Raw genomic sequence first — 55391 nt, forward strand, 5'->3', positions numbered from 1 at the left:
GCCTCACCGCATGAGACGGGCTCGGTCGCTGGGGAGCCGTGTCTATTTCGTCCCCCTTAGTAGGCGGATCATGCGTCTTGTGAGCTGTACGCCCGACGTACGCGCCTGACCAGGATGAATATGACACTCAAGGAAGCGAACGCGCCGACGGCAGCCGCGGCGGCGATGGCCGCGAAGACCGTGACGCGCTTGTCGTCCCTGACGATGACCTCGATGGGGGCCGTCCGCCCGCCGGCCAGCGGCTCGGCCGGGTCCTGGACCTGGTCGCCCGCGGCGGTCTCGGTGTAGCCGGCCAGCTTGCGGGCCTCGGACAGGGCTTTGGCCGCGTTCACGACGCCGAAGCCGGTGCCGGTGTCGTAACCGCCCGGGGGCCTGTCGGTGGCGCCGGCCGTCAGGGCGCGAGCCACCAGCGGCGGCGACATGCCCGGATATTTGGCTTTGATGAGGGCGGCTATGCCCGAGACCAGCGCGGTCGCCTGCGAGGTGCCCCTGCCGACCCAGTACTCGTCGCCCGGGCCCGCGCCCATGATGTCCACGCCCGGCGCGGCCACCAGCACGGAGGAGTTCCAGTTGGAGAACGTGGCCCGCCGCAGCAGCCGATCCGTCGCGCCCACCGAGACCACGCCGGGGAACGCGGCCGGATAGGAGTAGGGGGCGAAGTCGCTGTCGATCTTCCGGTCGCCGTCGTTGCCCGCGGCGGCCACGAGCACGACGCCCTTGGAGATGGCGTAGCGGATGGCCGCCCGCTCCTCCCTGGTCGCCAGCTCTTTGGAGATCGACATGTTGATCACGTCAGCACCCTCGTCCACCGCGTAGCGAATGCCCTGGGCCACCACGTCCTCGAAGCGCTCCGCCGAGTTGAACTCCCGGAAACCCGGCTCCTCGTCCTCAAGGATGACCCTTACTGACAGTACGTCCGCTTCGGGCGCGACGCCGATGATCCCCAGATTTCCCCCATTGCCGTGGCCGTGCCCGGCGATCAGAGAGGCCATGTACGTGCCGTGCAGGCGGCTCGGGGCGACCCCCGGCGGGTTGGCGCCCTCGGTGAAGTCCTTGCCCACCCGCACCGAGCCGACCAGGTCGCGATGGTACGGATCGACGCCGGAGTCGAGCACCGCCACCGTCACCCCGTCGCCCTTGCTGGTGCGCCACGCCTGGGTCAGCTCCAGCGTCTTGATGACCGGCCGCTGCCCGCCGCGTACGTCGTCCGCCCACGCCGGCACGGCCGCGCACAGCAGCATCCCGGCCGCCACGGCCGCCGTTCCCCGCCTGAGCATGACCCCCGTACTGCCCCGGCTCAGCACCGCCACTCCTCGGCCGCGCAGTCGGGCATCCGCGGCGTGCTCAGGTCGGTCAGCACCCGCTCGGAGATCTCGGTCGCGAAGGCGAAGATGGCGGGCCGCTGCTCGTCCGCCGCGTCCGCGGGCCGGCCGTCCACCTGGCCCGCCGTGGTCAGCACCAGGTACGGTCCCGCCTGCCGCACCGAACCGGCCTGGCGCACGTCGGGGGTGAACCGGTCGGCGACCGTGCCGCGGAAGGGCAGCGGATGCAGGCCCGGCACAGGTTTGCCGCTGTCGGAGAAGGCGGCTTTCGCGCGTACGGCGTCCGGCTCGTCGCGCAGCGCGACCACGCCGATCGTGACGAGCACGCCGCGCAGCGCGTCGATGTAGGTGGCCCGCAACAGGCCCTTGCAGCCCGCCTTGTGCAGGGCCTTGGCCGCCTTGGGGTCGACCGGGTCGCAGGCGGTCCCGGGCGAGATGCCGATCCGGCTGGCACGTTCCCGGCCGCCCTGCTCGGCGGAGTACGGCAATGTGGCGGGGAAGATACGTCCGCTGGGCCAGGTGCGCCAGCGCTCGGCGACCTCGCGTCTGGCCGCCGTCTGGAGCTCGGCCGCGCTGGGCCCGCGGGTGAGCTCCGTGCCCGCCGCGCTGCCCGACACTCCGGCGGCCACCGCGCAGACCAGGGTCAGCGCGGAGGCCACCACGAGCGTCGGCCATGGACGGGCAGAGTTCACGCCATCGACCTTAACGAGGGTTTCCGGGGAACACCCCCAGAAACCATCAGTAGGAGGGCAGGCTCGGGTCGACGGTCTTGACCCAGCTCAGAACGCCACCACCGACGTGGACCGCGTCGGAGAACCCGGCGTTCTTGACGATCGCCAGCGCCTCGGCCGAGCGCGCCCCGGACTTGCAGTGGAGCACGATGCGCTTGTCCTGCGGCAGCTTCTCCAGGGCCGAGCCGTTGAGGAACTCGCCCTTGGGGATCAGCGTGGCGCCGGGGATCGAGACGATCTCGTACTCGTTCGGCTCGCGGACATCGACGAGGAAGATGCCCTCGCCCCGGTCCTGCATGCCCTTGAGCTCCAGCGCGGTGATCGTGGAACCGCTGGCGGCCTCGGCGGCCTCGTCCGAGATCGCGCCGCAGAAGGCCTCATAGTCGTCGAGGAGCTGCGTGACGGTCGGGTTCTTGCCGCACAGGACGCACTCGGGGTCCTTGCGGACCTTGACGTCGCGGTACTTCATCTCCAGGGCGTCGTAGATCATCAGCCGCCCGACCAGCGGGTCGCCGATGCCGGTCAGCAGCTTGATGGCCTCGTTGACCTGGATGGAGCCGATCGACGCGCACAGCACGCCGAGCACGCCGCCCTCGGCGCACGACGGCACCATGCCGGGAGGCGGGGGCTCCGGGTAGAGGCAGCGGTAGCAGGGCCCGTGCTCGGCCCAGAACACGCTGGCCTGGCCGTCGAACCGGTAGATCGAGCCCCAGACGTACGGCTTGCCGAGCAGCACAGCGGCGTCGTTCACCATGTAGCGCGTGGCGAAGTTGTCGGTGCCGTCGACGATGAGGTCGTAGCCGGAGAAGATCTCCATGACGTTTTCAGTGGTCAGCGCCGTGTTGTGGATGACGACGTCGACCAGGGGGTTGATCTCGCGGACGGACGCCGCGGCGCTCTCGGCCTTCAGCCTGCCCACGTCGGACTGGCCGTGGATGATCTGGCGCTGCAGGTTGGACTCATCGACGACATCGAAGTCGATGATGCCGAGGGTGCCGACGCCCGCCGCCGCGAGGTACATCAGCGCGGGCGAGCCCAGGCCCCCGGCGCCCACACACAGCACCTTGGCATTCTTCAGCCGCTTCTGCCCCGCCATGCCCACATCGGGGATGATCAGGTGGCGCGAGTAGCGGCGCACTTCGTCGACGGTCAGCTCTGCGGCCGGCTCGACCAGCGGTGGCAACGACACTTTCTACGCTCCCGTTCCAGGGGGTCCTATCTCACCTTGAAACCTAGCTGGCGAGTGGGGCATTCCCCAATCGAGTCTCACGGATCAGACGGCGTGCTTCCGCCGCCACGACCTGCGGCATCTCCATCATCGCCACATGGCCCGCCGTCGGCAGCAAGACAAGCCGGACCTGCGGGAACGTACGGTATGCCTTCGCGGCCATGGCCGGCCGGACCAGCCGGTCGTGCCTGCCGTGCACGATCAGGGTCGGGGCCTCGACCTTGGCCGCCTGGCGCCACAGGTTGTCCTCGCCGCGGCGGAAGTATTCGGCCACGATGCCCCTGGCCGACTCGACCATGGCCTCGCCGGCGTAGGGGAGGTCGTCGCGCCTGCGGAGCTCGTCGATCGCGTCGCGCAGGCGTACGGGATGGACGCCGTTGGTGTTGGCCCAGACCATGGCCATGGAGGCGTTGACGCGGTGCTCGGCGGGCACCAGGCGGAGCCTGCTCGCCACCCATTCGCCCAGTACGGGCACCGCGGCGGCGGCCACCCGGACCGGGCCGTACCTGGGGAGCAGGTCGGGCAGGGCCGGGGAGACGAGGGTCAGCGAGCGGACCAGGTCGGGGCGGGTGGCGGCCACCCGGACGGCGACCGCGCCCCCGAGCGAGTTGCCGAACAGATGAGCCGGGCCCGTGTGCTCCATCAGCTCCGTCACGGCCCTGGCGTGGCCGGCGACGGTGTAGTCGCCGTCGGCCGGGACGGGCGAGAAGCCCGCGCCGGGCAGGTCGAGGGCGTGTCCGGTGACGGTGTCCTTGAGCTCGTCCATGAGGTCGGTCCAGTTGGTCGCCGACCCGGCCAGGCCGTGCACGAAGACGGCCTGCTCGCGTTGTCCCTGGTGGTCATCCGTCGATCGGACGTACACCGAGCCCACCATGCGGCCCGGCCAGTGCGGGACCGGCTTCGCCATCATGCGTCCTCCCTGGCGTTCCTTCTCGTTCCCTCAACGATAACCAGCGCGTCTGGATGGGGTCTGGATTCCGTACAGAAGCACTCTTTTCCGGCATCAGGTACATACAGCCGCACAGACCTCAAAAGCCCCAGCACTGCGCCGCCGGCAGACTCGGGGCGGCGCGGCGCCCGGATCCGGGCCGGCGGGCGGATCGGCGGCGAGCCTCGCCTGGTCCGGACATATCGGCATATATCGCGGCTTAGATGTCTAATCGATCTCATCGCAGGCCAAGAGTGTGGCAAAAGCCACCGTTCACCGTTTATGGCCCACCAAGGTCGGAAAGCATGACAACCAGCAGCACTTAGCGTGACGCTTGAGGTACACACCGTTAATGGCGGGACTGAGCAACCTCGAACGCACCACCGCCGGGTGCCGCAAAAGCGGGAGACATTTTCGGAGGACGCACAATGGCGCCCTTCGAACAATGACGCCGGGCGTCGGCGAAGCGCCCGGCGTAATGGCCATTGACATGTTCGCGGACTTTCATCGGTCCGAGGGCGGCACCGCAGGCAGTTGATCACCACTCGCAGAACCGGCATGACCGACGACGACAGGCCAGGCCGGGGCGCGAGCATTGCCATGCGTGGCCGCCCTATCAATTGCACCACAATCGGACATATCATGCCATTTCATTGGATAGATCTTTAATGCGAGCAATAAGATTCTTAATGCATAGCAAAATAGGGTCTCTCCAGTTTGCCCGCCCGTCGCCCCGGAAATGACATTCAATGGATGACTCTTCAGCAGCCGTCCAAGACCTGTTTTCAGGTACCCGGAAACGTCGAGAACGGGGCAATCGATCCTTTAGGGGGAAAACGCAATGCCCAAGCTCAAGAGTGTTATCGCAGGCCTCGCCGTCAGCGCGGCGCTGACCGGCGGCATGGTCAGCGCGGGCGCGGCCACCACTGCGGTCAGCGCCGACGCCATCAAGCTCAACACCTCATCCATCCTCACCGGCATCGACGACGACTTCGACGACGGTCTCGGCCTCGATGACGGCCTCACCAACGGCGTCGTCATCGACCGTCGCGACCACCGTCGCCACCAGCGCTGCCACCGCCGCCACGGCTGGGGCGGCGGCGGCTGGGGCGGCTGGGGTCGTCACCGTCGCGGCGGCGAGGTCTGCGTCGTCATCCGCAACGACAACTTCAACGACAACAGGCCCGAGCGCCGGCGTACCTGGTGACAAAACCGTGTGTTAATGGCGGGAGGATGAGCGTCCGTACCTTCGGGTAGGTCCAATCTTCTCGTCTTCCGCGGGGGGTTTAGTGGGGGGTCTCCCGGCCTTATGGCCGGGGGAGCCCTCACTGCGTTGTACGGCGGGACGGGTGCCGGCGGATTCATGCCTGTACTGCGGGCGTACGGGGGGTTATATGGGGCGGAATCTTTTGTTTCGACCATGAGGAAGTCTGTGGTCCGCCAAATCACGGCAGTTCCGGTTTGTGGGTGATTCGTCCGGAAATATGCATCGTGCGGGAGATTCTCTAAGAATCGCCCGTAGCGTTTCCCGTTCCGGCCGGATCCGTATCCGCCGGTCCGGGGGGCGTGAAACAGGGCAATCGAACCTTTAGGGGGAAAACAATGCCCAAGCTCAAAAGTGTTATCGCAGGCCTCGCGGTCAGCTCGGCGCTGACCGGTGGCGTGGTAGCCGCGGGCGCGGCCACGTCGCCGGCCGCCGCGGCTGTCGAGGTCAAGTCCGCCGCCCCCGTCCTCGCCGGCCGCTGCAACGGCGGTGGCTGGCGCCGGTGCGGCTGGGGCTGGGGCGGCCGCTGGGGCGGTCGCGGCTGGGGCCCCTGGGCCGGAGGCCGCGGCTGGGGCTGGCACCGCCACAACAGGTCGCCCCGGGTCCGGATCGTCATCGTCAACCAGAACCACAACATCAACGGTGGCCACCGTGGCGAGTGGTAAGACTCAGAGCTTGAGCTGAGCATCGGCGCGCCGCTGAGGCCGCCGCATCGGCCGGAGTCCCCGAGCGACGAAGCTCCGGCCACGCCAAAGGAGTGTCCGTATTCATCGGGACCGGCGCCACCCCCCGGCGCCGCCCAGCGAATACGGGCACTCACTTCTGTTCTCGACGGTCACCGCCGCGTCTCCAGCGGCCCGGGCATCCCGTCTCCCTCGTCACCGGCACCGCCCCGGGCCGTCCCAGCCCTGGGAGATCTCCTCGGCCGCGTCCGTCCTGGGCGCCGGCGGCGGGAGACATGTCGAGTGCCCGTATTCGGTGGGTTCGACGTCGTCACTGTCGGGGTGGACGTCGGTCCGCGGTGAATACGGGCACTCGATCGGCGTGACCTTCATCGTTCAGGGGACTCCTGGTGTGGCGCGTCCCGCGCCCCGGGTTCACCTGTGCGATGAGCTCTCTACTGCCACGTGGTCTGGTTGTTGTCGTCGTGGTGTTCCATCTCGCGGAGCTCGCGGTGCTCGTTGCGGTTGCGGTTCCGGTTGATGATGATGATCTTGATGCGCGGCATGCGGTGGTGGCGCCACCAGCGGCCGCCTCCCCATCCGCCCCAGCCGCAGCCGCGCCCGCCCCAGTTGCCACAACCGTTGGCCAGGACGTTGATAGCGGAGCCGACCTGGGTCGCCGCCTCGGCCGCGGACGTGGCCGCGCCCACGCCGACCACGCCGCCGGAGACGGCCGTGCTCATGGCGAGGCCCGCGATAACACTTTTGAGCTTGGGCATTGCGTTTTCCCCCTACAGGTTCGATTGCCCCGTTCCTCGCGTTCCCGACCAATCAGCGAAAACCAGATCGACTGGGAAACGCCCCGGATGATCCTTAACGAATCATCCGCATCATGCATATTTCCGGTTGAAACAGCCAGCAAACTGGAATTGCCGTCATTTGGCCCACCACAGACATCCTCATGATTCGGCGCAAACACCGCACCTCATATAGAGCCGGACACAACGAGGGCTCCCCAGCCCCTAAGGTCTGGAGAGCCCTCGTCGAGAACCTGCCGTGGAGGCGTGGAGAAAGCCCCCTACCGCGAAAGCGCGGTCATCTCCACGCCGTCAGCACACGGTTATGACCAGGTGTTGTCGTCGTTGTCGTGGTGGTTGTCGTGGTGGTGGTGCTCCCGCTCGTGGCGGTTGATGTTGATGTTCCGGTTGTGGACGTTGACCCGGACGCGGGTGTTCTGGTGGTGCCGACGCCAGCCCCAGCCGCCCCAGCCGCCCCAGCCGCAGCGGCGCCAGCCCCAGCTGCCGCAGCCGTTGGCGAGGACGGAGGCCGCGGACTTGACCTGAGTGGCGGCACCGGCGCTGGCCGAAGTCGTGGCCGCGCCCGCGGCTACCACGCCACCGGTCAGAGCCGTGCTGACGGCGAGACCCGCGAAAACACTCTTGAGCTTGGGCATTGCGCTTTCCCCCTAAAGGATCGATTGCCCCGTTCTCGACATTTCCGGTTACCCCGGAAAGAGGTCCTGGACGCCTGCCGAAGAAGTCATCCATGGAGTGTCATTTCCAGACAGGAACCCAACAAACGACACCTAGCCGGTTTTGCTATGCATTAACAATCTTATTGCTTGTATTGCAAGCTTATAGGGCGAAATGCGATGACTTATCCGGATATGTCCTATTCAATGATCGCGACGACTGTGGCCCGGAATTCGCCAGGAGGGCGGCACAAAAAATCCCACCTCGCGGTGGGATGCAGGGGGGTGGATGCCGGAGAGACGAAGCCCAGGGCTCGTCGTAAGAAGCGGGCGTACGTCCATCGCGGTTCGAAGCGGGCGTGCGACCATCGCGCCACCGGGCGGCCCGTCGGCGAGGCCGTGGCCTTTGCGGAGGAGTGCGGGACTGCCGGTCGGCGAGGCCGTGGCCCTCGCGGAGGCGTGCGGGACCGCCGGTCGGCCAGGCCGTGGCCTCTGCGGACGCGTGCGGGACCGCTGGTCGGCCAGGCCGTGGCCTCTGCGGACGCGTGCGGGACCGCCGGTCGGCCAGGCCGTGGCCTCTGCGGACGCGTGCGGGACCGCTGGTCGGCGACCGTGACCCTCGCGGAGGCGTGCGGGATCGCTGAGAGGCGCGTGCTCGGTGCCTGGCGGCCGTCCGTCCGGCGGCGACGCTGTCTACGCGCGAGCATCGCGCCGGTGAACCAGGCCCCGCCGGCCGCCGTGGACGGGCGCCACGCCCGTTCCGCCGTGCTCTTCAGGCGGGTGAAGGCGTGGGTGTCAGGCCGTCTTGCGGGTCTTGCGCTTGGCGGGGGCCTTCTCCTCGGCCTTGGACTTGGCGGCCGTCTTCTTGGGCTTGGCGGCCCCGCCCTCCCGCTCCCGCTTCGCGGCCTCCACGCTGGCACGCAGCGCCGCCATGAGGTCCACCGCCGGTCCGGCTTCCTCCTCCTCCCGGGCCGGGATGACCTCCTTGCCCGCCACCTTCGCCTCGATCACCTGCTGCAGCGCCTCGCGGTACGTGTCGTGGTACTCGCCGGGGTCGAAGTCCGACTCCATGGTGCTGATCAGCGACTCGGCCATCTGGAGCTCCTGAGGCCGTACCTCGATGTCCTCCTCCAGGAAGCCGAAGTCCGGCATGCGGATCTCGTCGGGCCAGAGCATGGTCTCCAGGACGAAGACGCCGTCCCGTACCCGCAGCGTGGCCAGGGACTCGCGCTGGCGCAGCGCCACCTTGACCACCGCCACCTGGCCCGAGCTCTCCAGGGCGTTGCGCAGCAGCACGTACGGCTTCGCCCCCTGCGCGTCGGGCTCCAGGTAGTACGACTTGGCGAAGTAGATCGGGTCGATCTGTTCGGCCGGGGCGAACTGCAGGACGTCGATCCTGCGGGACGTGCTCAGCGGCAGGTCCTCGAAGTCCTCGTCGGTGAGCACGACGATCTCGCCCGTCGGCAGCTCGTACCCCTTCGCGATGTCGGAGTACGGCACCTCTTCGCCGTCCTGCGTGCACACGCGCTTGTAGCGGATCCGGCCGCCGTCCTCGCGATGGACCTGGTGGAACGTCACGTCCTTCTGCTCGGTCGCGGAGTAGAGCTTGACGGGGATCGTGACCAGGCCAAAGGAGATCGCACCTTTCCAGATGCTGCGCATGGTCACTCCTCAGCTGTCATTGGTTCGCCAATGGGCACATACCCGTCATGGGGCAACCAATGCCATACCCCGTCGAACCGATGCTGGCCGTACCTGGGGAACTACCCTCCGATCGCGAGCAGTACGGGCTGGAGGTCAAGTGGGACGGCATCCGCGCCGTCGTCCATCTTGACGGCGGGCTGAGGGTGACGGGGCGGCACGGGGTCGAATACACGCGGAGGTACCCGGAAATATCCGGTTTCGGGATCAAGAACGCGATCATCGACGGCGAGGTCGTGGCGCTCGACAAGCGCGGCAGGCCCAGCTTCGTGCGGTTGCAGCACAGGATGCACCTGACCGATCCCGAGCCGGTCATGCTGGAGCTGTACCCCGTCACGTATATGCCGTTCGACCTGCTCTACCTCGACGGCACGCCGCTGTTCGACCTGCCCTACCGCGACCGGCGGGCGCTGCTCGACGAGCTGGACGTCGGCGCGCCCCCGTGCTTCCCCGGCGACTCCGACCTGCTCGCGGCCACGTTCGAGCAGGGCCTGGAGGGCGTGGTCGCCAAGCGGCTGGACTCGCCCTACCGGCCGGGCACCCGGTCACCGTGGTGGATCAAGGTGAAGCACCTGCGTACCAGGGAGGTCGTGATCGGCGGCTGGAAGCCCGGCAAGGGGCGCCGGGCGGGCGGGGTCGGCTCGCTGGTGATGGGGATGTTCACCGATCGGGGACTCACGTACGTGGGGCACGTCGGCACCGGGTTCACCGACACCGTGCTCGACGAGCTCTACCAGCGGATACGGCCGCTGGAGATCTCGCACAGCCCCTTCAGCAACGCGGTTCCGTGGCGAAATCGGTGGGTTAGGCCGGATCTGGTCGGGGAGGTGGCCTACACGATGTGGACCGACGAGCAGCGGCTGCGCCACCCCGTGTGGCGCGGCCTGCGCCCCGACAAGCTCCCCTCGGAGGTGACGCTGTGAACAGCCCGGCGAAGGTGCCGGTAAAGGTCGACGGGCGAGCGCTGACGCTGAGCAACCTGGACAAGACCCTCTACCCCGAGTACGGCTTCACCAAGGCCGAGGTCATCGACTACTACAGCCGCGTGGCCCCCGTGCTCCTCCCCCACCTGCGAGGCAGGCCCCTGACCGTCAAACGCTTCCCGAACGGCGTCGACGGCCAGTCGTTCTTCGAGAAGAACGCCCCCGAGCACACCCCGGACTGGGTCAGGCGGGTCAAGCTCCCCGTTCCCGGCAGCACCAAGAACCGCGAGGCCATCGACTTCGCCGTCATCGAGGACCTGCCCACGCTCGTCTACTACGCCAACCTGGCCGCGCTCGAGCTGCACGTGCCCCAGTGGCGCGTCGACGAGGACGGCGAGGCGCTGCCGCCCGACACGCTCGTGTTCGACCTCGATCCCGGCCCGCCCGCGACCATCGTCGAGTGCTGCCGGGTGGCCCTCATGCTGCGCGAGGTGCTGGCGGCCGACGGGCTCGCCGCCCTGCCGAAGACCAGCGGGAACAAGGGCATGCAGCTGTACGCCGACTGGGACTGCCGCGAGGAGCCCTCCGCGTACGCCAAGAGGCTGGCCCGGCTCCTGGAGAAGGAGCGCCCCGAGCAGGTCGTCAGCGTGATGACGAAGAAGGCGAGGCCTGGCAAGGTGTTCATCGACTGGAGCCAGAACAACCCGGCCAAGACCACCGTGGCGCCCTACTCGCTGCGGGCCAGGGAGCTGCCGACCGTCTCGACACCGCTGAGGTGGACGGAGGTCGAGGGTTGCGAACGGCCGGAGGAGCTGGTGTTCACCGCGGCCGACGTACTCGCCAGAGTGGAGAAACGCGGCGACCTTTTCGACCGGGCGTAGGCTGGTGCCGTCCACACCAAGAGGGGGACCTGAAGATGTCGGAGATGGACACACGCGGGGACGAGCTCTCCTACGACCAGGACGAGGCGGAGCTGTCGATCGAGACGCCCGAGGCGGACGCCGCCGAGCAGCATTTCGAGATTCGCCAGAGTGCCGGGAGGCAGCGCCGCGAGCTGCCGCTCGACGTCGATCCCGCCGACGCGGCCGACCAGGACCGCGTGGTGGATCTCGACGACGACGAATATCGCTGAGTACGGCTGCGCGACGACCGGTCGGCCTCGTGGAGCGAGGCGATGAGCCAATGAACAACTTCCCTACCCGCACGTAGGATGTCCGCACAGCCCGCTGAGAGACCTATGGAGACCCGCGTGACCGCAACCCCGGACGCGAAGCCCCGGGGCACCCGGCTGCCCCGACTCGCCCGCCGCCGGCAGCTGCTGAGCGCCGCGCAGGAAGTGTTCGTGGAGAACGGCTATCACGCGGCCGCCATGGACGAGATCGCCGATCGGGCGGGGGTCAGCAAGCCGGTGCTCTACCAGCACTTCCCCGGCAAGCTCGAGCTCTATCTGGCGCTGCTCGACCTCCACGTCGACGACATGGTCAACCGCTGCCGGGAGGCGCTGGCCTCCACCCACGAGAACAAACTCCGGGTGCAGGCCACGTTCAGCGCGTTCTTCGACTTCGTCTCCACGCAGGGCGAGGCGTTCCGGCTGGTGTTCGAGTCCGACCTGCGCAACGTCGCGCCGGTGCGGCAGCGCGTGGAACGCTCGCTGCAGGAGTGCGCGGAGATGGTCAGCGTGCTCATCCAGGAGGACACCGGGTGCACCAGTGACGAGGCGCACCTGCTCGGCGTGGGGCTGGTCGGCATGGCCGAGGTGAGCGCCCGCTACTGGGTGACCCAGCACGGCTCGATCCCGAAGGACGCGGCCGAACAGCTCATGGCCCGGCTGGCCTGGCGCGGCATCAGTGGTTTTCCGCGTACGGCATAACCCGTTCGCTGGGCGCGATCATTTGCGCCTTTCCCGGGTGCGAGCCGCCACGATGGGAGTGAGCCAACCCGTCGACTAGGGAGCCACATGGAAGTCAAGATCGGCGTACGCTCCGTACACCGCGAACTCGTTGTCGAGACCGACCTCTCCGCTGAGCAGGTCGAAGAGGAGATCAGGAACGCGTTGTCGGTCGATCGTGGCGTGTTCGCCCTGACCGACGTGAAGGGCAGGCGGGTCGTGGTGCCGGTTGCCTCGCTCGGTTTCGTCGAGATCGGCGAGGACCAGGCGCGGCCCGTCGGATTCGGCGGCACCCTCTAGAAGCTCCTGACCGAGGGGTACGGCCCACCCGCCGTACCCCTCCCTTGAGCCGCACACCCCACGGCACACCTGGCGACGCACACCACCCCCGGCCGCTTGGGGCCCCTGCCGACGCCCTGCCCAGAGCACGCCGACCGGGCCGTCAACTGGGGCGCTGCGCGTGCCCCGGACCGCGCCACACCGCGTCTCACCGGCCAACGCCTCCAAAGGCGGCCCCCGGGAGGTCTTCGAAAGCGGCCCCCGGGAGGTCTTCAAAGGCGGCGCTCAGAAGGACGCCCCCGCCACCCGACGGCGAGAAGGCGCGGGGTCGGCGCAACGCGAGCGACAGCCCCCGTCCACCTCGGCGTCGGCGGATCGGCGGGGGTGACGCTGCGTGTGACGGCCTGCGGGGCGCCCATACGTGACGGCCCGCAGACCGGCCGTCAGCGAGCCGGTGTCTTCGGAGGTCGTGTCGCGGGTGGTCAGAGGCCCAGGGTGGCCATGCGTTTGTTGTGGGCCTCCGTCAATGTCGCGAAAAGTCGGGAAATGTCGGTGGCGCCCTCCCCCGACACCAGCAGCAGCGCCAGCTCCGGCCGCGCCGAAGCCACCTGCTGCCCCTGGCTCAGCGCCTCCCCGACGAGCCGGCGCGCCCACAGCGCCAGCCGGCCGGCGGCCGCGGGCGACGCCTCGATCCCGGCCCTGACCCGCTCGACCGCGAACTGCGAGCGCCCCTCGTCCACCAGCACCTCGTCCACCAGCTTGGCGATCGAGGGATCGAGGTGCCTGGCCGCCTCGCGGTAGAAGTCGAGCGCGATCCCGTCCCCGACGTACGTCTTGACCAGCGCCTGCAGCCAGTCGGCCGGCCTGGTCTGCGCGTGCCAGGCGTCGAGCGCGCCGACGAACGGCGACATCACCTCTTCGGGATCGGCCCCGAGCTCGGCCAGGCGGTCGCGAAGCAGGCGGAAATGGGCGTACTCGGTCACGGCCAGCTCGCTCAGCGCCGCCCGGTCGGCCAGCGAGGGCGCCAGCGTGGCGGCATCCTCCGTCATCCGCGCGTAGGCACTGAGCTCGGCGTAGGCGAGAACCCCGAGCAGGTCGACGACTCCTGGAGACTCCTTCATGAGGGCAGCGTACTTCCGAGAATCTTCGGGAACATACGTAAGCTCGGCCAGCGTTGTGGTATCGAGTACACTGCTCTGTGAAAGTGCGACCGCACTGTGTAAATTCGGGGGTTTCTCCCGAATACCCCCACTTCCGGGTGCGCGGTCGCTGATGACGCGAGAGGGCTGGCTCTACCGCGAGGACCCACACAACGGGGCTGTTTTCCGCCCGTCGGTCCCGGCAGGCCCGCCTTCATTTGAGAACTGAGGCAGGCCACGCTGACGACTTTCCGAGACCTCGGAGTCACACCAGAGATCGCCGATGCCCTCGAGACCGAGGGCATCGTCACACCGTTCCCCATCCAAGAGATGGCTCTCCCGCTCGCCCTGAGCGGCCAGGACCTCATCGGCCAGGCACGCACCGGCACGGGCAAGACCTACGCGTTCGGCATCGCCATGCTGCAGAGCATCGGCAAGCCGCGCAAGAACCGCAAGAAGCCCCGCGGGCTCGTCGTCGTGCCCACCCGCGAGCTGGCCGTCCAGGTCAGCGAGGACCTCGTCACGGCCGCGGGCAAGCTCGGCTCGCGAGTCCTGACCGTCTACGGCGGGCGCGCGTACGAGCCGCAGATCGAGGCGCTGAAGGCCGGCGTCGACGTCATCGTCGGCACCCCCGGCCGCCTGCTCGACCTGGTCAAGCAGAAGCACCTCGACCTGAGCCAGGTCACGACCCTCGTGCTCGACGAGGCCGACCGGATGCTCGACCTGGGCTTTCTTCCCGACATCGAGCGGATCTTCAAGCTGATCCCCACGGAGCGGCAGACGATGCTGTTCTCGGCGACCATGCCGGGCGAGATCGTCGCGCTGTCGCGCAAGTACCTCAACCGTCCGACGCACGTGCGCGCCGAGCACGAGAGCGGCGAGGGTGAGACCACGCCGCAGGTTCGCCAGATCGTGTGGCGCGCGCACCGGATGGACAAGATCGAGATCGTCGCGCGGCTGCTGCAGGCCGAGGGCCGCGGGCTCACCATGGTCTTCTGCGAGACCAAGCGGGCCTGCGACATGGTCGCCGAGCAGCTCGACACCCGCGGCTTCGCGGTCGCGGCCGTCCACGGCGACCTCGGCCAGGGCCAGCGCGAGCAGGCCCTGCGCGCGTTCCGCAACGGCAAGATCGACGTGCTGGTGGCCACCGACGTGGCGGCCCGCGGCATCGACATCGATGACGTCACCCACGTGGTCAACTACGACTGCCCCACGGACGACAAGACGTACGTGCACCGCATCGGCCGCACCGGCCGGGCCGGGCGCACGGGCATCTCGGTCACGTTCGTGGAGTGGGAGGAGCTGACCCGCTGGAAGATGATCAACCAGATGCTCGGGCTCGACTTCGCCGAGCCCGAGGAGACCTACTCCACCTCGCCGCACGTCTACTCCGAGCTGAACATCCCCGAGGGCACCAAGGGCGTCCTGCCTCACGCGAGCCGCTCGCGTGCCGGGCTGTCCGCGGAGCGCATCGAGGACCTCGGAGAGACCGGCAGGCCCCGCGGTCGTGGCGGCCGTCGCCGCGACGAGCGCGAGGAGCGCCCTGCTGCCCGCACGCCGCGCCAGCGCCGCCGCACCCGTGGCGGCAAGGAGCTGGCGGAGACCGCAGCCGTCGAGACTCCGGAGGTCGAGCTCGTGGATGCCAAGGCGGAGGAGACTCCCGCGATCTTCTCAACCGACGAGATCCAGGCGGCCGCCGAGCCGAAGCGGACGCGTACGCGGAGGGGGGCGGCTTCGTCCGCCATCGAGCAGGCGCTCGCCGAAGCCCCCGAGGCACCGGTCAAGGCCACCAGGTCGCGCCGGACCGCCGCCGTCACGGCACCCGAGGCCGACACCGTCGAGGAGGCGCCGGCGAAGAGGACCCGCTCCCGCCGCGCCGCCGTCGTCGCGGAACCGGCGCCCGTCATCGAGGAGGCGCCCGCTCCGCCGGTCGCCGAGCCGGTGCCGAGCTTCCTCGCGACGCCGCCTCCGCCGGTGCGCACGGAGCCGGAGCGGATCGTCCCGCCGAACCCGTTCACGGTGATCTTCCAGTCGCCCGACCTGGCCTCGGACGACGACGACATCGCCCCGTCGGCGGCCACGGAGCGCAAGCAGCAGCGCCGCCAGTCCCGTGGCGGGGGCGGCAACCGCCGCCGCACGGGCTGAGCGCCGTCTGAGCGCCGTCTGGGAGGCGCGCATCCGCATCGGGTGCGCGCCTTCCGGGCAAGAGGCCACGGGGCCCTTCTGGGGCTCTCTGAGCGCGTCCAGGGGTCTCCGGGCCCCGCGCGTTTGCCCAGCGTGATGCCCATGACGGTGTCGAGCCGCTGACCTCTGGGTATTGTTGCCCCACGTGAGTACGCCGCGATTCCTCGATCTGCCTCCTGGCGTCGCACCGCAGAAGATCGAAACGCCACAGGGCACGTTCGCGGTCCTGGAGGCCCTCCCGGTCAGTGGTGTGATTGAGCGCTGGCCCGCCCTCCTGGTCCCCGGCCTGACAGGCAGCAAGGAGGACTTCCTCGCGGTGCTGATGACCCTGGCCCACTCCGGGCGCAGGGTGATCGCCGTCGATCTGCGCGGCCAGTACGAGACGCCGGGCCCCGACGATCCCACCGCCTACACCTGCCCCGCGCTGGGCGCCGACGTCGACGCGCTCGCCCAGATCATCGGCGGCGGCGACCCCGTTCACCTGGTGGGCCACTCGTTCGGCGGCCTGGTGGCCAGGGAGGCGGTGATCGACGGGCGCACGAGGTTCGCGTCGTTCACGCTGATGGGGTCCGGGCCCTCGGGCATCGAGGGCAAGCGCGCGCTCAACGGCCGCAAGATCATGGAAGAGGTCCAGGCGTTCGGCCTGGAGCACGTGTGGCACCACCGGCTGGAGCCCGAGGCGCTGTCCAACGACGTGTCCGACGAGATCCTGGCGTTCCTGCGCAAGCGCCTGCTCACCAACTCCCCGACCGCGCTGGCGTGCATGGCCGAGCAGGTGCTGAGCATGCACGACCGCACCGACGAGCTGCGCCAGGTAGAGGTGCCCACCCTCGTGCTGTACGGCGAGCACGACGACGGCTGGCCGCCCGAGGCGCAGTCGGAGATGGCGGCCAGGCTCGGGGCGGAGTCCGTGGTCGTGCCCGGCGCCGTCCACTCCCCCGCCGTCGAGGCGCCGGAGACGACGGCGGCGGCGCTGGTGAGGTTCTGGAACGCGGCCGAGAAGCACTATTTGGACACCAGGTCCAATGCCATGTAATTCTTTACTTACTATGGCGAACATCGAGGACCTCGTCGTCCAGCCACCGCAGAGCGCGACGTGGCAGGTGCATCTCGACCGGTCGATGTGGGTGGGCGGCGTCCGCGGTCTCATGCTGCAGGCGCTGCACCCGCTGGCCATGCGCGGTGTCTGGCAGAACTCCAACTTCCAGGAGGACCCGTTCGGACGGCTGCGCCGCACGGCGGACTTCGTGGGGCGGGTGACGTTCGGCAGCCCGGAGGAGGCCGACGAGATCGGCAGGCGGGTGCGCGGCATCCACAAGGCGCTGCGCATCCATGATCCCGACACCGGCCGGACCCACCGGGTGGACGACCCCGAGCTGCTGCTGTGGGTGCACTGCGCGGAGGTGTCGTCGTACCTGGAGGTGGCCAGGCGCGGCGGGCTGGGCCTCACCGAGCGCCAGGCCGACCGCTACCTCTGCGAGCAGCGCAAGAGCGCCGCCTACGTCGGCCTGCACCCCGAGGACGTGCCCGGCTCGTGCGCCGAGATGGACGCCTACTTCAAGCGGACGCGTACCGGCCTGCGCGTCACGGAGGAGGCGGCCTCGACCGTGCGCTTCCTGATGTGGCCGAGACTGCCGCACGAGCTCAGGCTCCTGTCTCCGGGCAAGCCCGCCTACTTCCCGTTCGGCGCGCTGTGCTACTACACGCTGCCGGACTGGGCCAGGCGGATGTACGGCGCGCTGCCGGAGGTGCCGCGCGCGACGGTCACGGCCGCGCTGAGGGCGTTCAGGCTGGGGATGAACTCGCTGCCGGAGCCGGTGCACGACCACGCGTTCATGCCGGCCACGCGGGAGATGCTGCGGGCCGCCAGGGAGCGTCTCGGCGCGGCCGGGTACGACGTGAGCAAGGGGCTCAAGGGCCTGACCGATCCCCGCCGGTGGCCGACGGGGCTGGCCGCCTGACCGGCAGCAGCGTGCCGCCCACCAGCACTGCCGCCGACACGCCGGCAAGGTAGAACTCGGCGGCCGGCCACGTCACGGTGGCGATGCCCACATGGAACTCGGCCTCGATGTGAGCCTGGGGCCACGGCGATCATGGATGAGTTCAAGGAGATCGGAACTGTTCGTGTTTGAGCGTGCATGAGTGTGGTCACGTCACCGCCAGTGTGTGCTTTCGATGGCATGTGTGCACGCAAGGGGGCAGTCCTCGCTTGGCGTGCCGCTGTCGCGCCGGAGCCGCTCTGCTCGGGACCCCGCCAGTGGGGCTGCGTTACCGAGACTTGTCGCGCACATGTTCTACCCGGCAGATCAACTCTTGGTATCGTTACGGCCACGCAACGTGAGATCGAGAAGGGGTGAGTGCTAGTCATGTCGGCGTGCCCATTCGACCGCGATCCCCAGGCGCCCACCGCGAGGTTCCCTCGCTGGTCGGTCATGGACCACGTCGGCATCACGGCGGAAGTCGGCGAGCATGGCTGAGTTGCGTCCGATCGCCCCGGCTTTCGTGGTGCCCGGCCCGTCCGGCGTCGCCGTCCGCGACCGGCTCAAGCACCTCACCCCAACAGACGAGCAGGTGTTGCGCCTGGTCGGCGCGCATCTGGGCGCGCTGGCCTCCGCCGATCTGAAGACCAGGTGCGCCGATGGGCTGGCGCACTGCGCCGATACCTGGGCGGCCCGCAAACGCGAGTTGACCGTGCAGTCGTCGTCGCGGTGGGCCGGGGCCATCACCAAAGCATCACATGATCAGTGGGCGCTGGCCCGCCGCTGCCAGGCCGACCACATCCGCGACCTTGAAGCCGCCATCGCCACGATCACCCGCCGACTGTCTCAGCCCGTCGGGAAGAAGGGCACCCGCAAGGAACCGGGCGGCTACCGGTCGGCGCAGGAGTGGTTCGCCAAGTCCCGCCGCCTGGGCGTGCTGCAGGACCGACTGCAACGGCGGCGGGCCGAGCAGCAGGCCGGGCGGGTGCGCGTGGTGCGGGGCGGCAAACGCCTCGCCCGCGCCCGGCACCACCTGGAGGCCGCCGGGCTCACCGAGGCCGAATGGCGGCAGAGGTGGCAGGCCGCACGCTGGTTCCTGGCCGCCGACGGCGAGTCCGGCAAACGCTACGGCAACGAGACCATCCGCATCACCCCCGACGGCCAGGTGTCGATCCGGCTGCCCGCGCCGCTGGCGCATCACGCGAACGCCCCGCACGGCCGCTACGTGCTGGCCTGCCGGGTGGCCTTCGCCCACCGCGGCACGGAATGGCGGGATCGCGTCGAGGCCAACCGGGCTGTGGCCTACCGCATCCACCTGGATGCGGCGCGCGATCGCTGGTACGTCACCGCGTCCTGGCAGACCCCTGCGGCCCCGGCCGTGCCGATGGCTGCCGCGCTCGCCACAGGCGTGATCGGCGTGGACACCAACGCCGACCACCTGGCCGCCTGGCGCCTGGACGTCCACGGCAACCCGATCGGCAACCCCCGCCACTTCCCCTACGACCTGAACGGCAACGCCAAGCATCGCGACGCCCAGGTCCGCCACGCCCTGACCCGGCTGCTGCACTGGGCAAAGGCCTGCGGTGTGAACGCCATCGCCATCGAAGACCTCGACTTCGCCATGGAGAAGACACGGGAGAAGTACGGCCGCCGCAAATGCTTCCGCCGTCTCATCTCCGGCATGCCCACCAGCAGGCTGCGCGCCCGACTGGCGTCGATGGCCGATCAGACGGGGATCGTGATCATCGCCGCCGATCCGGCGTATACCTCGAAGTGGGGCGCCCAGCACTGGCAACAGCCCCTCACCACCACCAAACGCACGACCACCCGCCACGAGGCAGCCGCCGTGGCGATCGGCAGACGCGCCCAAGGGCACCCGATCCGGCGTCGGACGGCACCGCCCCCTGCCCACCGGAGCGATGAGCAGGGGCATCGGACCGTCCAGGCCAGACCGGACACCCGAGGGCGTGAGGGACCCCGCCCCCGCACCCCCGGACCACGGACACGATCCGTGCCGCCCGGACGCGGCGAGAACGCGGGCGACCAGAACGCTCAACACCGTTCGGAGCGTTCGGCTGAGCACATGCAACTCACGCTCAGTCCAAAGGAACGGTTGAAGAGTGTGCCCCGCCCGTTCCCACGGGAAACTGCGCATCCCCGGCAAATGGCACCTGCCAGGGCGAGCGGTCCCCTCCGCCGCTCGCCCCGGCAGGCGGATCACTCGGCGAGGCCGTCCCACGAGTTGCGGTCGGGGGCGGCCGACCGGCCCTCCGGGCAGTGGCGGCGGAAGTCGCACCAGGAGCAGATCGGGCCGGGGTTCGGCGCGAACAGCTCGTCGATCTCGTCCGGCACCGCCGCCGGCCCGACGGGCTGCCGCTCTCCCGAAGCGGCGGAACCCCTCTTGGCGGGCGCGGGCACGAGCGCGCGGTAGCGCTCGTCGGCCTCCGACGCCTCCGTGGCGACGTCCTCCGCGCGCCGGATGTGGCGGGCCAGCGACTCCTCGGTGTGCCGCCACTCCAGGATCTCGCCGGTCGGCAGGTGGTGGAGCTCGACCGTACGGCAGGGCGTGCGCATCATCGTGGAGGCCGCGACCGCGTACACGGCCAGCGCGAGGGACGAGCGGGCGTCGTCCTCGGTGAGCGGCCGGCGGCCGGTCTTGTAGTCGACCACGACCAGCTCGTCACCGCGCCGGTCGAGCCGGTCGATGCGGCCGGACAGGGCCATGACCTTGGTACGGGTCGCGACCGTGCGCTCGACGCCCACCGGGTCGTCGCCGGGATCCAAGGTCGCGACGTAGCCGGAGACGAGGTCGCGGGCCCGGCCCAGCCAGTGGGCCGACTGCTCGACGTCCCTGAACCCCTCGGCGATCCACCCGTTCGTGACCAGGATGGCAGCCGTCAGCGGGGTCCTGCGGTCGTACGGCTCCCGCCACCACCCCGCCAGCGCGTTGTGCACGCTCGCCCCGACGCTGTTGTGTGCCCACGCGGGGCCCTTGGACGGCTGCGGCCGGTCAAGGTAGCTGAACCGGTAGCGGCGGCGGCAGTCGAGCCACGCGTTCAACCGCGACGGCGTGCACGAGTAGAGCCGCCGCGGCATCCCATCCAGCGGAAGCTGCGCTGTGTTCATGGCCTCCACTCCGTGAAGGCGGCTCGGTCGCTCCGGAGCCGCCGCCTTCCCTCGTCGCTCTGGTCGCTACGCTCCCGCCGCTCCTCAGTCCAGACGACGGCGCTCCCTCGCGAGTTCATGGCCTCCACTCCGTGAAGGCGGGCTCGGTCGCTCCGAGCGGGTTCATGGCCCCAGTCCAGGCGGCGGCGCTCCCTCGCATTAACAATGCGTCACTCGTCGTCGGGGTTGAGCTTGATCCCGGAGAGCTTGGTGCCGTCGGTCAGAGGGCCGTCGTCGGCGCTCTCCGTACGGGTCAGCGAGCCCGACACCCAGTCGTCGAAGTGCGGCTCGAGGTCGCCGATCGTGACCTCGTCGCCGTGGGCGGCCAGCACCCGCGTGTCGGCCGGCAGCGTGAACAGCCGCCCGCCGATCGAGGTCAGCTGGTCGGGCAGGGCGGGGTATTCGCCGCCCAGCTTGCCGGGCCCGTCAGCCTGCAGGGCCTTGCCGGTGAAGACGGCCCCGAGCGCCTCGCAGTAGAGCGACACGCCGCCGGGCGAGACGCCGGGCGTCTCCATGACGTCGAGCTGGACGTCGGCCACACCGAAGATGCCGTCGTCCTCCATGTCGATGTCGGGCCAGGTCTCCCGCCAGGTCTCCCGCCACAGCGGCTTGTCCTTGGGGTGCAGGGCGACCACGGCCTCGTCCCGGCTGGCCACCTCGATGGCGGCGGAGACGTGGTCGGGCAGGCCCGCCGTGCAGATGACGGCCAGCACCTCCCGCTCGCCCACCTGCTCAAGGATCTTCCCGGCGTCGCGCGCCGCGTCGATGACGATGACTTCGTCGTCGTCACCGATGATCCAGGTGTTGTTCTCGACCTTGTGCTCGGTGCCGTCGATGTCGACGACGCCCTCGGTCACCACTCGCTCGATACGCGCTGTCACGCCTCCGAACTCTAGCCCGTCTCCATGAGAGCGCGAATCGAGAGCGATGAAAGCGCGTCTAATCCTCGAGCCGGGGCGAGAACGCCCCGAACGGCACGTCCAGCTCGTGATCGCGGGCGTCGAGCAGAGACAGCTCGGCGAGCGCGATCATGCAGCCGGCGTCGGCGGGCCACGCGATGGCCCACAGCCAGTTGCCGAGCGCCTCGCCCGCGTAGACGGCCCGGTCGTCGGCGCCGTCCACGCACCACAGCGCGGTGGGATGCCCGAGCACGCCGATCTTGGCGTTCGGCGGCCCCGAGTCGAACCCCTCTCCGGGGTCGGGGCCGTCCAGCCCCGCGAACGCCGCGCCGAGCCCGATGCCCGGCTCCTCCGCGATGACGAGCAGGTCGGCGGGGCCTTCCGTCAGCGACGGCCCCGTCAGCGCGACCACGCTGGCCCGCGCGCCGGTGCGCTCGTCACCGACCTCCCCGAAACCGGTCACCAGCCAGCCGGCGGGCAACGGCCACGGCAGCCACACGGGCACCACGGCCGTCTTCCGGATGGCCTCCAGCGCCGTACCGGTCGGCGGCCATGGAGGCTGGTACGGCAGGACATCACCGTGCGTGTCGCATCGGTACGCGCTCGACCACGCACTCGGCCCGTGAAGCGGGCCAAAGCACCGTGGGCAGGTTGGAGCCGCTCTCACAACTACCCACGGTGCTTTCTCCGGCACCGGCCCGTCAAGGGTGCTTCCCGTTGTGCCGTCGTAATCTTGGTCATGTGCGCGTAAATTGTGTCGGCGCGATTATCTTCGACTCCTCTGACCGGTTGCTCCTCATCAAGCGGGGGCGTCCGCCGGGCAAGGGGTTGTGGTCCATCCCCGGTGGCCGCCTGGAGCCCGGGGAGACGGACGCCGACGGCGTGCGGCGCGAGGTGCTGGAGGAGACCGGGCTGCGCGTGGAGGTGGGCCGCCTGGCGGGTACGGTGGACCGCCCCGGCCTGGGCGGGGCCACGTACGTGATCCGCGACTACCTCGCCACCGTGTCCGGAGGCGTGCCCGTGGCCGGGGACGACGCCGACGACGTGCGCTGGTACGGCATCGACGAGCTGGCGCGGCTGCCGCTCAGCGGCGGCCTCCTGGAGTCGCTGACCGACTGGGGCGTGCTGCCCCGCTGAAAACTCGCGGTGCAGCACCCCCACTGACCCGGGCCCCGCTGAAAGCTCGCGGTGCAGCACCCCCCACCGGCCCCGGTCCCGCTGAAGCGGCGCCGCCCGCCCCGACGGGGCGGGTCCTACCTGTTCGAGGTGAGGCTGGAGGTCCAGAGGATCAGGTGGTCGGCGTTGTACGTGGTGGAGCGCCCGAGCGCCACGACCTCCGAGCCCGACACGGCCACGGCCGTCAGCCACTGCGCGCCCTGGCCGGCCAGCCGGTCCTTGGTCAGGGCCATGCGGTTCCAGGACAGGCCGTCCTGCGAGGTCCAGGCCGCGCTGTCGCCCTCTCCCGGGACGCCGTGCCAGCCCACGGCCACCAGCCCCTCGTCCGCCGCGGCCAGGTCGTACACCGAAGCCGCCTGGTCCGCGGGCAGCCAGGCCGTCTGCCAGGTCGAGCCCTCGTCGTCGGAGACCGCCGCGAAGGCACGCCGCGAACCTCCCGACACGGCCGTGCCGACGGCCACCAGCTTGTCCTGATAAGCCGTGATCCGTCGTAGCCCGGCCGACGTGGCGTCCGGCGGGACCACGCGCTTGCGCGCGCTCCAGTTCACGCCGTCCGAGGAGTGCCAGACCACGCTGCTCTCCTGGTCGGTCCCGCCCGAACCGCCCACGGCCACGTAACCGTCCGCGGTGGCGACGGCGTCGTGGATCCGCACCCCGGAGCCGCCCTGCGGCAGCTTTTTCGACCTGGTGAACTTGCGCAGATCGGGGGTGAACCACATGGCGGCGCTCGCCGTGCCCATCTGGTCCTTGGCCTCGCCGGCCAGCACGTAGCCCTTCTTGCCGGCCGTCACGACGTGGGTCTCCAGGGAGGGTGCGTTCGGGTCGCGGGCCAGGTCGCCGGTGACGTTGACCTTCTTCCAGCTCTCGCCGTCGTCGGAGGTGACGAGGAGCGGGTCGGTGAGGGCCACGTTCGTCTCGGTGGCGCCGACGGCCAGCCAGCCGCGGTCGCCGTGGGCCACGTCCTCCAGCGTCTGCTTGCCCGGGCCGCCGAGGCTCATGGACTTCCAGCTCACCCAGTCCCTGATCGTCCACAGGCCCGCGTCGCCGGAGGCCGAGCCGACGGCGACGTACCGGCCGGCGAAGGCGGCCAGCGCGTTGGTCTCGCGGGCGATCCTGGTCAGGCCCTCGACCTGGCCGAGCTGGACGCGCGAGGCGTCGCCGCGCGGGGGCGCGGCCATGAGCACGAGCTGGTTGTCGACGTCGGACACCGCCTGGTCGCCGCCGGCGAAGAGGGTGCCGCCCTCGGCGATCGTGAACCCGCGCAGCGTCGCCCCCGGCAGGTTGCCGAGGTCGGCCCGCTTGCTCCACGAGCGCCCGTCGGTGCTGGTCAGCACCGAGTAGCGGCCGAGACCGGCCTGCGTGACCGCCGCGATGCCCGAGGGGTAGGAGATCAACGACTCCACGCCGGCGCTCTCGCCGCTCAGGCCGCCGATGGAGCCGCACTGCGACCACTGGGCCCCGGTCGGCGAGCAGTAGACGCGTACGTCGCCCGTGAACGTGGGATGCCGCGTCGGCACCAGCACGAACCTCTTGGGCGAGACGGCCAGCGTCCCGGTGCGCGGCGTGGCCTCGGGCAGCTGGAACCCGGTCGCCTGCCAGTCCCGCCCGCCGTCCGCCGATCGGAGCACCCGCGATCCCTCGCCGACCGCGGGGTCTCCGATGGCGACGACCGTGTCGCCCTTGGCGACCACCGCCTTGATCTCGCGTACCTCCAGCTCCCTGGTCTCGACCCGCTCCCAGGTCCGGCCGTCGGCGGAGCGCCAGGCCGCGGGACCCATGCCGCCGTCGTCCCCCGTCGTGCGCCCCACGGCCACGAAACCGGACGCGGTCCTCGCGATGTCGTTGATCTGGTCACCCGACCTGAACGCGGCCAGCCCCGCCGCCTCCACGGCCGTCCAGCTGAACCCGTCGGTGCTGGTCCACAGGCCGCGTTCGCCGGAGACGCCGTCGCCGCCGCTGGCCAGCCAGCGCCCGGCGCCGCCGACCACCCGCTGGACCGTGGGAGTGGAGGCGCCGTTCACCTGGCCGAGCTGCCAGGTCTTGCCGCCGTCCGGCGAGAACAGGAAGAGCGGGCGCGGGGTCGGGCTCGTCGTGTCGCTGCCGACCGCCACGACCGCGCGGCCCACGGACGTCATGTCGTTGAGCTTCTGGTTGGCGCCCTCGCCCGCGGCCGGCACGGTGAACAGCTCGTCGCCCGAGCGCCCCGTGCCCGCCTCCAGCCGCAGCCCAGGGGCCTCGTCCGAGGTCCACTGCCACACGAGCACGCCCGCTGCCACCAGGATCGCCACGGCCAGGGTCAGGGCGACGGGCGTGGACCTGTTGCGGCGGCGTACAGGGCTGGACCTGCGCACGGCGGCGGGGGCCGGGCCTCTGTGGTGCCGGCCGCTCGACCCCTGCGGGCGAGCCGCGTCCGTGGCGACCAGGAGGTCCGGCCTCGTGGGGCGGCCCGCCGGCGGGCGCCCGACGCGCCGCACCTCGGGCTCGCCGTCCTGCCCGTCCTCCCGTTCCGGAGCCTCGGGGGCCTCGGGGACCTCGGAGATCTCGTCGTAGCCGGCCGGCTCCTCCACCGGCATGGCCTCGACGCGTTCCGGGAGGGGATAAACCAGCCGGTACGGCGGCGCGGGCCGGGACGACCGCTCGGGGGCGGGCGCGGCCTCCTCGTCCGGCTCGGGCCGTTCGGGCGCCTCCTGCGGCGGGTGGAGCGGGGCGCCCGCGACGAGCTTGTCCGGGCGGTTGACGACGCGACGGGGGCGGCGGCGCGGCTCGACCTCCGGCTCGGCCGTCGGCGAGCTGTACGGACGGCGCCCCTTGGGCGGCTCCTGCGGCTCGTCATCCGGGATGGGGGCGGCGAACGGCGGCATGCCCCAGGGCGAGGTCAGCGGTAAGCCCCTGGCCCGATCGTCGGTGGGACCCGGCGGCGAATGGCTGATCCTCGGCTCTTCGGAGGAATGCGGTTCAGAGGCGCCCTCGGGACGAGGTTCGTCGTCATCCGGCGGTCGCCGTGGCGGTTCGCTGGGGCCGGGGGCCACGCGCCGTACCTCCTATGGAGTCGAACGTCGTACGGGTGGAGCGGCGACGCTGGTCCGTTCCACAGGTCCAGACCAGCATGACTCAGCCGGAATAGCGAGACCTCTCTAGCGAGATTCCCGGCACCCCACGACCGATTTATTCAGAAATAGTCTTAACTGACTGTTTTTTGGCTAGATACAACACACCAAACGCATACACCCCGAGCTGCACCACCGTTCCGGACAGCGCCTCCCACGGCACCGGCACCTTCCCCTGGTTCAGCGCGTCGTCCAGATGCCCGGCGGCGGCGGACTGCCCGAAGGCCAGCAGGTTGTTCAGCACGTGCAGCGAGACCGCCGCCTCCAGCCCTCCGGTACGCACCGTGAGAAAGCCCATGACGACCCCGAACCCGAACACGTCCACGAGCCCCGCCCACGAATACCCGTGCAACGACATGAACAGCGCGGACCCGAGCACGATGGACCAGACCGGATTCCGTACGTGCGCCCCGAGCGCCTGCACGAACCAGCCGCGGAAGACGTACTCCTCGGCGGCCGCCTGGAACGGCACCAGCAGCACGATCACGATGAGCGCGGGCAGGAAACCGGACCATCCGGCCCAGCCGAACAGGTCGGCGTCCTGGCCGGACGCCGACAGCGCGAGCGCCTGCGCGCCCTGACCCAGCAGCAGGGCCAGCACCGCCACGCCCGCGCAGGCCAGCAGCCAGCGCCAGCGCAGCCGCCCGGCCACCGACGAGAGCGTGCCGGGGCGCCTGCGCTGGACGAGCGCCGCGGTGCCGTACACGAGGGGCAGCACGGGCGCGAGCGACAGCAACACCACGACCAGCGAGAACACCGGATCGCCGAACAGCTGCCCCTCGGCCTCCAGCGGCGCGGGGATCCCGAGGAGCAGCGACATCACCACGCCGGCCCACACCACCACCGCGCCGATCACGACGAACCCGGTGGCGACGACCAGCGTGCCCACTATCGCCCGCCACGGCCGGGCCGCGGCATTCCGCGCCAGGTGGTCGTAGCGGGCCCCGCTCGGCGTCGGCAGGAACCAGGACGGCGGCTGATACGGATAGACCGGCGGCTGCGTGCCGTAGACGGGCGGCTGGTGCCCTGGATTTTCCTGCATCCATCCATTCTGTCCGCGCGATGCGCAATAGTTCACAGACGGTCCACCGATTTAGGCGGATGCTCGGAGGCGTACGGCATTTCGACCCTGGGAGCAGTCCATGTCAAGGCTGGGACCTGTCATCACCCTCGCGGCGGGAGCAGTGCTCGCCGTGGGGCTGGGTGTCGCCAGCGTAACCGCGACACCGGCGGCCAACGACGAAGCCGCCAACACCGCCGCGGAGGCACCGTCGGCGGGTGAAACCACCGCGGCTCCATCACGCTCGTCGGAGGCCGAGGCGGACGCCACGCCCTCGCCGCAGCGGACGGAGCCGAAGAAGATCGCGAAGGCGGACTACGGAGGCTACGTCAAGGGCAACGGCGGCCTCATCGCGATCTCGATCAGAGACGGCAAGGCCGTCGGCTACTTCTGCGACGGCAAGGCCGAGGCCTGGTTCAAGGGCAGCGAGTCCGACGGCGAGCTGCGGCTGACCGGCCTCGGCAGCGCCAAGGTCACCGCCGAACTGGGCGGCGGCCGGGCCAGGGGCTCGGTCGCGGTGGGCGGCAGGAAGTGGACCTTCGTGGCGTCCACGGTGGTCAAGCCGTCGGGCCTCTACCGCGCCACCGCGATCGTCAGGGGCGCCAAGCTGCGGGCGGGCTGGATCGTCCTGAAGAACCCGCAGGGCGGCTACACCCAGGTCGGCGCCGCGTTCGAGGGCGACACGCAGGTGCCGATCCCCCAGTTGCAGGGCGACCGGCCCACAGCGCCCGTGACCGTCGGCGACACCACGATCCAGCCTGAGGACGTGGACGGCTTCATCGAGGAGATGCAATGACCGCCGTACCCCAGCAGTCCCGCGGCCTCACCCCGCTCCTCGTGCCGCTGCTGGCCGGCGGCCTGGCGGCGCTCGCGCTCGGCGTCTACGGGCGCGTGCACACGCCCACCGGGTTCGCCGTGGGCGTGGCCGGGTTCTCCGGCGCGCTGCCGATGAAGGCGTGGCTGACGACCGGGGCGTTCCTGCTCGCGATCGTGCAGGTCGTCTCGGCCCTGTCGATGTGGGGCAGGCTCGGGATCACCATCCCGCCCGGCGTGCACCGCTGGTCGGGGCGGATCGCGTTCCTGCTCACGATCCCCGTCGCCTTCCACTGCCTCTACGCCCTGGGCCTGCAGTACGACGTGCCGCGGGTGCTCGCGCACTCGCTGCTCGGCTGCTTCTTCTACGGCGTGTTCACGGCGAAGATGCTGGCCCTACCCAAGCACGACGCGCCCGGCTGGACGCTGCCGGTGCTCGGCGGGCTGGCGTTCACCGCGCTGATCGGGCTCTGGCTGACGTCGTCGTTCTGGTTCTTCACCGCCATCGGCTTCAAGGTGTGAAGCTCTTCGTACGCCTCAACCCGGCGGCCCGCCCCTTGGCCGCCACGACGAGCGCCATCTTGCGCGAGGCCTCGTCGATCATCTCGTCGCCCAGCATGGCCGCGCCGCGCTTCTCGACCGAGGTGTAGTACTCGTACGCCTCCAGGATGAGCTCGGCGTGGTCATAGTCCTCCTGCGCCGGCGAGTAGACCTCGTTGGCCGCGTCCACCTGGGCGGGATGCAGCACCCACTTGCCGTCGAACCCGAGCGCCGCCGACCTCCTGGCGGCCCGTTTGAAGCCCTCGACGTCCTTGATCTGCAGGTAGGGCCCGTCGATGACCTGCAGGTCGTGCGTCCTGGCCGCCATGAGCAGCCGCATGAGGATGTAGTGGTAGGCGTCGCCCTCGACGTAGCCGGGCGGCTGCTCGCCGACGACGAGCGTACGCATGTTGATCGACGCCATGAAGTCAGCCGGCCCGAACACCAGCGTCTCCAGGCGCTTGGAAGAGCCGGCGATGGCGTCGGCGTTCACCAGGCCGCGGGCGTTCTCGATCTGCGCCTCGATGCCGATGCGGCCCACCTCGTACCCCATGGTCTTCTCGATCTGGGTGAGCAGCGTGTCGAGCCAGACGACCTCGGTCGGGTCCTGCACCTTGGGCAGGATCAGGCAGTCGAGGAACTCCCCCGCGCCCTCGACGACCTCGATCACGTCCCGGTACGTCCACTGCGTCGTGAGGTCGTTGACCCTGACCACGCGCGTCTTGCCGGACCAGTCGCCCTCGCGGAGCGCGGTCACGATGTTCTGGCGCGCCTCCTCCTTGGCCAGCGGCGCGACGGCGTCCTCGAGGTCGAGGAAGACCTCGTCGACGGGCAGGGTCTGGGCCTTCTCCAGGAACCTGGGGTTGCTGCCTGGCACGGCGAGCACGGAACGGCGTGAGCGCATGCGCACACGCTACTGGCCCGGCCGGGACGGACTACAGTCGAAGCTGTGAGCGACGACATCGCGGCCATCGAGGAGGGCGCCAAGAAGTCCGGCATCCTCTGGCTCACCCTCGACCGCCCCCGCCTGGCCTGGCACACCTGGCACGACGGCGCGATCTACCTGGTGACGGGCGGCGGGGAGCAGGCGCTGCCCGGCCTCGACGCGCTCGACCGGGTCCACGTCACGCTGCGCAGCAAGGACAACGGCGCCCGGCTGGTGGAGTTCGACGCCGCGGTCGCGGTCGTCGACCAGGCCGCGGCGGGCGACGTCGTGGCCGCGCTGGCCAAGGAGCGGCTCAACGCCCTCGACAGCGAGCACCTCACCGAGCGCTGGGCCCGCGACTCCACGGTCGTGCGCCTCACCCCCGACCGCCGCTGAGGGAGTCAGCTCCTGGCGAAGCGCCCAGCCGTCTCAGACGGTCACCTCCTGGCGGTGACGGGATTCGCGTCGGGCTCAGCGTCGGGTTCCGCCGCCGGTGACGGCGAGGGGCTCGCCGTGGCGGTCTGGGCGAGCAGCGCGCCGGACAGCACGAGCAGGCCGCCCACGATCTGGAAGACGCCCAGCGTCTCGCCGACCAGGGCCCAGGCCACCACCGCGCCGCCGATGACCTCGAGCGAGGCGACCGTGGCCCCCACCGCGGCCGACAGCCGCCGCACGGCGTTGACCCCCAGGATGTACGCGATCACGGTCGCGATCAGCACCATCCACAGATACGCGCCCAGCACCGGCAGCGTCCGGCCGCCGTCCGGCGCGACCGTGGCCGTGAAGGCCGCCCACGGGATGTCCCATGGCCGGGCGAACGGGATCAGCACCACGGCCGCCCCCGTCATTCCCCAGGCGATGAGGCCGAGCGGGTCCACGTCGTCGCCGAAGCTATCGTTCATCAGGAAATATCCGGCGCAGCACGCCCCGGCCAGCAGGCCGAGCAGCAGGCCCAGCGCGTCCAGCCGCATCCCCTGCCACGCCTCGACCACGATCCCGAGGCCCACGACCGCGACGACCGCCCCGATGTAGGCCGCCCGCGCGAGCCGTACCTTCCGTACGAACCGCACCCAGGCCACCACCATCACCGGCGCCATGAACTCCAGCAGCAGCGCGATCCCCACCGGCAGCCGCGTGATCGCCACGAAATACAGCGTCTGCACCCCGGCCACCGCCATCACCGCATACAGCCCGAAGAACGGCAGCCTGGACCTGGGGATCCGCAGTGCCCGCGGCTTCACCACGGCCAGCACGGCCACCAGCAGGAGCCCCGCGCCCGCCATCCGCGTCCAGACGGCCTCGATCGGCGCCAAGCCGGCGGTGATCAGGTATTTGGCCATCGGCCCGGAGAACGCGAAACACCACGAGGACACGAAAGCGAGCCCGAGCCCCGCATATCTCATCGTCCACCACCTGGCCAGTAATCACCGTTAAGCACGTTTGATACTGACATGGGAGGCGTTCGGGGCGCAACGGGGCAGCACTGTTAGCCTGGCCACGTGAAGATCTTCGTGGCCCGGCTGCCGGGCACCCCGGTCTTCGACCCCGCGGGCGACCAGATCGGCCGGGTCAGGGACGTGGTGGTCGGCCTGCGCATCGGCCTGCGGCCCAACGCGCACGGCCTGGTGGTGGAGGTGCAGCCGCGCCGCAGGGTGTTCCTGCCCATCACCCGGGTCCGCCGTATCGAGACGGGAGCCGTGGTCTTCACCGGGCGGCTCAACATGCGCAGGTTCGAGCAGCGCGCCACCGAGACGCTGGTGATCGGCGAGATGCTCGACCTGACCGTCGAGCACCAGGGCGAGCCCATGACCGTCTACGACGTGGCCATGGAGGAGATCAAGCCGTCCCACTGGGAGATCACCCAGGTGGCCCTTTACAAGGGCAGGCGGCGCGACCCGCGGATCGTCGAGTGGGAAGAGGTCTCCGGGTTCGACAGGCTGCAGAAGGACCAGGGGGCGGCCGGGCTGATCTCCGCGTTCGAGTCGCTGCGGGCCGCCGACATGGCCAGCGCGCTGCACGAGCTGCCGAGCAAGCGGCGCATCGAGATCGCCCGCGCCCTCAACGACGTCAGGCTCGCCGACGTGCTCGAAGAGCTTCCGCCCGACGACCAGATCTCCATTCTCGGCACGCTGGAGCCCGAGCGGGCCGCCGACGTGCTGGAGGAGATGGGCCCCGATGACGCGGCCGACCTGCTGCACGACCTCCCGGAGGAGCAGGCGGCCAAGCTGCTGGCCCTGATGGAGCCCGGGGAGGCCGCCCCCGTGCGGCGCCTGCTGACCTACCCGGAGACCAGTGCGGGCGGCGTGATGACCAGCGAACCGGTGATCCTGCCCCCCACCGCCACGGTGGCCGAGGCGCTGGCCCACATCAGGCAGCAGGACGTCACGCCCGCCGTGGCGGCGCAGGTCTACGTGGCCCGGCCGCCCACCGAGACGCCGACGGGCACGTACCTGGGCGTCTCGCACTTCCAGCGACTGCTGCGCGAGCCGCCGTCGACGCTGCTCGGCGGCGTGATCGACCCGTCGATCGACCCGATCAGACCGGACTTCACGCTGCGCGCGGTCACCCGCTACCTGGCCAACTACAACCTCGTCGCCGCCCCGGTCGTCGACGAGCTGGGCCGGCTCGTCGGCGCGGTGACGGTGGACGACGTGCTCGACCACATCCTGCCCGAGGACTGGCGTGAGGGGACCGACGACCATGACGACCGAACGGCTTGACCAGCCCAGGGCCCTGCGCCGCTCGCTGCGGCCGCACTACGACCCGGAGGCGTTCGGCCGCCTGTCGGAGCAGATCGCCCGCTTCCTCGGCACCGGGCGCTTCATCGTCTACATGACCGTGGTCGTCTCGATCTGGGTGATCTGGAACGCGGTCGCGCCGCCGAACCTCAAGTTCGACCCGTACCCGTTCATCTTCCTGACGCTGATGCTGTCGCTGCAGGCCAGCTACGCCGCGCCGCTCATCCTGCTCGCCCAGAACCGGCAGGGCGACCGGGACCGCATCCAGTACGAGCAGGACCGCGAGACCGCCGAGCGCAACCAGGCCGAGATCGAGTATCTGACCCGCGAGATCGCGGGGCTGCGCCTGGCGCTCAACGAGCTGGCCACGCGCGACTACCTGCGCGCCGAGCTGGGACGGCTCGCGGAGGAGCTCAAGGAGAGCCGCTGAGGTCCAGCTTGGCGACCATCGCCCGGACGCGGGTGATCTCCTCTGCGCCCAGCAGGTCGAGGAACTGGCTCCGGACGCCGCGCAGGTAGGTCGGGGTGGCCTCGGCCAGCCGCTCCGCGCCGGCGTCCGTCAGCACGGCGAACAGCCCGCGGGCGTCGTCCGCGCAGGCCTCCCGCGACACCAGCCCGTCCCGCTGCAGCCGGTCGATGAGCCTGGTCAGGCCGCTGCGGGAGAGCAGGACGCGGCCCGCGAGATCGTTCATGCGCAACCGCCGCTCCGGCGCCTCGGCCAGCTGCACGAGCACCTCGTACGAGGCCAGTGGCAGATCGTGGGCGACGAGCAGCTCCGCCTCCAGATGCCGGGTGATGCGCACCTGGGCACGCTGCAGCATCCGCCAGACCGCCAGCTCCTCGGCGGTCAGGCCCTCGTCGCGCAGAAGAGTCACGGAGTAACCTTAGGACGTTGTTGCACAGACATCTAACAGCACGGATTAACTCAGCGAGGCCTCCGGTTCATACCATGGAGGGGCATCCTCACTGGCGTCCTGCGCCTGTCACACATATACCGACAAAGGAGGGACGGCACTCCCTCGTGCCGAGACTTCGATGGCACCTACCCAGGAACTGGTGACGGCAGCTCTCGCCACCGTCATCGACCCCGAGATCCGTCGCCCGATCACGGACCTCGACATGGTCAAGAGCATCGATATCGCTCCCGACGGCGTGGTGCGGGTGGGCATCTTCCTCACCGTGGCGGGCTGTCCGCTGAAGGACACCATCCGCCGCGACGTCACCAACGCCGTCGCCAAGCTCGACGGCGTGGCGGGCGTCCAGATCGAGCTCGATGTCATGAGCACCGAGCAGCGCAAGCAGCTGCAGACCAAGCTGCGCGGCGACCGGGGGCCGGAGAAGGAGATCCCGTTCAACCAGCCGGGCTCGCTGACCCGCGTGTTCGCGGTGGCCAGCGGCAAGGGCGGGGTCGGCAAGTCGTCCGTGACGGTCAACCTGGCCGCCGCGATGGCCTCCAACGGCATGAAGGTCGGCATCGTCGACGCCGACATCTACGGCCACAGCATCCCGCGCATGCTGGGCGCCTCCGAGCGGCCCACCAAGGTCGAAGACATGATCATGCCGCCGGTGGCCCACGACATCAAGGTCATCTCGGTCGGGATGTTCAAGCCGGAGGGCAACACGCCGGTGGTCTGGCGCGGGCCGATGCTCGACCGGGCGCTCCACCAGTTCCTGGCCGACGTCTACTGGGGCGACCTCGACGTACTCCTCCTCGACCTGCCCCCGGGCACGGGCGACATCGCGATCTCGGTGGCGCAGCGGCTGCCCACGGCGGAGATCCTGGTCGTGACGACGCCGCAGATGGCCGCCGCGGAGGTGGCCGAGCGGGCGGGGTCCATCGCCGCTCAGACGCACCAGCAGATCGCCGGCGTCATCGAGAACATGGCCTGGCTGCCGTGCCCCCACTGCGACGAGCGCATCGCCGTGTTCGGGGAGGGCGGCGGCCAGACGGTCGCCGACGCCCTCACCCGCACGCTGGGCTCCCGCGTCCCGCTCCTGGGCCAGGTCCCGATCGACCTCCGGCTCCGCGAGGGCGGCGACGAGGGCAAGCCGCTGGTCCTGACAGAGCCCGACTCCCCGGCGGCGGCCGAGCTCCGCAAGATCGCCTCCGGCCTCAGCAAACGCTCCACCAGCCTCAAGGGCCTCCACCTCGGCCTCTCCCCCAACCGCTAGCTCTCCTTCAGGCGGGCGCCGTGCTCGGCGCCCGCCTGACATACCCATCCGCGCCGCCCTTGGTTTCTGTCCTCGGGTCCTTCACGGCTGCGCGCAGCGGTCAGCGCCCGCGCCGTTTTCGCTTCCCTCCCCGGGGTCCTTTACGGCTACGCACGGCAGGCCCCACCCGCCGACGTGGGTGGCCGACCTTCCAGGGGGACGCTTACCGGCTTCCCCGGCGGGCCACCACTACGGACAGGCGTGATCGGCTGGGTGGTGAATGCGTTGACCGAGGCGCGCCCGAGAGGGCGTGGAGGACCCTCAGGGGGCCATATGAGCGGTTATGGGCACCGGTGGACCCGCGGGGCGGGCGGCGGGCCGTTTGAGCCCGCGTGTGCCGTCCGGGACGCGGCGAGCCGTATGGACGGCCACGGGCCTCATCCGGCCCGTCAGGTCGCCTCTGAGTCGTAAGGGGGAATCTCCCCGTACCCGAGCTCGTCCACCGGCTCGGGCGTGTACGGAGCCGTCGTGGCGGGCTCCAGCTCCCGAGGCCTGTTGTTGTCGTTCCAGTCGTCCTCGAGGTCGTCGAGCAGGTGCTTGCGGACGAAGTTCCTCGGGTTGAGGTCGGCGGGGTCGAAGTTGGCGAACTCCGGGCCCAGCCCGGTACGCAGGTCGTCACGCGCGTTGTTCGCCATCCGGCGCAGGTTGCGCAGCGTCTTGCCTGCCTGGGACGCGGCCTGAGGCAGCTTGTCGGGACCGAAGACGAGCAGCGCGATGACGATCAGCGCTCCGATCTCCATCCACCCGAGTCCGAACACCGTGAGCTCCTACCGCAGTCCAACCCCTCCGAGGACAACCCCGGCCTATCCACAGACTAAGGGCTCCCGGGGGTTGGTCGGTCGTCCCCCCTTGGTCATATCACCGGCATTCCTCACATACACCCCTCCCGCCCAGGTCAACGCGTCTACCACCCAACCGGTCGTACCGTCCGTCACGGCGGCGCGGCGGGGAAGCCGGTAAGCGTCTCCCTGGAAGGTCGGTCACCCACGTCGGCGACTGGTGCCCGCCGTGCGTGGCCGTAGGATCCGAAGGCCGGACACCAAAGACGGCCCGGGTGATGACCACCCGCGCCGCCGTAAAGAACCCAAGGACGGATGCCGAAGGCGGCGCGCCAGGCGCTGCCCCCTGGAATGACCAAAGGGCGGCGCGGGCTGAGGGGTGATCAGGACGGCGTCGGGGTGGGCTCGTCGTCGGCGACGACGGTCAGGCTGGCGGTGCGCTCCTGGCCGGCGCGCTGGTACTTGATGGTGATCTTGGCGCCCGGGGCCTTGCTGCGGATCAGGGCGATCAGCTCGTTCCCGTCCTGCAGGGCCAGCCCGTCGATCTCCAGGATGACGTCGCCCGCCTTCAGCCCGGCCTTGTCCGCCGGTCCGTTGGCGTCCACCGGCTGGCGGCCGCCGCTGGGCGACGACGCGATCTTCACGCCCTGGCCCTTGTAGTCCTTGTCCAGGACGATGCCGATCCTGGGCCGCTTGGCCTTGCCGGTGGTGATCAGTTCCTCGGCCACGCGCCGCGTCTGGTTGACGGGGATCGCGAAGCCCAGGCCGATGCTGCCGCTCTGGCTGTTCACCGAGCGGCCGAGAGTGGCGATGGCCGAGTTCACGCCGACGACCTCGCCCTTGCCGTTCACCAGCGGGCCGCCCGAGTTGCCCGGGTTGATCGCGGCGTCCGTCTGGATGGCGCTGATGTAGGCGGGCTCCTCCGTGCCGGAGCCCGCCTCGTCGCCCGCGATGACCGGGCGGTTGAGCGAGCTGACGATGCCCGTCGTCACCGTGCCCGTGAGGCCCAGCGGGGAGCCGATCGCGATGACCGGGTCGCCGACCACGACCTGGTCGGAGTTGCCGAGGGTGATCTCCGGCGTCCCGAACGTGTCCTCCGGCTTGATCACGGCCAGGTCGGAGCCGGGGTCGCGGCCCACGATCTTGCCTGGCGTGGTCTTGCGGTTGTTGAACATGATCCGGATCTCGCCGCCCTTGGCGGCCAGCGCGACGACGTGGTTGTTGGTCACCACGTAACCGTTCTTGATCAGGAAGCCGGACCCGGACGCGCCCTCGGTGGTGGTGCCGGCCTCGATCGAGACCACGCTGGGCAGCACCCGCGCGGCCACGCCCGCCACCGATCCGGGCTCCCGGTTGGTGGCGGCGCCGGTCGGCAGGGGGCCCAGGCTGTAGCCGGGGTCGTTGCCGTCACTCGGCTTGGTCAGCAGGTACGTGCCGACGCTGCCGAGCAGCGAGGCCACCAGGGCGATGGCCACGGCGGTCGAGACGAGCAGGGCCGTGCCCGGCCCGCGCCTGCCCCCAGCGGCGCCCGCGTCCTGGCCGGGAGGCGGTGGCGCCCAGCCCGCGCCCATGGGGAGCGCCTGTCGGGGCGGCGGCGGTGGCGGCGGCGTGTTGCCGCCGGTGGGACCGGACGGGGACGGGTTGCCGAACAGCGGGCTCTCGTAGGCACGCGTGCCGTTGTCCGGCCCGGCGCCGTACGACCCGCTGCCTGTGAACGACGGACCGCTCCCGTAGGAGGGGCCCGTGCTGTAGGAGGGGCCCGTGCTGTCGTAGGAAGGGCTGCCGAACGCGGCGCCGCCGTCGTAGGAGGAGGCTCCGAACGACGGGCCGCTGCCCTCGTGACCGTACGAGGGGCTCTCGTAGGAGGTCGGGGAGCCGAACGAGGGGCTGGTGAAGGTGGGAGCGCCGGAAGCCGGGCCACCGTACGGGGGGACCCCCGGAGAGGGGCGACCCGAGGGGTCGCCCCAAGAGGTGCCGAAAGAGGCGGGCGGCTCAGGCAGCCGGCCGGCCTGGTCGGGCGAGTCGTCCGCGGGCAGGAAGTCCGGCCGCCCCTGTGGTTCGGGGTAGTCCGACGGCGTGCGTCCTTCGGTGGGGCGCGTCTCGTCGGTCATCTAAGTCTCACCACTCCTTGGCTCGGCCACCGCAATCCTCGCTCTTGCGGCATACGAGGGTCATAAAGCATTTGTCAGGAATCGCTTGTGACAAATCCCGAACCCAGATCGTATGCCCAGCGCGCTGCCGAGTACGCCAAGTCCAAGTCTCCCAGGCATAGCCGGAGGTCAACCCGAGGTCAAGGAGTGGCTGTCGAGGACGCGCCCGCCGGCGAGGTACGCGGCTGCTGGAACAGCTCCACCGGCGGCGCCGGGTTGTTCTGCCCGACGCCGGTGGCCGCGAAGAACGTGCCGAGCGCGACGGCCGCGGACACCACCCCTACGGCCACGTAGGCCGAACGCCGCCTACCGCCGCGACCAGGGCCCGAGGCCCCACCAGTGGCGTCCCTCCGCGGGCGGTTGTCCAGCGGAGCGATGGTGTGCGGCCCAGGGATGGGCACCCCGCCGAACGTGCGGGACGGAAAAGGGCGCTCCCTCGGAGGCAGCGGGCCGCCCGGCTCCGCCATCCGGAGCAGGGACATCGTCAGGTCGGCCGGCATGGCCGGCCCGTCCAGGGAGCGCAGGCGCGTCTTCAGCGCCCGCATCGACTCGACCTCTTGCCGGCAGTCGGCGCAGAAGGTCAGATGAGCCAGCGCGCGCTCGCGTTCGGTGTGGTTGAGCTCGCCGTCCACGAGCGCGGAAACGCGTTCTCCAAGATGAGCCATCAGAATTCCTCCCCACGGATCACGGTCGGGGGGAGTTGAGAATTACGGGGGGCTCGATGATCGAGTGCCTCCCGCAACTGCGCCCGGCCACGGTGAATACGGCTTCGGACCGTACCCAGCTTGACGCCGAGCGTGGCCGCGATCTCCTCGTAAGAAAGGCCCTCGATGTCACACAGCACGATCGCGGCCCGGAACTCGGGGGCGAGCGCGTCGAGGGCGGCCTGGATGTCGGGCTCCAGGTGGGCGTCGTCGAACGCCTGCGCCGGGGACGGCTCACGGCCGCGCAGCCGCTCGGCGGCGTCGTCGGCCAGCCCCTCGAACCTGATGCGCTGCTTGCGGCGCGCCATGTCGAGGAACAGGTTCGTCGTGATCCGGTGCAGCCACCCCTCGAACGTGCCGGGGGTGTAGCTCGACAGCGACCTGAAGACGCGGACGAAGACCTCCTGGGTGAGGTCTTCCGCGTCGTGGACATTGCCGGTCAGCCGGTATGCCAGCCGATACACGCGTGCGGAGTGAGTCCGCACCACTTCCTCCCATGTGGGAGGTGTCCAGTCAGACGACACGGGAGTATCCGCCTGGTGGTCGCTTTCGTCCACCAGAACTCCTCTCTTTGGGACCACCGCTACCGCCATAGTGCCTGGTTTCGTCCCTTCGTGCGCACTGCCTGCCTTCCGGACCGGCAAAGCCCGTTTAAACCTGCAACGCCTTAGGTCCCTCCTGAGTTCCCGTCCTGGCGTGTCTCCCCTAGGCTGCGATCGGTGCCAATCTCGTGGACCAATCGCACGAAAGTGGGGGGAGGCGGCCGATGACCAACCCGGTGGAGGCCACTCTGGCCTATGCGGAGCAGTTCCATCAGGAAGATGAGCTCCTGCACACGGCGCGACAGCGCGGGCTGGAGATGGGGGCCACACCCATCCTTCCCGGCGGCGGGGCGGCACTGTGCTTCCTCGCCACCGCCGTCAACGCCAAGTCGGTCGTAGAGATCGGCACGGGCTGCGGTGTCTCGGGCCTGTGGCTGCTGCGCGGCATGCGTACGGACGGGACGCTCACGAGCGTGGACGTCGAGCCCGAGCACCAGCGGCTGGCCAGGCAGGCATTCGCGGAGGCGGGCTTCTCCGGCGGGCGGGTGCGGCTCATCTCGGGCCGGGCGCTCGACGTGCTGCCGCGGCTGTCGGACGGCGGCTACGACATGGTGTTCGCCGACGGCGCGAAGCACGAGTACGCCGACTACCTCGCCGAGGCGGTCCGCCTGCTGCGCGTGGGCGGCATCGTGGCCTTCGGCAACATGCTGTGGCACAACCGGGTGGCCGACCCCGCGCAACGCGACACCGACACGGTGGCGCTGCGCGAGGTGGGCAAGCTGGTGCAGTCGGACGACCGCCTGCGCTCGGTGCTCATGCCGCTGGGCGACGGCCTGCTGGCCGCCATCAAGATCGCCGACTAGCCGCCGTCGGGCCGGCCCGCCGGAGCGCCGCCCGCCCGAGCCGCCCGGGACCCACCCGAGCCGGCCAGGCCCGGTCAGCCGGCCGGTCGCGGGAGAGCGGGCCGGGCCCGATGAGTCGGCCGGTCGCGGGAGAGCGGGTCAGGCGCGGGTGAGCCACTCCAGCAGGAGGCGGACGCCGAATCCCGTGGCGCCCTTGGTCAGGGTGCCCTCGTCGACCGTGCTGCGCCCGACGCCGGCGATGTCGAGGTGCGCCCACGGCCGCCGCCCCGCGAACTCCCGCAGGAACAGCGCCGCCGTGATCGACCCGGCCCCGAACCTGGATCCGGCCTCGACGTTGGCCAGGTCGGCGATCGACGACTCCAGCGCGGGCGCGTAGTCCTCGATCAGCGGCATCCGCCACAGCCGGTCGTCGCTCTCCTGGCCGGCGTCCAGGAGGCGCTTGGCCAGCGCGTCGTCGGAGGCGTAGACGGCGCCGACGTTGCGGCCGAGCGCCACCGTGATCGCCCCGGTGAGGGTGGCGATGTCCACGATCTCGTCGGGGTCGAGGACGGCGTCGGCGTAGGCGAGTGCGTCGGCCAGCACCAGGCGGCCCTCGGCGTCGGTGTTGAGCACCTCGACCGTGCGCCCGCCGTAATGCTTGATCACGTCGCTGGGCCGCTGCGCCGTGCCCGAGGGCATGTTCTCGGCGGCGGCGACCAGCCCGGTCACCCGTACGGGCGCGCCCAGCTCGGCCAGCGCGCCGAGCACGGCGATGACCACCGCGCCGCCCGCCATGTCGGTCTTCTGGGTCTTCATGTTCTCGTTGGGCTTGAGCGACAGCCCGCCCGAGTCGAACGTGATGCCCTTGCCCACCAGCACCACGTGCCGGTCGGTGGGCTCGGCGGGGGTGTAGGAGAGCTGGATGAGCCGGGGCGCGCTGGCCGAGCCCCTGCCGACGGCGAGGATGCCGCCGAACCCGTCGGCCTGCAGCTGCTCCTCGTCCCAGATCCGCGCGGGCACCCCGACCTCGGCGGCCCGCTCGGCCAGCCACGCGGGGTTCTTGACGGAGGAGGGGGTGTTGGCCAGGTCGCGGGCGAGCGCCACCGCCTGCGCCACGACCTGCGCGCGCCGCACCTGCGCCGCGTCCGCGCCCGCGAAGGCCAGCGCCCGCACCGGCTTCTTGCCCCCGTTGCCGATCTTGAACGAGTACGCCGCGAGCAGCGCCGCCTCGGCGAACGCCGCCACGTCGCCCTCGGGCGCGACCACGGTCAGCGTGTCCCTGCCCTTGGCTCTGCGAGTGAGCGCGGCGCCGGCCTTGCGCAGGGCACGCGGCGAGCCGTCGCCCACTCCGTAGAACAGGACGCGGCCGACACCGCCGGCCCGTGCCACGGGAACCTCGACGATCTCCCCCGCCTCCCCCTTGGCCTCGTAGTGGGCCAGCAGGTCGGACACCGGCAGGTGCAGCTCGACCTCGGGGCTGAGGGCGGAGTCAAAGGGGACGGCCAGCAGCTCGGCTCCGTCGGGAACCTGGGCGACCACCGACGCAGTGGTCTCGATGGGCACGGATTCTCTCCTCGAACGTCAGCGACCCTGGCGCCGGATTACGCCAGGGTCGTGGAACAGGTGGTCTTTCGGGAGCTCTCAGCCGACGACGTTCTTCAACGCCTCGCCGAGCGCCTTCGCCTCGTCGGCGGAAATCTCCACGACGAGCCGGCCGCCACCTTCCAGGGGGACCCGCATGACAATGCCGCGCCCTTCCTTGGTGACCTCGAGCGGACCATCGCCGGTCCGCGGCTTCATCGCCGCCATGCGTGCATCCCTTCCTGCCTTGGGCTCCCGCGGCCCGCGATTTCCGACCGCCCGTGGGGGTGGTCGGCGCATTCACGTCTTCTGTGATGTCCTATTCTCCCGCATCGAGAGCGCTCATGGGTAACGATCTCCTCCCAGAATGCGTTGTCGTGCCGTGCGATGACGTCCAAACTGGACTTCGTGCACGCTCGCGCCGCTCTGTTCGATCTCTATGGAGACCACCTGCGCTCGCGCGGTGGACAGGCGTCCGTCGCCTCGCTCGTAAGGCTCATGAAACCCCTGGAAATAGCCCCTCCCGCCGTCCGCACCGCAGTGTCGCGAATGGTGCGGCAGGGGTGGCTGCGGCCGGCGAAACTCCCGCAGGGAGCCGGCTACGGACTGACGCCGAAATGCGTCAGGCGCCTGGACGAGGCCGCGCTCAGAATTTACCGAGCCGGGACGCTGACCTGGCACGGCCGGTGGCACCTGATCGTCTTCACGCCGGTGAAGGAGCGGCCGCGCAGGGAGCGGCTCAGGGCCGACCTCGCGTTCCTCGGATACGCGGCCTTGTCGGAGACGACGTGGATCGGTCCACGATCATCGATCGAGCTGGACAACCTGCTCGACAGCGAGGGGGTGCGGGCCGACAGGTTCGACTCGGCGCTGGAGGGCGACCCGCGGGAGCTGGTGGCCAGGGCCTGGGATCTGACCGCCATCGGCGAGGCGTACGAGCACTGGCTCGCCGAGGCTGTCACGCTGATCAGCACGCTGCCCGAGGGAGCACCGGCCGACCAGGTGTTCGCCACCAGGAGCAGGCTCGTGCACGGCTGGCGCAACTTCCTGTTCCGCGACCCGGGCCTGCCGCCCGAGCTGCTGCCCGCGGGCTGGCCGGGCGAGAAGGCCAGGGCGTACTTCGAGCAGGAGGCCGCCCGGCTGCTGCCCGCGGCCGCCGCGTTCGTCGAGAGGGAGTTACTTTGATCCGCTATGACGTGGCCGACACGGTCGCCACCATCACGCTCGACCGCCCCGACGCCATGAACTCGCTGACCGCCGAGACCAAGGCCGCGCTCCTCGACGCGCTGCGCCGCGCGGCGGGCGACCCCGCGATCAGGGCCGTGCTGCTGACCGGCTCGGGGCGGGCCTTCTGCGCGGGCCAGGACCTGCGCGAGCACGCCGACAACCTGGAGGCGGGCCGCGGCCTGGCCGACACGGTCCGCGTCCACTACAACCCGATCGTGGAGCTGATCACCACCATGGCCAAGCCGGTGGTGGCCGCGGTCAACGGCGTCGCCGCGGGCGCGGGCGCGTCCCTGGCCTTCGCCTGCGACCTGCGGGTGGCCTCGGAGAAGGCGAAGTTCGCGCTGGCGTTCGCCGGCATCGGCCTGGTGCCCGACTCGGGCGCCTCGTGGACGCTGCAGCGCCTGGTCGGCCAGGGCCGCGCGGCCGAGTTGCTGCTGCTCGGCGAGCCGCTCGACGCGGCCCGCGCGCTGGAGCTGGGCCTGGTCACGCGCGTGGTGCCCGCCGACGACCTGCTGAAGACCGCCCACGAGCTGGCCGTACGCCTCGCGCACGGCCCGACCCTCGCCTATGCCGCCACCAAGCGGGCGCTGGCCTACGCCGCGACCCACTCGCTGCCCGACTCGCTCGCCATGGAGGCCGACCTCCAGGACGAATGCGCCGCCACCCTGGATCACCTGAACGCCACCCGCGCCTTCCTCGCCAAGGAACGCCCGACGTTCCGCGCCGAGTGACGCCGGCACAGGACGACGCTCTGCGCCGAGTGACGCCGGCACACGACGACGCTCTGCGCCGAGTGACGCCGGCACACGACGACGTTCCGCGGCGAGCGACGCCGGCACAGGACCCGGCCGCGCAGGAGGGCGCCGCCGGCGGAAGCCTGCCCCCAGCCGCCGCGTTCGACGTTCTCCGGGCGAGCGCACTCGGCCTGCTCACCGGCGGCGGGATCGACGTGTCCGATCCGGTCTACGCCGGGCCGCTGGCCAGGCTGAGCGGGACCGCCGGAGACCTGCTGGCCTCGATGGCGCCCGGATCGCTCTGGCCGGACCTGCCGCCGGCCGGCCACCCCGGCAACGTCACGGGCAGCTACGGCCGCCTCCGGCGGATCGCCACGGCGTGGGCCACGCCGGGCACCGCCCAGCACGGCGACGACGCCGTCGCGGCACGGGTGGTGGACGCGCTCGACGTGCTCCACGAGCGGCACTACAACGAGCGGCTGCCCGAGACGGGCAACTGGTGGTTCTGGGAGATCGGCACGCCCGCGCACCTGAGCCGGTTGTGCGTGCTGCTCGGGGACCGGCTCGGCGCCGCCAGGCTGGACGCCTACCTGGCGGTCGTCGACCGGTTCTGCCCGGACGCCGACCACCGGACCGGCAACCCGCAGGCGGGCGAGAGCGGCGCCAACCGGGCCGACAAGGCCTCCATCGTCGCCTTCCGCGGCATCGCGGGGCGCAGCGCCGACAAGCTGGCGCTGGCCCGCGACGGCCTGTCGGACGTGCGCGACGGCGGGCTCAGGAGCGTGTTCCGCCATGTCGAGTCCGGCGACGGCTTCTACCGCGACGGGTCGTTCATCCAGCACGAGTGCGTCGCGTACACCGGCTCCTACGGCCTGTCGCTGATCGTCGCGGTCGCCGAGGCGCTCGCGCTCCTCGGCGGATCCCCGTGGCAGGTCCGCGATCCGGGCCTGCCCGTGCTCCTGGCCGCGGTCGAGCGGTCGTACGCGCCGTTCGTCCACGACGGGCTGCTGATGGACACGGTCAGGGGGCGGGCGGCCACGCGGCAGGCGTTCTCCGACGCCGTGGCCGGCCACGGCCTGATCGGCGCCGTCCTGCTGCTGGCCCGGAGCGCGCCCGAGCCGTACTCCGGCCGGTTCGAGGAGCTGGCCAAGGGGTGGATCGAGCGCGGCAGGGCCCGCCCCTACCTGGAGCACGCGGACGTGCCGGAGACCCGGCGGGCGGTCGCGGTGCTGCGCGACGAGAGCGTCGAGGCCGCGCCCGGGGCCGTCGGGCACTTCGTGTTCCCCTCGATGGACCGGGTCGTGCACCGGCGACCCACCTGGTCGTTCGCGCTCAGCCTCTCGTCGCGCCGGATCGCCGCGTACGAGGCGATCAACCGGGAGAACCTGCACGGCTGGTACACCGGCGACGGCATGACCTACCTCTACACGAGCGACCTGGGCCAGTTCGGCGAGGACTTCTGGCCGACGGTGGACCCGTACCGGCTGCCCGGGACCACCGTCGACGACCGCGAGCGCGCGGACCTCTCCTTCCGCGCCCACTGCCCGCCCGGCGCGTGGGCCGGCGGCGCGGTGCTCGACGGCCGGTACGGGGCCGCCGTCATGGAGCTGACGAGCGAGGGCGCGAGCCTGCGGGCGCGCAAGTCGTGGTTCTTCCTCGACTCGGCCGTGGTGGCGCTCGGCAGCGGCATCACCGGCTCCGACGGGCGCGGGGTCGTGACCGTGGTGGAGAACCGGGCCACGGAGGCGCTGCCGCACGTCGGCGACGGCTGGGCGCACCTGCCCGGGGTCGCCGGCTACGTGCTGGACGGCGCTCAGTGCGCCGTGGAGACGCGTACGGGCAGGTGGCGCGACATCAACGCGGGCGACGACACCGGCGGCGCGGTCGAGCCCGTCACGCGGCGCTACGCGAGCCTGTGGATCGACCACGGCGTCGACCCCGTGAACGCCTCCTACGCGTACACGGTGCTGCCGGGCGCGGCGCGCGAGTGGACGCGCAGGTACCGGGCGCGGCGTCCCGTGCGGGTGGCCGCCAACACCGGCGAGCTGCAGGCCGTGCGGGCGCGGGGGCTGCTCGCGGCCGTGTTCTGGACGGCCGGGACCGTCGGGGGGATCACGGCCGACGCGCCGTGCGTGGTGATCGTGCGGCGCGCCGGCGGGCGGGTGGCCGTGGCGGTGGCCGACCCGAGCCGGACGGTGGACGCCGTGACGATCGGGTTCGGCCAACCGCTGGGCGGGCTCGTCAGGGCCGACGACACCGTCACGGCGCGGAACGGGGGGACGGCCGCCGTGACCGTCGAGCTCGGCGGGTCACTCGGCGCGACCCACACCTTCGAGCTCAGCGCGAACGGGCCACGCAGCCCTCGATGTGGTCGTTGACCAGGCCGATGGCCTGCATCAACGCGTAGGCCGTGGTCGGCCCCACGAACCTGAAGCCGTGCTTCTTCAGCTCCTTGGCCATCGCCTTGGAGCCGGGCGTGACGGCGGGCACGTCGGCCATGCTCCTCGGCACGGGCGCGTCGGGGTCGGCGTAGCGCCACACCAGCTCCGACAGGCCCTCGGAGAGGTCCATGGCGGCCCTGGCGTTGCCGATCACGGCCTCGATCTTGGCCCGGTTGCGCACGATGCCCTCGTCGCCGAGCAGGCGCTCCACGTCCTGCTCGGTGTACGCGGCCACCTTGACGATCGAGAACCGGTCGAAGGCCGCGCGGAAGTTCTCCCGCTTGCGCAGGATCGTCAGCCACGACAGGCCCGATTGGAACGCCTCCAGGGCCACGCGCTCGAAGACCGCGTCGTCGCCTCTGAGCGGGCGGCCCCACTCGTCGTCGTGGTAGGCGATGTAGGCCGGGTTGCCCGCCATGCCCGTCCAGGAGCACCGGATCTGCTCGGTCACGGGCGCCCGTCCCCGTCCTTGCCCTGCGCCGCCCGCGTGGTCTCCGCGTCGTGCACGGGCTCGGCGACCTCGTGGTCGCCCTCGGCGGTTTCGACGGTCTCGTCGGGGTTCTCGTCCGGCTTCTCGTCGGACTGCTCGGCAGCGGCGGCTTCCTCGGCCGCTGCGGCGCCGGTCTCAGGAATTTCGGCCTCGGAGATCTCCGCGGCGGCGGGCTCGGCCGCGTCCGCCGCGGCCCTCTGGTCCGGGTCCGGCTGCTCGTCCGATGCGGCCTCGGGGGCCGGCTCGCCGTCGCCCGGCGGGATCCGCCACTCCGGGTCCTCCGGCGCGCGCCGCAGCTCCGGCGTCTCGTCCCAGGACACGGTGGCGCCGCTCACCTCCACGGGATCGCCGGACTCCGGCAGCTCCCGCGCCACCGCCGGCGCCTCGGGCGCGTGGTCGGTACGCAGCCCCACCCCTGGCGAGGCGTAGATCTCCTGGCGCGCGTGCAACCGGCTCGACAGCAGCTCGGAGACCCGCTGCTCCAGCACCGCGATCCGCGTGTCACGCGCGCTGATCGCGTTGGCGGCCCTGCGCAGGGTCTCGTCGACGCTCGCCGTGTGGTAACCGACCAGATTGACCGGCAGTTGGAGCGCCATGAAGTCGACCGCCGTCAGCTGTCCGGGCTCGGGCAGGTCGAGAGGCGGCACATCCGGCGGGAACTCGGTCAGCTCACCGCCCCTACCGAGGGAGACCAAGACCACACAGGCCAAGATGGCGATGGCGGCGATGGCGAGAATGACCAGCACATTGGCATCGTACTCATACCATCGGGGCATGAGGTCCCGCACTTGCCGCAGCCTGTGCGTCTCCGGGCGGTGAGCGGGCTGGTCAGCCGGTCGCCTCGCCGAGTTCGGCGACGCTGGGCCTGACGGGTTGCGTCCGGGCCTCCAGCCGGGCGAACGCCTCCTCCACCGTGGAGGTCCACGAGATCGCGTCGAAGACGGCGGGCCGGGTGAAGCCCTCGTCGTACAGGTGGTTCATGAGCTCCTTGAGCGGGTCGTACAGACCCCAGGGGTCGAGGATCACCAGGGGACGGTCGTGGATGCCGAGCACCCGCGCGGTCCAGATCTCGAACAGCTCCTCAAGCGTGCCGATGCCGCCGGGCAGCACGAGGAACGCGTCCGAGCGGGCGTCCATGATCCCCTTGCGCTCGCGCATGTCGGTGGTGACGATCAGCTCGTCCGACTCCTCGTCCGCGACCTCGATGTCCACCAGCACCTGCGGGATCACGCCGATCGTACGGCCGCCGCCCGCGCGGACGGCCGAGCCGACCGCGCCCATGCAGGAGACCGTGGCGCCGCCGCTCACCAGGGTGTGGCCCCGTTTGGCGAGCTCGGCGCCCACGTTTCCGGCCAGGTCGATGTACTTCTTGTCGATGTTCAGGCTGGAGGCGCAATAGACGCAGATATTCACATTCAGGAAGCCTATTGGGGCTCGGCGTACTGGGCCGCGGCGGCCTCCAGCTCCTCTTCGCGCTGCTTGGAGCGGGCCAGGTCGGAGTCCACGATGATGCGCACGGCCTCGTCCACGTCGTCGGTGACGGTGATCAGGTCGAGGTCCTGGGGGGCGATCTTGCCGGTGCCGAGCAGGGTGCCCTTGACCCACTCGAGCAGCCCGCCCCAGAACTCCGAGCCCATCAGGACCACGGGGAAGGAGGTCACCTTTCGGGTCTGCACCAGCGTCAGCGCCTCGAACAGCTCGTCCAGCGTGCCGAAGCCGCCGGGCAGGGCGATGAAGCCGCACGAGTACTTGACGAACATCGTCTTGCGCACGAAGAAGTAGCGGAACTCGATGCCGAGGTCGACATAGTCGTTCATGCGCTGCTCGAACGGGAGCTCGATGCCGAGCCCGACCGACATCGCGCCGTCCACCTCGCTCGCGCCCCGGTTGGCGGCCTCCATGACGCCCGGGCCGCCGCCGGTGATCACCGCGTAGCCCGCCTCGGCCAGCGCCTGGCCAAGCGCGCGGCCCTGCTGGTAGTCGGGCGTCCCGTCGGCGGTGCGGGCGGAGCCGAAGACCGTGACCGCCGGCGGCAGCTCGGCGAGCTGGCCGAACCCCTCCACGAACTCGGCCTGGATCCGCAGCACCCGCCACGGGTCCATGTGGACCCAGTCGGACGGCCCCTGGCGGGCGAGCAGGCGCTGGTCGTGCGTGGAGCTGGGCACCAGGCGGCCGCGTACGACCGCCTGGCCCTGACGGCGTTCAGGACGTGACTGTTCCATGGTGGTCACGCTAGCCCTCTTCGGGCGAGATGGGCGTCCTGAGCGCGAACAGCGCAGGTCAGACCGGTGAACCCAGGTCCTAAAAAATCTTCGGAAAACCAGGGAACCGGATTTCGACCCCCTTGCGTCTAACTGCACGAGGGTGCTGCTCGGGACTGAAAGTGGTCTTCCCCGCCAAATGGCCGGCGAGGAAGGCCACTTTCATGTTGTGAGCCAGTCGAGCATGGCCCGCTCGCTCTCGACGATCTTCGACAGTGACACGTACTCGCCCTGCTGGTGCGCCAGGTTCGGATCCCCGGGACCGTAGTTCACGGCGGGCACCCCCAGCGCGGAGAAGCGGGCGACGTCCGTCCAGCCCAGCTTGGCGCGCGGCGTGCCGCCGACGGCCGCGGCGAAGGCCGCCGCCACCGGATGCGTCAGCCCCGGCCTGGCCCCGGGCGCGGCGTCGACGAAGCTCACCTCGAACCCGTCGAAGACCTCGCGTACGTGCTCCTGCGCCTGCTCGATGGTCAGATCGGGCGCGAACCGGTAGTTGACCGACACCACGCACAGGTCGGGGATGACGTTGCCCGCGACCCCGCCCCGGACGCCGACCGCGTTCAGGCCCTCGTGGTATTCGAGGCCGTCGACCACCGGCAGCCGCGCCTCGTACGCGTTCAGCCTGGCCAGGACCGGCTCGATCCCGTGAATGGCGTTGACCCCGAACCACGACCTGGCGCTGTGGGCCCGCTTGCCCCTGACGGTGACCTCGGCGCGCAGCGTGCCCTGGCAGCCGCCCTCGATCGCGCCGTCGGTCGGCTCCATGAGCACCGCGAAGTCGGCCGCCAGCCAGTCGGGGTGGTCCCTGGCCACGCGGTTGAGGCCGTTGCGCTCGGCCTCGACCTCCTCGCAGTCGTAGAAGACGTACGTGACGTCCTTGTTGGGAGCGGGGACCGTGGCCGCCAGCTTGAGCGCGACCGCCACGCCGGCCTTCATGTCGGACGTGCCGCACCCGTGGAGCAGGTCGCCCTCCACCCGGCTGGGCAGGTTGCCGGCGACGGGGACGGTGTCGAGGTGCCCGGCGATCAGCACCCGCTCGGACCTGCCCAGATCGGTGCGGGCCACGACCGTCTCGCCCGACCTGTCGACCTTCAGGTGCGGCAACGCGGACAGCGCCCGCTCGACCGCGTCGGCCAGCGCCCGCTCATCGCCGCTCACCGACTCGATGTCCACGATCGCCGCGGTCAGGGCGCGTACGTCCTGTGTGAGATCAAGCATCAGGTGTTCACTCCGTGTTCGCGCAGCACGTCGTTGAGCGCCGCCTTGTCGTGTCGCTGACCCGGCTCCAGGCGCTTGAGCACCAGCACGCACGGCAGGCCGAACGTGCCGCCGGGGAACTCCTTCTGCCGGGTGCCGCCGACGGCCACGCACCACGCGGGGATGCGGCCACGGGCCAGCTCCTCTCCGGTCTGCACGTCGATCACCGGGATCGAGCCGGACAGGATCGTGCCTGCTCCGACGACCGCGCCCTCGCCCACGCGGGCGCCTTCGACGATCATCGCCCGGCTGCCGATCAGCGCGCCGTCCCCGACGACGACCGGCACGGCGTTGGGCGGCTCCAGCACGCCGCCGATGCCCGCCCCGCCCGACAGGTGGACGTTCTTGCCGATCTGCGCGCACGAGCCGACGGTGGCCCAGGTGTCCACCATGGTCCCCTCGTCCACGTACGCGCCGATGTTCGTGAACGACGGCATCAGCACCACCCCGGGCGCCAGGTACGAGCCCCAGCGGGCGATCGCGCCGGGCACCACGCGCACGCCGTCGAGCGAGCTCTTGAGCGGGACCCGGTCGTGGTGCTGGAAGTCGCCCACCTGCGAGCGAGCCATGCCGAGCACCTTGAAGCTGAGCAGGATGGCCCGTTTGGCGCGTTCGTCCACGACCACCTCGCCACCCTCCAGGCGCGCGGCCCTGGCCTCGCCCCTGTCGAGCAGGTCGACGGCGCCGACGATCAGTCGGCGCGCCTCGGCGTCGGCCGGCGACAGCTCCGCCCGGCGCTCCCACAACTCGTCCACCACCGGGGAAATCGGCGAGGTGGTGCTCACGTCACTCATGGCCACGGAGCTTATCCGTCGCGGGTAGGTTCTTCAGGGTGCGCCTGCGCTTCTCCCGTGGAGTCATCACCATCGCGATCATCGTCGTCGTGCTCGCCGTGGCCATCTCCGTGGGCCTGTTCCATCTGCTGAAGAAGACCAAGCAACTGGCGGTGCCGGAGAAGGCGCACTGCGACGTGCGCACCCCGCTCGGCGAGCGCTGGCTCGACGTCGAGCAGGCCGAGATCTCCGCCACCATCGCGGCCGTCGCGGCCCGCCGCCGGCTGCCCGAGCGTGCCCTCGTGATCGCGTACGCCACGGCGCTGCAGGAATCCAAGATCTACAACCTCGAATACGGCGACCGCGACTCGGTGGGCGTGTTCCAGCAGCGGGAGTCGCAGGGCTGGGGCACCGAGAAGCAGCTCATGGACCCCGTCTACGCCACGAACAAGTTCTTCGCCGCGCTGGTCAAGGTCAAGAACTACCGCAAGATCCCGGTGGCCGAAGCCGCCCAGGCGGTGCAGCGCTCGGCGGGCGGCTACGCGTACGCGCAGCACGAGGAAGAGGCCAAACTCCTGGCCGCCGCCTTCTCCGGGCGTGTCCCGCGCGCCGTCCACTGCTGGTATCCGCCGGGCAAGAAGACCCCGGCGCCGCAGCCCCGTACCGCCGAGGCCCGCAAGCAGCTGGCCAGGGCGCTCGGCAGCACGGCCGTCACCTCGGAGCGGCGCGGCTGGCTGATCGCCGCCTGGTCGGTGTCCCACGCCCAGAAGTACGCGCTGCGCCAGGTCGGGTACTCGGGGGCGACGTGGAAGAACGACATGACGCTCAAGAACTGGCAGACCGGCGGCAAGGCCGGCACCAAGGAGGTCGAGCTCTCCTAGGAGGCCCGGCGGACGATGGTGATGGAGCCGGGCGGCAGGGGCTGGGCGTAACTGGCCGTCCACGACTGGCCCTGGATGCGTTCGAACGACAGCAGCCGCCCGTCCGAGGCGCGATAGTCCGCGAAGTCCAGCAGGCCCCGGTCAGGATGGCCGGTGTCGCCCTCGCTCCGGAACGCCGCCGTGCCCCGCTCGATCGGGGAGAACTCCACGCCCTCCATGATCAGCATGCTCTTGGCCGGGACCATCCCCTGCGTGGGCACGTCCGTCCAGAGCTGGACCTCCAGATGCGGCGAATCACCCTCGTGCGCCGCCACCGAGAGCCACTGGAAGCGGCGGGAGCTGTCGCGGAGGAGGTATTCGACCCACTGCTGCCCCTGCCAGGAGACGAACAGGGCGCCGAGCACTCTACGGGGAGACCCGTGCACCTCGATCCGGTCGCCGACCCGGATCGTGCGAGGGTCGGTGTAGTCGGTGCCAGCATGCCCGGGCGCGCTCACAGGCGCCGGCAGCGGGGTCTCGATGGGAGCGACCTCGACCGGCGGCGCGCTCGTACGGCCCTTCCTGTCCTGCCGCATGGTGGCCAGAAAGGCCCCAAGCAGCAGAAGGACGGTGGCGATGCTCAGCCCGAGTACGACCATGGAGGTCATGCTCATCGATCAGCTCGCTCCACTCGCGGTCTGCCTCGGCAAAAGCCCTTATCAATTTATGCGGGGTGAGCCGGATTGCCCGGCTATGACGGGCGATCCTACTGGAGGCGGCGCACCGCCGCACCGATCCGCTCATCAGTCGCGGTAACCGCGATGCGGATGTGCCGCTCACCTGCCGATCCGTAGAACTCGCCCGGCGCGACCAAAATGCCGATTTCGGAAAGCTTCCCGACCTGATCCCAGGCGCTCTGCCCGTTAGACGCCCAGAAGTACAGCCCGGCCGTCGAATGGTCGATGTGCCAGCCCGCCCGCTCCAGCGCCGGCCGCAGCAGGGCGCGGCGGGCGGCGTACAGCTCGCGCTGCCGGTCGGCGTGCCCGTCGTCGCCGAGCGCGACCGTCATGGCGGCCTGTACGGGCTGCGGCATGATCATGCCGGCGTGCTTGCGCGTCTCCAGCAGCCGCTTGACCAGGACGGGATCTCCCGTCACGAACCCGGCGCGGTAGCCGGCCAGGTTGGAGCGCTTGGAGAGCGAGTGGACCGCGAGCAGCCCCTCGTGGGAGCCGCCGCAGACGTCGGGATGCAGGATCGAGACCGGCTCCTCCTCCCAGCCGAGCTCGATGTAGCACTCGTCGGAGGCCACGACGGCGCCGCGCTCGCGGGCCCAGGAGACCACCTTGCGCAGGTGTTCGGCGGGCAGCACCCGGCCCGTGGGGTTGCCCGGGGAGTTGACCCAGAGCAGGTCGACGCGTTCGGGGCCGAGCGCGAGCGTGCTGTCGGAGGCCGTGGCCACCGCCCCCGCCAGCCGGGCGCCCACGTCGTAGGTGGGGTAGGCCAGCTCGGGGAAGACCATCCGCCTGGCGCCCAGGTAGGTGGGCAGCCAGGCGACGAACTCCTTGGAGCCGATCAGCGGCAGCACGTCCTGCTGGTCGACGGTGACGCCGTGCCTGCGCCGCAGCCACCCGGCCGCGGCCTCCCGCAGCGCCTTGGTGCCGTGGGTGAAGGGGTAGCCGGGACTGTCGGCCGCCCCCGCGAGAGCGTCCTGGACGATCTGCGGCACGGGATCGACGGGCGTGCCGATCGAGAGGTCGACGATGCCGTCGGGATGTGCGAGCGCGCGCTCCTTGTACGGCTCCAGCCGGTCCCAGGGGAAGTCGGGCAACTTGTTCACGGTTCTCCAGGGTTTCGTGCCGTACTGAAAAAGCGCACGCCGACGGGGCGCATCCGGCCCGGATGCCCCCGTGTACGGCGTGACAGGACCGGCTAGTGGTCCTCACCCTGCGGCGGCAGGGCGGCCACCACCGGGTGGTCCTTGTCGATCTTCCCGACCTTCGAGGCGCCACCGGGCGAGCCGAGGTCTTCGAAGAAGTCCACGTTCGCCTTGTAGAAGTCCTTCCACTGCTCGGGAAGGTCGTCCTCATAAAAAATCGCCTCGACGGGGCATACAGGCTCACACGCGCCGCAGTCCACGCACTCGTCGGGGTGGATGTAAAGCATGCGCTCGCCCTCGTAGATGCAATCGACGGGGCACTCCTCGATGCACGCCTTGTCCAGGACGTCCACGCAAGGCTGCGCGATGACGTAGGTCACCTCGAGCTCCTTCTTCTCCGCACCATGGCATGACTCTGACCGCGGTTTGCTACGCCCTAGTATTGCCGTGCTTGCCAGCTGGCCGAAACGGAGGGTGGCAAAGTCGTGGCCGCACGTCTCATCATCGCGATCACAAGTCAGGATATAGGTGCACGCATCACCACCCGCAGGCGCGTTCCTGGGGGATTTCGAGATGCGGTGGGCATCCTCGTGTCGTGGGAGAACGGAATTCTCAAAGTTCGCAAAAGAGACGGCAGTGTGGTGGAGATCCCCGAGGAGACGCTGGCGGCCGCCAAGGTCGTCCCGGCCGCGCCTCCTCGACCTGAACGAATGTAACGGTAAGTATTCGTTGTGTGACCGTACGTACCTGCGCCGCCGCAGCAGCCATCCTCGCCAGCGCCGGATGCGGCGCGTCGTCCACGCACTCCACCGCCGCCCAGCCCAAGAACCTGCCGCCGGTCAACGTCCACGCGAGCTCCATGAAGGCCGGCTTCACCACCATGGACCGGCTGGTCGAGGCGGCCAAGCGCGAGGGCGAGCTCAACGTGATCGCGCTGCCCCACGACTGGGTCAACTACGGCGAGATCATCGACACGTTCGCCGACAAGTACGGGCTCAAGGTCAACGAGCTGGAGCCGGCCGCCGGTAGCAAGCGTGAGCTGGACGCCGCCTCGCAGCTCAAGCCCGACGTCTTCGACCTGACCCTGGACGTGGCCGTCTCCGGGGCCGACCGGTTCGCCCCGTACAAGGTGCAGGGCTGGCAGGACCTGCCCGACGACGTCAAGGACCCCTCCGGCGCCTGGTACGCCGCCTACGGCGGCTACATGTCCATCGGGTACGACCCCCGCGAGGTCAAGCCCCCGGCCTCCTTCGCCGACCTGCTCAATCCCGTCTACCGGGTCGCGCTCGACGGCGACCCGCTGCGCTCGGACGGGGCGTTCGACGGCGTGATGGCCGCCTCCATGCGCTCGGGCGTGCCGCAGCCGTCGCAGGGGGTGGCGCTGTTCGCCAAGCTCAAGCAGGCCGGGCGGCTCACCGACCTGACCAAGGCCAACACGGTCATCGCCTGGGACCACCTGAACGCCGCCCGCAGCGCCGCTCACTCCGACGCGTGGAAGGTCACGATCCCCAAGGACGCGCCGCTCGGCGGCTACCACATGCAGGCCATCAACAAGGCGGCCCCGCACCCGGCCGCGGCCCGCCTCTGGCAGGAGTTCCTGTTCTCCAACGAGGGCCAGAACCTTTTCCAGAAGGGTTTCGCCCGGCCTGCGCGCAGCCAGGCGATGCTCATGAAGGGCACGCTGGACGCCGAGCAGGCCGCGAAACTTCCCAAGGCTCCGGGCCCACCGGTCCTCATGACGATCCCGCAGGCAGACGCGGCGAAGGCGTACCTCCGGCAGGAATGGACGAAGAGTGTCGGATGAGTCCGATGTGACTTGATATGTCGTAGGGACGTTCAGGCTCTAAAGTGAGCAGACAGCACGGCCACGGGGGCCCGATGTCTGATCGAATGTGAGCTGAGCGTCTTGCGATATGACACACCGAGCTTGGAGCGGTGGAACAGTCGCGCCTACGACAGCAGCTTCGGCTACGTCTCCACTCAGGGCGCGCCACTGGTCGACCTGCTGGATCCGCGGCCCGGTGAGCGGGTGCTCGACCTCGGCTGCGGCACGGGCGTGCTCACCGCGCAGATCGCCTTCAGGGGCGCCGACGTGCTGGGCATCGACGGCTCCCCCGCGATGATCGAGAAGGCCATCGCGCAGTACCCGGGCATCAACTTCATCGTCGGCGACGGGCACGACTTCAACGTCGTGAACCCGTACGACGCGGTGTTCTCCAACGCGGCGCTGCACTGGATGAGCCGCGACCCCGACCTGGTGATCGCCAGCGTGCGCGAGGCGCTGACGCCCGGCGGGCGCTTCGTCGCCGAAATGGGCGGGGCGGGCAACTGCGCCGAGCTGACCGCCGCGATGCTGACGGCCTGGCGCGAGTACGGCCTGCGCGAACCCGACCTGCCGTGGTACTTCCCCTCGCCTGCCGAGTACGCCCGCCGCCTCGAGCAGGAGGGCTTCGTGGTCAGGCTGCTGGAGTACTTCGACCGGCCGACCCCCCTGGACGAGTGCCCCGGCGGGGCCGCCGACTGGGTGCGCATGTTCGCCTC

At 70.5% G+C, this 55391-nt stretch carries 57 protein-coding genes (1 of these 57 only partly in view); 25 read left to right on the top strand and 32 right to left on the bottom strand.

Going from position 1 to position 55391, the window contains the following annotated elements:
* Window positions 1-68 precede the first annotated feature (68 nt).
* The 4 genes from ACFKCF_RS28975 to ACFKCF_RS28990 are packed head-to-tail and all read right to left on the bottom strand — an operon-like array spanning window position 69 to window position 4191.
* Window positions 69-1304, bottom strand: a complete 1236-nt coding sequence (locus tag ACFKCF_RS28975) for a S8 family serine peptidase (protein WP_394498403.1) — start codon at window positions 1302-1304, stop codon at window positions 69-71.
* Window positions 1298-2014 (bottom strand): hypothetical protein, encoded by a 717-nt coding sequence (locus tag ACFKCF_RS28980; RefSeq protein ID WP_394498405.1) that lies wholly within the window; start codon window positions 2012-2014, stop codon window positions 1298-1300. The genes ACFKCF_RS28975 and ACFKCF_RS28980 overlap by 7 nt, the downstream gene beginning before the upstream one ends.
* A 46-nt stretch (window positions 2015-2060) precedes the next feature.
* Entirely contained in the window at window positions 2061-3242 is a 1182-nt protein-coding gene (gene moeZ / locus ACFKCF_RS28985) for an adenylyltransferase/sulfurtransferase MoeZ (RefSeq protein ID WP_394498407.1), read from the bottom strand.
* Between the two features lie 43 nt (window positions 3243-3285).
* Window positions 3286-4191, bottom strand: coding sequence for an alpha/beta fold hydrolase (locus ACFKCF_RS28990; RefSeq protein ID WP_394498409.1), 906 nt, complete (start codon window positions 4189-4191; stop codon window positions 3286-3288).
* Window positions 4192-5050: 859 nt separating this feature from the next.
* Here ACFKCF_RS28990 and ACFKCF_RS28995 point away from each other — a divergent pair.
* A complete protein-coding gene (locus tag ACFKCF_RS28995; protein WP_394498411.1) occupies window positions 5051-5416 on the top strand; it encodes a hypothetical protein in 366 nt (121 codons plus the stop codon).
* Window positions 5417-5811: 395 nt separating this feature from the next.
* Window positions 5812-6138: a hypothetical protein gene (locus ACFKCF_RS29000; RefSeq protein ID WP_394498412.1), complete on the top strand. Its 327-nt coding sequence runs from the start codon at window positions 5812-5814 to the stop codon at window positions 6136-6138.
* 213 nt (window positions 6139-6351) lie between these two features.
* Here the strand turns inward: ACFKCF_RS29000 and ACFKCF_RS29005 are convergent, their stop codons facing one another.
* The 4 genes from ACFKCF_RS29005 to ACFKCF_RS29020 all read right to left on the bottom strand — a co-directional run bounded on the left by ACFKCF_RS29005 (window position 6352) and on the right by ACFKCF_RS29020 (window position 9268).
* Window positions 6352-6528, bottom strand: coding sequence for a hypothetical protein (locus ACFKCF_RS29005; RefSeq protein WP_394498414.1), 177 nt, complete (start codon window positions 6526-6528; stop codon window positions 6352-6354).
* Between the two features lie 62 nt (window positions 6529-6590).
* Complete coding sequence (locus ACFKCF_RS29010) at window positions 6591-6914, bottom strand: hypothetical protein (protein WP_394498416.1); 324 nt, start codon at window positions 6912-6914, stop codon at window positions 6591-6593.
* 341 nt (window positions 6915-7255) lie between these two features.
* The gene (locus tag ACFKCF_RS29015) at window positions 7256-7588 is read right to left on the bottom strand and encodes a hypothetical protein (protein ID WP_394498418.1); all 333 of its coding nucleotides are present in this window, start codon (window positions 7586-7588) and stop codon (window positions 7256-7258) included.
* 813 nt (window positions 7589-8401) lie between these two features.
* A complete protein-coding gene (locus ACFKCF_RS29020; protein WP_394498420.1) occupies window positions 8402-9268 on the bottom strand; it encodes a Ku protein in 867 nt (288 codons plus the stop codon).
* Window positions 9269-9327: 59 nt separating this feature from the next.
* Between ACFKCF_RS29020 and ligD (ACFKCF_RS29025) the strand changes: the two genes are divergently transcribed.
* The 5 genes from ligD (ACFKCF_RS29025) to ACFKCF_RS29045 all read left to right on the top strand — a co-directional run bounded on the left by ligD (ACFKCF_RS29025) (window position 9328) and on the right by ACFKCF_RS29045 (window position 12418).
* Window positions 9328-10230, top strand: coding sequence for a non-homologous end-joining DNA ligase (ligD, locus tag ACFKCF_RS29025; protein WP_394498422.1), 903 nt, complete (start codon window positions 9328-9330; stop codon window positions 10228-10230).
* The gene (gene ligD, locus ACFKCF_RS29030; protein ID WP_394498424.1) at window positions 10227-11111 is read left to right on the top strand and encodes a non-homologous end-joining DNA ligase; all 885 of its coding nucleotides are present in this window, start codon (window positions 10227-10229) and stop codon (window positions 11109-11111) included. Before ligD (ACFKCF_RS29025) ends, ligD (ACFKCF_RS29030) begins: the two co-directional genes overlap by 4 nt.
* A gap of 44 nt (window positions 11112-11155) precedes the next feature.
* Entirely contained in the window at window positions 11156-11362 is a 207-nt protein-coding gene (locus tag ACFKCF_RS29035; protein WP_355197151.1) for a hypothetical protein, read from the top strand.
* A gap of 117 nt (window positions 11363-11479) precedes the next feature.
* A complete protein-coding gene (locus ACFKCF_RS29040) occupies window positions 11480-12100 on the top strand; it encodes a TetR/AcrR family transcriptional regulator (RefSeq protein WP_313043020.1) in 621 nt (206 codons plus the stop codon).
* An 87-nt stretch (window positions 12101-12187) separates the two neighbouring features.
* A complete protein-coding gene (locus ACFKCF_RS29045; RefSeq protein ID WP_394498425.1) occupies window positions 12188-12418 on the top strand; it encodes a DUF3107 domain-containing protein in 231 nt (76 codons plus the stop codon).
* A 461-nt stretch (window positions 12419-12879) separates the two neighbouring features.
* Here ACFKCF_RS29045 and ACFKCF_RS29050 read toward each other — a convergent pair whose 3' ends face one another.
* Window positions 12880-13518: a ferritin-like fold-containing protein gene (locus ACFKCF_RS29050; protein WP_394498427.1), complete on the bottom strand. Its 639-nt coding sequence runs from the start codon at window positions 13516-13518 to the stop codon at window positions 12880-12882.
* Between the two features lie 348 nt (window positions 13519-13866).
* On the opposite strand from ACFKCF_RS29050, the gene ACFKCF_RS29055 reads away from it, so the two are divergent.
* From ACFKCF_RS29055 to ACFKCF_RS29065, 3 genes are all read left to right on the top strand, one after another.
* Window positions 13867-15681, top strand: a complete 1815-nt coding sequence (locus ACFKCF_RS29055) for a DEAD/DEAH box helicase (protein ID WP_394498429.1) — start codon at window positions 13867-13869, stop codon at window positions 15679-15681.
* A 184-nt stretch (window positions 15682-15865) separates the two neighbouring features.
* On the top strand, window positions 15866-16756 hold the full coding sequence (locus tag ACFKCF_RS29060; protein WP_394498431.1) for an alpha/beta fold hydrolase: 891 nt from the start codon (window positions 15866-15868) through the stop codon (window positions 16754-16756).
* Between the two features lie 13 nt (window positions 16757-16769).
* Window positions 16770-17681, top strand: coding sequence for an oxygenase MpaB family protein (locus ACFKCF_RS29065; RefSeq protein ID WP_394498433.1), 912 nt, complete (start codon window positions 16770-16772; stop codon window positions 17679-17681).
* A 2235-nt stretch (window positions 17682-19916) separates the two neighbouring features.
* On the opposite strand, the gene ACFKCF_RS29070 is transcribed toward ACFKCF_RS29065, so the two are convergent.
* From ACFKCF_RS29070 to ACFKCF_RS29080, 3 genes are all read right to left on the bottom strand, one after another.
* Window positions 19917-20825, bottom strand: a complete 909-nt coding sequence (locus tag ACFKCF_RS29070) for a RecB family exonuclease (protein WP_394498434.1) — start codon at window positions 20823-20825, stop codon at window positions 19917-19919.
* Window positions 20826-21034: 209 nt separating this feature from the next.
* Entirely contained in the window at window positions 21035-21745 is a 711-nt protein-coding gene (locus tag ACFKCF_RS29075; protein ID WP_394498436.1) for an MBL fold metallo-hydrolase, read from the bottom strand.
* A 58-nt stretch (window positions 21746-21803) separates the two neighbouring features.
* Entirely contained in the window at window positions 21804-22457 is a 654-nt protein-coding gene (locus tag ACFKCF_RS29080) for a DUF6758 family protein (RefSeq protein WP_394498438.1), read from the bottom strand.
* 47 nt (window positions 22458-22504) lie between these two features.
* On the opposite strand from ACFKCF_RS29080, the gene ACFKCF_RS29085 reads away from it, so the two are divergent.
* Window positions 22505-22900 (top strand): NUDIX hydrolase, encoded by a 396-nt coding sequence (locus tag ACFKCF_RS29085; protein WP_394498440.1) that lies wholly within the window; start codon window positions 22505-22507, stop codon window positions 22898-22900.
* A 116-nt stretch (window positions 22901-23016) separates the two neighbouring features.
* On the opposite strand, the gene ACFKCF_RS29090 is transcribed toward ACFKCF_RS29085, so the two are convergent.
* The gene (locus tag ACFKCF_RS29090) at window positions 23017-25800 is read right to left on the bottom strand and encodes a hypothetical protein (protein WP_394498441.1); all 2784 of its coding nucleotides are present in this window, start codon (window positions 25798-25800) and stop codon (window positions 23017-23019) included.
* A gap of 304 nt (window positions 25801-26104) precedes the next feature.
* Window positions 26105-27088, bottom strand: coding sequence for a CPBP family intramembrane glutamic endopeptidase (locus tag ACFKCF_RS29095; RefSeq protein ID WP_394498442.1), 984 nt, complete (start codon window positions 27086-27088; stop codon window positions 26105-26107).
* Window positions 27089-27188: 100 nt separating this feature from the next.
* Here ACFKCF_RS29095 and ACFKCF_RS29100 point away from each other — a divergent pair, with 100 nt between their 5' ends.
* A complete protein-coding gene (locus ACFKCF_RS29100) occupies window positions 27189-27902 on the top strand; it encodes a hypothetical protein (RefSeq protein ID WP_394498444.1) in 714 nt (237 codons plus the stop codon).
* Complete coding sequence (locus tag ACFKCF_RS29105) at window positions 27899-28441, top strand: DUF6529 family protein (protein ID WP_364850817.1); 543 nt, start codon at window positions 27899-27901, stop codon at window positions 28439-28441. Before ACFKCF_RS29100 ends, ACFKCF_RS29105 begins: the two co-directional genes overlap by 4 nt.
* Here ACFKCF_RS29105 and ACFKCF_RS29110 read toward each other — a convergent pair.
* Entirely contained in the window at window positions 28431-29363 is a 933-nt protein-coding gene (locus ACFKCF_RS29110) for an HpcH/HpaI aldolase/citrate lyase family protein (protein ID WP_394498446.1), read from the bottom strand. The two genes, ACFKCF_RS29105 and ACFKCF_RS29110, sit on opposite strands and share 11 nt — an antisense overlap.
* A 45-nt stretch (window positions 29364-29408) precedes the next feature.
* Here ACFKCF_RS29110 and ACFKCF_RS29115 point away from each other — a divergent pair, with 45 nt between their 5' ends.
* A complete protein-coding gene (locus ACFKCF_RS29115; RefSeq protein ID WP_394498447.1) occupies window positions 29409-29780 on the top strand; it encodes a hypothetical protein in 372 nt (123 codons plus the stop codon).
* A gap of 41 nt (window positions 29781-29821) precedes the next feature.
* On the opposite strand, the gene ACFKCF_RS29120 is transcribed toward ACFKCF_RS29115, so the two are convergent.
* Window positions 29822-30787: an EamA family transporter gene (locus tag ACFKCF_RS29120; RefSeq protein ID WP_394498448.1), complete on the bottom strand. Its 966-nt coding sequence runs from the start codon at window positions 30785-30787 to the stop codon at window positions 29822-29824.
* Between the two features lie 96 nt (window positions 30788-30883).
* Between ACFKCF_RS29120 and ACFKCF_RS29125 the strand changes: the two genes are divergently transcribed.
* A complete protein-coding gene (locus ACFKCF_RS29125; RefSeq protein WP_394498449.1) occupies window positions 30884-32104 on the top strand; it encodes a magnesium transporter MgtE N-terminal domain-containing protein in 1221 nt (406 codons plus the stop codon).
* Entirely contained in the window at window positions 32085-32552 is a 468-nt protein-coding gene (locus tag ACFKCF_RS29130) for a DUF1003 domain-containing protein (RefSeq protein ID WP_394498450.1), read from the top strand. The genes ACFKCF_RS29125 and ACFKCF_RS29130 overlap by 20 nt, the downstream gene beginning before the upstream one ends.
* Here the strand turns inward: ACFKCF_RS29130 and ACFKCF_RS29135 are convergent.
* On the bottom strand, window positions 32536-32997 hold the full coding sequence (locus ACFKCF_RS29135) for a MarR family winged helix-turn-helix transcriptional regulator (protein WP_394498451.1): 462 nt from the start codon (window positions 32995-32997) through the stop codon (window positions 32536-32538). The genes ACFKCF_RS29130 and ACFKCF_RS29135 overlap by 17 nt on opposite strands.
* Before the next feature lie 160 nt (window positions 32998-33157).
* Here ACFKCF_RS29135 and ACFKCF_RS29140 point away from each other — a divergent pair, with 160 nt between their 5' ends.
* A complete protein-coding gene (locus tag ACFKCF_RS29140) occupies window positions 33158-34294 on the top strand; it encodes an Mrp/NBP35 family ATP-binding protein (protein WP_394498452.1) in 1137 nt (378 codons plus the stop codon).
* Window positions 34295-34722: 428 nt separating this feature from the next.
* Here the strand turns inward: ACFKCF_RS29140 and ACFKCF_RS29145 are convergent, their stop codons facing one another.
* The 4 genes from ACFKCF_RS29145 to sigE all read right to left on the bottom strand — a co-directional run bounded on the left by ACFKCF_RS29145 (window position 34723) and on the right by sigE (window position 38559).
* Window positions 34723-35091, bottom strand: coding sequence for a sec-independent translocase (locus tag ACFKCF_RS29145; protein ID WP_394498453.1), 369 nt, complete (start codon window positions 35089-35091; stop codon window positions 34723-34725).
* Between the two features lie 404 nt (window positions 35092-35495).
* On the bottom strand, window positions 35496-37223 hold the full coding sequence (locus tag ACFKCF_RS29150) for a trypsin-like peptidase domain-containing protein (protein WP_394498454.1): 1728 nt from the start codon (window positions 37221-37223) through the stop codon (window positions 35496-35498).
* A gap of 179 nt (window positions 37224-37402) precedes the next feature.
* Window positions 37403-37927 (bottom strand): anti-sigma factor family protein, encoded by a 525-nt coding sequence (locus ACFKCF_RS29155; protein WP_394498455.1) that lies wholly within the window; start codon window positions 37925-37927, stop codon window positions 37403-37405.
* The gene (gene sigE / locus ACFKCF_RS29160; protein ID WP_192787922.1) at window positions 37927-38559 is read right to left on the bottom strand and encodes an RNA polymerase sigma factor SigE; all 633 of its coding nucleotides are present in this window, start codon (window positions 38557-38559) and stop codon (window positions 37927-37929) included. Before sigE ends, ACFKCF_RS29155 begins: the two co-directional genes overlap by 1 nt.
* A gap of 173 nt (window positions 38560-38732) precedes the next feature.
* On the opposite strand from sigE, the gene ACFKCF_RS29165 reads away from it, so the two are divergent.
* Window positions 38733-39371 carry an O-methyltransferase gene (locus ACFKCF_RS29165; RefSeq protein WP_394498456.1) on the top strand — a complete coding sequence of 213 codons (639 nt, stop codon included), beginning with the start codon at window positions 38733-38735 and terminating at the stop codon, window positions 39369-39371.
* A gap of 138 nt (window positions 39372-39509) precedes the next feature.
* Here ACFKCF_RS29165 and ACFKCF_RS29170 read toward each other — a convergent pair whose 3' ends face one another.
* On the bottom strand, window positions 39510-40913 hold the full coding sequence (locus tag ACFKCF_RS29170) for a leucyl aminopeptidase (protein WP_394498457.1): 1404 nt from the start codon (window positions 40911-40913) through the stop codon (window positions 39510-39512).
* A 78-nt stretch (window positions 40914-40991) separates the two neighbouring features.
* Window positions 40992-41159: a DUF3117 domain-containing protein gene (locus tag ACFKCF_RS29175; protein WP_020545024.1), complete on the bottom strand. Its 168-nt coding sequence runs from the start codon at window positions 41157-41159 to the stop codon at window positions 40992-40994.
* A gap of 159 nt (window positions 41160-41318) precedes the next feature.
* On the opposite strand from ACFKCF_RS29175, the gene ACFKCF_RS29180 reads away from it, so the two are divergent.
* The 3 genes from ACFKCF_RS29180 (at window position 41319) to ACFKCF_RS29190 (ending at window position 45270) form a co-directional block, all read left to right on the top strand.
* Window positions 41319-42116: a PaaX family transcriptional regulator C-terminal domain-containing protein gene (locus ACFKCF_RS29180; protein WP_394498458.1), complete on the top strand. Its 798-nt coding sequence runs from the start codon at window positions 41319-41321 to the stop codon at window positions 42114-42116.
* A complete protein-coding gene (locus tag ACFKCF_RS29185) occupies window positions 42113-42889 on the top strand; it encodes an enoyl-CoA hydratase-related protein (protein WP_394498459.1) in 777 nt (258 codons plus the stop codon). The genes ACFKCF_RS29180 and ACFKCF_RS29185 overlap by 4 nt, the downstream gene beginning before the upstream one ends.
* A 62-nt stretch (window positions 42890-42951) precedes the next feature.
* Window positions 42952-45270 (top strand): polysaccharide lyase 8 family protein, encoded by a 2319-nt coding sequence (locus ACFKCF_RS29190; RefSeq protein WP_394498460.1) that lies wholly within the window; start codon window positions 42952-42954, stop codon window positions 45268-45270.
* Here the strand turns inward: ACFKCF_RS29190 and ACFKCF_RS29195 are convergent.
* From ACFKCF_RS29195 to ACFKCF_RS29220, 6 genes are all read right to left on the bottom strand, one after another.
* Window positions 45230-45751: a DNA-3-methyladenine glycosylase I gene (locus ACFKCF_RS29195; RefSeq protein WP_394498555.1), complete on the bottom strand. Its 522-nt coding sequence runs from the start codon at window positions 45749-45751 to the stop codon at window positions 45230-45232. The genes ACFKCF_RS29190 and ACFKCF_RS29195 overlap by 41 nt on opposite strands.
* Window positions 45752-45780: 29 nt before the next feature.
* Entirely contained in the window at window positions 45781-46569 is a 789-nt protein-coding gene (locus ACFKCF_RS29200; protein ID WP_394498461.1) for a hypothetical protein, read from the bottom strand.
* An 82-nt stretch (window positions 46570-46651) separates the two neighbouring features.
* Window positions 46652-47236 (bottom strand): TIGR00730 family Rossman fold protein, encoded by a 585-nt coding sequence (locus tag ACFKCF_RS29205; protein WP_394498462.1) that lies wholly within the window; start codon window positions 47234-47236, stop codon window positions 46652-46654.
* 11 nt (window positions 47237-47247) lie between these two features.
* On the bottom strand, window positions 47248-48045 hold the full coding sequence (locus ACFKCF_RS29210; RefSeq protein WP_394498463.1) for a TIGR00730 family Rossman fold protein: 798 nt from the start codon (window positions 48043-48045) through the stop codon (window positions 47248-47250).
* A gap of 201 nt (window positions 48046-48246) precedes the next feature.
* Window positions 48247-49302, bottom strand: a complete 1056-nt coding sequence (gene dapE / locus ACFKCF_RS29215) for a succinyl-diaminopimelate desuccinylase (RefSeq protein WP_394498464.1) — start codon at window positions 49300-49302, stop codon at window positions 48247-48249.
* Window positions 49302-50135, bottom strand: a complete 834-nt coding sequence (locus ACFKCF_RS29220) for a 2,3,4,5-tetrahydropyridine-2,6-dicarboxylate N-succinyltransferase (protein WP_394498465.1) — start codon at window positions 50133-50135, stop codon at window positions 49302-49304. Before ACFKCF_RS29220 ends, dapE begins: the two co-directional genes overlap by 1 nt.
* Before the next feature lie 38 nt (window positions 50136-50173).
* On the opposite strand from ACFKCF_RS29220, the gene ACFKCF_RS29225 reads away from it, so the two are divergent.
* The gene (locus ACFKCF_RS29225; RefSeq protein ID WP_394498466.1) at window positions 50174-50995 is read left to right on the top strand and encodes a hypothetical protein; all 822 of its coding nucleotides are present in this window, start codon (window positions 50174-50176) and stop codon (window positions 50993-50995) included.
* Here the strand turns inward: ACFKCF_RS29225 and ACFKCF_RS29230 are convergent.
* From ACFKCF_RS29230 to fdxA, 3 genes are all read right to left on the bottom strand, one after another.
* On the bottom strand, window positions 50992-51648 hold the full coding sequence (locus tag ACFKCF_RS29230) for a DUF4178 domain-containing protein (RefSeq protein ID WP_394498467.1): 657 nt from the start codon (window positions 51646-51648) through the stop codon (window positions 50992-50994). The two genes, ACFKCF_RS29225 and ACFKCF_RS29230, sit on opposite strands and share 4 nt — an antisense overlap.
* 92 nt (window positions 51649-51740) lie before the next feature.
* Window positions 51741-52811: a succinyldiaminopimelate transaminase gene (gene dapC / locus ACFKCF_RS29235; RefSeq protein ID WP_394498468.1), complete on the bottom strand. Its 1071-nt coding sequence runs from the start codon at window positions 52809-52811 to the stop codon at window positions 51741-51743.
* 92 nt (window positions 52812-52903) lie between these two features.
* Complete coding sequence (fdxA, locus tag ACFKCF_RS29240; protein WP_080047500.1) at window positions 52904-53230, bottom strand: ferredoxin; 327 nt, start codon at window positions 53228-53230, stop codon at window positions 52904-52906.
* A gap of 105 nt (window positions 53231-53335) precedes the next feature.
* Here fdxA and ACFKCF_RS29245 point away from each other — a divergent pair, with 105 nt between their 5' ends.
* From ACFKCF_RS29245 to ACFKCF_RS29255, 3 genes are all read left to right on the top strand, one after another.
* Window positions 53336-53566, top strand: a complete 231-nt coding sequence (locus ACFKCF_RS29245; protein WP_394498469.1) for a hypothetical protein — start codon at window positions 53336-53338, stop codon at window positions 53564-53566.
* A 17-nt stretch (window positions 53567-53583) separates the two neighbouring features.
* Entirely contained in the window at window positions 53584-54654 is a 1071-nt protein-coding gene (locus tag ACFKCF_RS29250; protein WP_394498470.1) for an ABC transporter substrate-binding protein, read from the top strand.
* A gap of 102 nt (window positions 54655-54756) precedes the next feature.
* On the top strand, window positions 54757-55391 hold the 5' portion of the coding sequence (locus ACFKCF_RS29255) for a class I SAM-dependent methyltransferase (protein WP_394498471.1). Its footprint extends 142 nt past the window's final position; the window shows 635 of its 777 coding nt (coding positions 1-635); it begins with the start codon at window positions 54757-54759; its stop codon lies off the right edge, out of view.

It is taken from the genome of Nonomuraea sp. JJY05 (assembly GCF_043496855.1).
Lineage (GTDB): Bacteria > Actinomycetota > Actinomycetes > Streptosporangiales > Streptosporangiaceae > Nonomuraea.

Coding starts and splice junctions, on each gene's coding strand:
- ACFKCF_RS28990 (WP_394498409.1), bottom strand. CDS start 4,191: ATGATGGCGAAGCCGGTCCCGCACTGGCCGGGCCGCATGGTGGGCTCG.
- ACFKCF_RS28995 (WP_394498411.1), top strand. CDS start 5,051: ATGCCCAAGCTCAAGAGTGTTATCGCAGGCCTCGCCGTCAGCGCGGCG.
- ACFKCF_RS29000 (WP_394498412.1), top strand. CDS start 5,812: ATGCCCAAGCTCAAAAGTGTTATCGCAGGCCTCGCGGTCAGCTCGGCG.
- ACFKCF_RS29005 (WP_394498414.1), bottom strand. CDS start 6,528: ATGAAGGTCACGCCGATCGAGTGCCCGTATTCACCGCGGACCGACGTC.
- ACFKCF_RS29010 (WP_394498416.1), bottom strand. CDS start 6,914: ATGCCCAAGCTCAAAAGTGTTATCGCGGGCCTCGCCATGAGCACGGCC.
- ACFKCF_RS29015 (WP_394498418.1), bottom strand. CDS start 7,588: ATGCCCAAGCTCAAGAGTGTTTTCGCGGGTCTCGCCGTCAGCACGGCT.
- ACFKCF_RS29020 (WP_394498420.1), bottom strand. CDS start 9,268: ATGCGCAGCATCTGGAAAGGTGCGATCTCCTTTGGCCTGGTCACGATC.
- ligD (WP_394498422.1), top strand. CDS start 9,328: ATGCCATACCCCGTCGAACCGATGCTGGCCGTACCTGGGGAACTACCC.
- ACFKCF_RS29035 (WP_355197151.1), top strand. CDS start 11,156: ATGGACACACGCGGGGACGAGCTCTCCTACGACCAGGACGAGGCGGAG.
- ACFKCF_RS29045 (WP_394498425.1), top strand. CDS start 12,188: ATGGAAGTCAAGATCGGCGTACGCTCCGTACACCGCGAACTCGTTGTC.
- ACFKCF_RS29050 (WP_394498427.1), bottom strand. CDS start 13,518: ATGAAGGAGTCTCCAGGAGTCGTCGACCTGCTCGGGGTTCTCGCCTAC.
- ACFKCF_RS29055 (WP_394498429.1), top strand. CDS start 13,867: ATGGCTCTCCCGCTCGCCCTGAGCGGCCAGGACCTCATCGGCCAGGCA.
- ACFKCF_RS29065 (WP_394498433.1), top strand. CDS start 16,770: ATGGCGAACATCGAGGACCTCGTCGTCCAGCCACCGCAGAGCGCGACG.
- ACFKCF_RS29070 (WP_394498434.1), bottom strand. CDS start 20,825: ATGAACACAGCGCAGCTTCCGCTGGATGGGATGCCGCGGCGGCTCTAC.
- ACFKCF_RS29090 (WP_394498441.1), bottom strand. CDS start 25,800: ATGCCGCCGTTCGCCGCCCCCATCCCGGATGACGAGCCGCAGGAGCCG.
- ACFKCF_RS29095 (WP_394498442.1), bottom strand. CDS start 27,088: ATGCAGGAAAATCCAGGGCACCAGCCGCCCGTCTACGGCACGCAGCCG.
- ACFKCF_RS29100 (WP_394498444.1), top strand. CDS start 27,189: ATGTCAAGGCTGGGACCTGTCATCACCCTCGCGGCGGGAGCAGTGCTC.
- ACFKCF_RS29105 (WP_364850817.1), top strand. CDS start 27,899: ATGACCGCCGTACCCCAGCAGTCCCGCGGCCTCACCCCGCTCCTCGTG.
- ACFKCF_RS29110 (WP_394498446.1), bottom strand. CDS start 29,363: ATGCGCTCACGCCGTTCCGTGCTCGCCGTGCCAGGCAGCAACCCCAGG.
- ACFKCF_RS29120 (WP_394498448.1), bottom strand. CDS start 30,787: ATGAGATATGCGGGGCTCGGGCTCGCTTTCGTGTCCTCGTGGTGTTTC.
- ACFKCF_RS29130 (WP_394498450.1), top strand. CDS start 32,085: ATGACGACCGAACGGCTTGACCAGCCCAGGGCCCTGCGCCGCTCGCTG.
- ACFKCF_RS29140 (WP_394498452.1), top strand. CDS start 33,158: ATGGCACCTACCCAGGAACTGGTGACGGCAGCTCTCGCCACCGTCATC.
- ACFKCF_RS29150 (WP_394498454.1), bottom strand. CDS start 37,223: ATGACCGACGAGACGCGCCCCACCGAAGGACGCACGCCGTCGGACTAC.
- ACFKCF_RS29155 (WP_394498455.1), bottom strand. CDS start 37,927: ATGGCTCATCTTGGAGAACGCGTTTCCGCGCTCGTGGACGGCGAGCTC.
- sigE (WP_192787922.1), bottom strand. CDS start 38,559: ATGGCGGTAGCGGTGGTCCCAAAGAGAGGAGTTCTGGTGGACGAAAGC.
- ACFKCF_RS29165 (WP_394498456.1), top strand. CDS start 38,733: ATGACCAACCCGGTGGAGGCCACTCTGGCCTATGCGGAGCAGTTCCAT.
- ACFKCF_RS29175 (WP_020545024.1), bottom strand. CDS start 41,159: ATGGCGGCGATGAAGCCGCGGACCGGCGATGGTCCGCTCGAGGTCACC.
- ACFKCF_RS29180 (WP_394498458.1), top strand. CDS start 41,319: ATGACGTCCAAACTGGACTTCGTGCACGCTCGCGCCGCTCTGTTCGAT.
- ACFKCF_RS29195 (WP_394498555.1), bottom strand. CDS start 45,751: ATGGCGGGCAACCCGGCCTACATCGCCTACCACGACGACGAGTGGGGC.
- ACFKCF_RS29210 (WP_394498463.1), bottom strand. CDS start 48,045: ATGGAACAGTCACGTCCTGAACGCCGTCAGGGCCAGGCGGTCGTACGC.
- dapE (WP_394498464.1), bottom strand. CDS start 49,302: ATGCTTGATCTCACACAGGACGTACGCGCCCTGACCGCGGCGATCGTG.
- ACFKCF_RS29220 (WP_394498465.1), bottom strand. CDS start 50,135: ATGAGTGACGTGAGCACCACCTCGCCGATTTCCCCGGTGGTGGACGAG.
- ACFKCF_RS29230 (WP_394498467.1), bottom strand. CDS start 51,648: ATGAGCATGACCTCCATGGTCGTACTCGGGCTGAGCATCGCCACCGTC.